General features: G+C 60.0%; 58 protein-coding genes (2 of these 58 only partly in view). 10 read left to right on the forward strand and 48 right to left on the reverse strand.

What is annotated here, in order from left to right; all coding sequences use genetic code 11:
• The 4 genes from ACM6IO_RS00495 to ACM6IO_RS00510 all read left to right on the forward strand — a co-directional run.
• Positions 1-617, forward strand: the end of a protein-coding gene (locus ACM6IO_RS00495) for an N-acetylglutaminylglutamine amidotransferase (RefSeq protein ID WP_414910715.1). Its footprint begins 1,156 nt before the window's first position; 617 of the gene's 1,773 nt are visible here — the last part of the coding sequence; its start codon lies beyond the left edge, outside the window; its stop codon occupies positions 615-617.
• Between the two features lie 3 nt (positions 618-620).
• On the forward strand, positions 621-2,369 hold the full coding sequence (ngg, locus tag ACM6IO_RS00500) for an N-acetylglutaminylglutamine synthetase (RefSeq protein WP_414910716.1): 1,749 nt from the start codon (positions 621-623) through the stop codon (positions 2,367-2,369).
• 158 nt (positions 2,370-2,527) lie between these two features.
• Positions 2,528-3,718 (forward strand): osmoprotectant NAGGN system M42 family peptidase, encoded by a 1,191-nt coding sequence (locus ACM6IO_RS00505; protein ID WP_414910717.1) that lies wholly within the window; start codon positions 2,528-2,530, stop codon positions 3,716-3,718.
• Between the two features lie 209 nt (positions 3,719-3,927).
• Positions 3,928-4,155 carry a YheU family protein gene (locus ACM6IO_RS00510; RefSeq protein ID WP_003199186.1) on the forward strand — a complete coding sequence of 76 codons (228 nt, stop codon included), beginning with the start codon at positions 3,928-3,930 and terminating at the stop codon, positions 4,153-4,155.
• 5 nt (positions 4,156-4,160) lie between these two features.
• On the opposite strand, the gene csrA is transcribed toward ACM6IO_RS00510, so the two are convergent.
• From csrA to ACM6IO_RS00525, 3 genes are all read right to left on the reverse strand, one after another.
• Positions 4,161-4,346 (reverse strand): carbon storage regulator CsrA, encoded by a 186-nt coding sequence (gene csrA, locus ACM6IO_RS00515; protein WP_008034548.1) that lies wholly within the window; start codon positions 4,344-4,346, stop codon positions 4,161-4,163.
• A gap of 142 nt (positions 4,347-4,488) precedes the next feature.
• Positions 4,489-4,821 carry a YnfA family protein gene (locus ACM6IO_RS00520; RefSeq protein ID WP_008034549.1) on the reverse strand — a complete coding sequence of 111 codons (333 nt, stop codon included), beginning with the start codon at positions 4,819-4,821 and terminating at the stop codon, positions 4,489-4,491.
• 64 nt (positions 4,822-4,885) lie between these two features.
• Positions 4,886-5,701, reverse strand: coding sequence for an SDR family oxidoreductase (locus tag ACM6IO_RS00525; protein ID WP_008034550.1), 816 nt, complete (start codon positions 5,699-5,701; stop codon positions 4,886-4,888).
• A 278-nt stretch (positions 5,702-5,979) separates the two neighbouring features.
• Here ACM6IO_RS00525 and ACM6IO_RS00530 point away from each other — a divergent pair, with 278 nt between their 5' ends.
• Positions 5,980-6,138 carry a DUF3309 family protein gene (locus ACM6IO_RS00530; protein ID WP_174602692.1) on the forward strand — a complete coding sequence of 53 codons (159 nt, stop codon included), beginning with the start codon at positions 5,980-5,982 and terminating at the stop codon, positions 6,136-6,138.
• 59 nt (positions 6,139-6,197) lie between these two features.
• Here the strand turns inward: ACM6IO_RS00530 and ACM6IO_RS00535 are convergent, their stop codons facing one another.
• The 10 genes from ACM6IO_RS00535 to ACM6IO_RS00580 all read right to left on the reverse strand — a co-directional run bounded on the left by ACM6IO_RS00535 (position 6,198) and on the right by ACM6IO_RS00580 (position 16,916).
• Positions 6,198-8,291: an LTA synthase family protein gene (locus ACM6IO_RS00535; RefSeq protein ID WP_414910718.1), complete on the reverse strand. Its 2,094-nt coding sequence runs from the start codon at positions 8,289-8,291 to the stop codon at positions 6,198-6,200.
• A 1,349-nt stretch (positions 8,292-9,640) separates the two neighbouring features.
• Positions 9,641-10,246 carry an START domain-containing protein gene (locus tag ACM6IO_RS00540; RefSeq protein ID WP_008040859.1) on the reverse strand — a complete coding sequence of 202 codons (606 nt, stop codon included), beginning with the start codon at positions 10,244-10,246 and terminating at the stop codon, positions 9,641-9,643.
• A 40-nt stretch (positions 10,247-10,286) separates the two neighbouring features.
• Positions 10,287-10,541 (reverse strand): YkgJ family cysteine cluster protein, encoded by a 255-nt coding sequence (locus ACM6IO_RS00545; protein WP_008032889.1) that lies wholly within the window; start codon positions 10,539-10,541, stop codon positions 10,287-10,289.
• A 165-nt stretch (positions 10,542-10,706) separates the two neighbouring features.
• Positions 10,707-11,180: a translation initiation factor 2 gene (locus ACM6IO_RS00550; RefSeq protein ID WP_207286297.1), complete on the reverse strand. Its 474-nt coding sequence runs from the start codon at positions 11,178-11,180 to the stop codon at positions 10,707-10,709.
• 95 nt (positions 11,181-11,275) lie between these two features.
• A complete protein-coding gene (locus ACM6IO_RS00555) occupies positions 11,276-12,715 on the reverse strand; it encodes a PLP-dependent aminotransferase family protein (RefSeq protein WP_008040862.1) in 1,440 nt (479 codons plus the stop codon).
• A gap of 328 nt (positions 12,716-13,043) precedes the next feature.
• On the reverse strand, positions 13,044-13,856 hold the full coding sequence (locus ACM6IO_RS00560; protein ID WP_008040863.1) for an OmpA family protein: 813 nt from the start codon (positions 13,854-13,856) through the stop codon (positions 13,044-13,046).
• Positions 13,853-14,209, reverse strand: coding sequence for a DUF4398 domain-containing protein (locus tag ACM6IO_RS00565; RefSeq protein WP_008040864.1), 357 nt, complete (start codon positions 14,207-14,209; stop codon positions 13,853-13,855). The genes ACM6IO_RS00560 and ACM6IO_RS00565 overlap by 4 nt, the downstream gene beginning before the upstream one ends.
• Positions 14,210-14,218: 9 nt before the next feature.
• A complete protein-coding gene (locus tag ACM6IO_RS00570) occupies positions 14,219-15,055 on the reverse strand; it encodes a substrate-binding periplasmic protein (protein ID WP_414910719.1) in 837 nt (278 codons plus the stop codon).
• Positions 15,056-15,236: 181 nt separating this feature from the next.
• The gene (locus tag ACM6IO_RS00575; protein ID WP_414910720.1) at positions 15,237-16,166 is read right to left on the reverse strand and encodes an electron transfer flavoprotein subunit alpha/FixB family protein; all 930 of its coding nucleotides are present in this window, start codon (positions 16,164-16,166) and stop codon (positions 15,237-15,239) included.
• Positions 16,167-16,916, reverse strand: coding sequence for an electron transfer flavoprotein subunit beta/FixA family protein (locus ACM6IO_RS00580; protein ID WP_007942046.1), 750 nt, complete (start codon positions 16,914-16,916; stop codon positions 16,167-16,169). It abuts the gene before it with no gap.
• A gap of 547 nt (positions 16,917-17,463) precedes the next feature.
• Between ACM6IO_RS00580 and ACM6IO_RS00585 the strand changes: the two genes are divergently transcribed.
• On the forward strand, positions 17,464-19,128 hold the full coding sequence (locus ACM6IO_RS00585) for an electron transfer flavoprotein-ubiquinone oxidoreductase (RefSeq protein ID WP_032829072.1): 1,665 nt from the start codon (positions 17,464-17,466) through the stop codon (positions 19,126-19,128).
• A gap of 173 nt (positions 19,129-19,301) precedes the next feature.
• Here ACM6IO_RS00585 and ACM6IO_RS00590 read toward each other — a convergent pair whose 3' ends face one another.
• Positions 19,302-20,192, reverse strand: coding sequence for an AraC family transcriptional regulator N-terminal domain-containing protein (locus ACM6IO_RS00590; protein ID WP_414910721.1), 891 nt, complete (start codon positions 20,190-20,192; stop codon positions 19,302-19,304).
• A gap of 191 nt (positions 20,193-20,383) precedes the next feature.
• On the opposite strand from ACM6IO_RS00590, the gene ACM6IO_RS00595 reads away from it, so the two are divergent.
• Entirely contained in the window at positions 20,384-21,436 is a 1,053-nt protein-coding gene (locus ACM6IO_RS00595; protein WP_008032874.1) for an NAD(P)-dependent alcohol dehydrogenase, read from the forward strand.
• Between the two features lie 11 nt (positions 21,437-21,447).
• Here ACM6IO_RS00595 and ACM6IO_RS00600 read toward each other — a convergent pair whose 3' ends face one another.
• From ACM6IO_RS00600 to ACM6IO_RS00625, 6 genes are all read right to left on the reverse strand, one after another.
• Positions 21,448-22,251 carry an IclR family transcriptional regulator gene (locus ACM6IO_RS00600; protein ID WP_008032872.1) on the reverse strand — a complete coding sequence of 268 codons (804 nt, stop codon included), beginning with the start codon at positions 22,249-22,251 and terminating at the stop codon, positions 21,448-21,450.
• A 60-nt stretch (positions 22,252-22,311) separates the two neighbouring features.
• A complete protein-coding gene (locus tag ACM6IO_RS00605; protein ID WP_414910722.1) occupies positions 22,312-23,622 on the reverse strand; it encodes an MFS transporter in 1,311 nt (436 codons plus the stop codon).
• Positions 23,623-23,795: 173 nt separating this feature from the next.
• On the reverse strand, positions 23,796-24,944 hold the full coding sequence (gene dgoD, locus ACM6IO_RS00610; protein ID WP_007903915.1) for a galactonate dehydratase: 1,149 nt from the start codon (positions 24,942-24,944) through the stop codon (positions 23,796-23,798).
• Positions 24,945-24,991: 47 nt separating this feature from the next.
• Positions 24,992-25,612 (reverse strand): 2-dehydro-3-deoxy-6-phosphogalactonate aldolase, encoded by a 621-nt coding sequence (locus ACM6IO_RS00615; RefSeq protein ID WP_008032870.1) that lies wholly within the window; start codon positions 25,610-25,612, stop codon positions 24,992-24,994.
• A 19-nt stretch (positions 25,613-25,631) separates the two neighbouring features.
• Positions 25,632-26,624 carry a 2-dehydro-3-deoxygalactonokinase gene (locus ACM6IO_RS00620; protein WP_192227895.1) on the reverse strand — a complete coding sequence of 331 codons (993 nt, stop codon included), beginning with the start codon at positions 26,622-26,624 and terminating at the stop codon, positions 25,632-25,634.
• A gap of 174 nt (positions 26,625-26,798) precedes the next feature.
• Complete coding sequence (locus ACM6IO_RS00625; RefSeq protein ID WP_008034765.1) at positions 26,799-27,281, reverse strand: GNAT family N-acetyltransferase; 483 nt, start codon at positions 27,279-27,281, stop codon at positions 26,799-26,801.
• A gap of 133 nt (positions 27,282-27,414) precedes the next feature.
• On the opposite strand from ACM6IO_RS00625, the gene ACM6IO_RS00630 reads away from it, so the two are divergent.
• Both ACM6IO_RS00630 and ACM6IO_RS00635 read left to right on the forward strand, forming a co-directional pair.
• Positions 27,415-28,092, forward strand: coding sequence for an HD domain-containing protein (locus tag ACM6IO_RS00630; RefSeq protein WP_414910723.1), 678 nt, complete (start codon positions 27,415-27,417; stop codon positions 28,090-28,092).
• A gap of 88 nt (positions 28,093-28,180) precedes the next feature.
• Entirely contained in the window at positions 28,181-29,383 is a 1,203-nt protein-coding gene (locus ACM6IO_RS00635; protein ID WP_414910724.1) for an MFS transporter, read from the forward strand.
• 200 nt (positions 29,384-29,583) lie between these two features.
• Here the strand turns inward: ACM6IO_RS00635 and ACM6IO_RS00640 are convergent, their stop codons facing one another.
• From ACM6IO_RS00640 to ACM6IO_RS00770, 27 genes are all read right to left on the reverse strand, one after another.
• Positions 29,584-30,513: a PfkB family carbohydrate kinase gene (locus tag ACM6IO_RS00640; RefSeq protein ID WP_414910725.1), complete on the reverse strand. Its 930-nt coding sequence runs from the start codon at positions 30,511-30,513 to the stop codon at positions 29,584-29,586.
• Positions 30,506-31,972: a purine-cytosine permease family protein gene (locus ACM6IO_RS00645; protein WP_008031640.1), complete on the reverse strand. Its 1,467-nt coding sequence runs from the start codon at positions 31,970-31,972 to the stop codon at positions 30,506-30,508. Before ACM6IO_RS00645 ends, ACM6IO_RS00640 begins: the two co-directional genes overlap by 8 nt.
• A gap of 221 nt (positions 31,973-32,193) precedes the next feature.
• Positions 32,194-33,192, reverse strand: coding sequence for an ADP-ribosylglycohydrolase family protein (locus ACM6IO_RS00650; protein ID WP_192227899.1), 999 nt, complete (start codon positions 33,190-33,192; stop codon positions 32,194-32,196).
• Positions 33,189-33,902, reverse strand: a complete 714-nt coding sequence (locus ACM6IO_RS00655; RefSeq protein WP_032828923.1) for a GntR family transcriptional regulator — start codon at positions 33,900-33,902, stop codon at positions 33,189-33,191. Before ACM6IO_RS00655 ends, ACM6IO_RS00650 begins: the two co-directional genes overlap by 4 nt.
• A 211-nt stretch (positions 33,903-34,113) precedes the next feature.
• Positions 34,114-35,082, reverse strand: coding sequence for an L-arabinose ABC transporter permease AraH (araH, locus tag ACM6IO_RS00660; RefSeq protein ID WP_032828927.1), 969 nt, complete (start codon positions 35,080-35,082; stop codon positions 34,114-34,116).
• A 12-nt stretch (positions 35,083-35,094) separates the two neighbouring features.
• Positions 35,095-36,639, reverse strand: a complete 1,545-nt coding sequence (gene araG, locus ACM6IO_RS00665) for an L-arabinose ABC transporter ATP-binding protein AraG (RefSeq protein ID WP_223480814.1) — start codon at positions 36,637-36,639, stop codon at positions 35,095-35,097.
• Positions 36,640-36,704: 65 nt separating this feature from the next.
• The gene (locus ACM6IO_RS00670) at positions 36,705-37,709 is read right to left on the reverse strand and encodes a substrate-binding domain-containing protein (protein ID WP_008031628.1); all 1,005 of its coding nucleotides are present in this window, start codon (positions 37,707-37,709) and stop codon (positions 36,705-36,707) included.
• A 125-nt stretch (positions 37,710-37,834) separates the two neighbouring features.
• The gene (locus ACM6IO_RS00675; protein ID WP_207286288.1) at positions 37,835-38,653 is read right to left on the reverse strand and encodes an SDR family oxidoreductase; all 819 of its coding nucleotides are present in this window, start codon (positions 38,651-38,653) and stop codon (positions 37,835-37,837) included.
• Between the two features lie 199 nt (positions 38,654-38,852).
• On the reverse strand, positions 38,853-39,728 hold the full coding sequence (locus ACM6IO_RS00680) for an SMP-30/gluconolactonase/LRE family protein (protein WP_414910726.1): 876 nt from the start codon (positions 39,726-39,728) through the stop codon (positions 38,853-38,855).
• Positions 39,729-39,859: 131 nt separating this feature from the next.
• Positions 39,860-40,576 carry a FadR/GntR family transcriptional regulator gene (locus ACM6IO_RS00685; protein WP_008031621.1) on the reverse strand — a complete coding sequence of 239 codons (717 nt, stop codon included), beginning with the start codon at positions 40,574-40,576 and terminating at the stop codon, positions 39,860-39,862.
• A 207-nt stretch (positions 40,577-40,783) separates the two neighbouring features.
• Positions 40,784-41,344, reverse strand: a complete 561-nt coding sequence (locus ACM6IO_RS00690) for a DUF1285 domain-containing protein (protein WP_008040881.1) — start codon at positions 41,342-41,344, stop codon at positions 40,784-40,786.
• Between the two features lie 16 nt (positions 41,345-41,360).
• Positions 41,361-41,969, reverse strand: coding sequence for a DUF4823 domain-containing protein (locus tag ACM6IO_RS00695; RefSeq protein ID WP_008040882.1), 609 nt, complete (start codon positions 41,967-41,969; stop codon positions 41,361-41,363).
• A gap of 192 nt (positions 41,970-42,161) precedes the next feature.
• Positions 42,162-43,130: a GTP 3',8-cyclase MoaA gene (locus tag ACM6IO_RS00700; protein WP_150631722.1), complete on the reverse strand. Its 969-nt coding sequence runs from the start codon at positions 43,128-43,130 to the stop codon at positions 42,162-42,164.
• Between the two features lie 138 nt (positions 43,131-43,268).
• The gene (locus ACM6IO_RS00705) at positions 43,269-43,907 is read right to left on the reverse strand and encodes a TetR/AcrR family transcriptional regulator (RefSeq protein ID WP_008031613.1); all 639 of its coding nucleotides are present in this window, start codon (positions 43,905-43,907) and stop codon (positions 43,269-43,271) included.
• Between the two features lie 342 nt (positions 43,908-44,249).
• Positions 44,250-45,035 (reverse strand): TatD family hydrolase, encoded by a 786-nt coding sequence (locus ACM6IO_RS00710; protein ID WP_008040884.1) that lies wholly within the window; start codon positions 45,033-45,035, stop codon positions 44,250-44,252.
• Between the two features lie 15 nt (positions 45,036-45,050).
• Complete coding sequence (locus ACM6IO_RS00715) at positions 45,051-45,407, reverse strand: PilZ domain-containing protein (protein ID WP_223453155.1); 357 nt, start codon at positions 45,405-45,407, stop codon at positions 45,051-45,053.
• Positions 45,408-45,449: 42 nt separating this feature from the next.
• Positions 45,450-46,436: a DNA polymerase III subunit delta' gene (locus ACM6IO_RS00720; RefSeq protein WP_414910727.1), complete on the reverse strand. Its 987-nt coding sequence runs from the start codon at positions 46,434-46,436 to the stop codon at positions 45,450-45,452.
• Complete coding sequence (tmk, locus tag ACM6IO_RS00725) at positions 46,429-47,061, reverse strand: dTMP kinase (protein WP_008040886.1); 633 nt, start codon at positions 47,059-47,061, stop codon at positions 46,429-46,431. The genes ACM6IO_RS00720 and tmk overlap by 8 nt, the downstream gene beginning before the upstream one ends.
• 19 nt (positions 47,062-47,080) lie before the next feature.
• The gene (gene mltG, locus ACM6IO_RS00730) at positions 47,081-48,301 is read right to left on the reverse strand and encodes an endolytic transglycosylase MltG (protein WP_008040887.1); all 1,221 of its coding nucleotides are present in this window, start codon (positions 48,299-48,301) and stop codon (positions 47,081-47,083) included.
• Positions 48,302-48,304: 3 nt separating this feature from the next.
• Entirely contained in the window at positions 48,305-49,120 is an 816-nt protein-coding gene (pabC, locus tag ACM6IO_RS00735; RefSeq protein WP_192227906.1) for an aminodeoxychorismate lyase, read from the reverse strand.
• A complete protein-coding gene (gene fabF, locus ACM6IO_RS00740) occupies positions 49,120-50,364 on the reverse strand; it encodes a beta-ketoacyl-ACP synthase II (RefSeq protein ID WP_008031595.1) in 1,245 nt (414 codons plus the stop codon). The genes pabC and fabF overlap by 1 nt, the downstream gene beginning before the upstream one ends.
• Before the next feature lie 108 nt (positions 50,365-50,472).
• Positions 50,473-50,709, reverse strand: a complete 237-nt coding sequence (gene acpP, locus ACM6IO_RS00745; RefSeq protein WP_003175607.1) for an acyl carrier protein — start codon at positions 50,707-50,709, stop codon at positions 50,473-50,475.
• Between the two features lie 191 nt (positions 50,710-50,900).
• A complete protein-coding gene (gene fabG / locus ACM6IO_RS00750; protein ID WP_008040890.1) occupies positions 50,901-51,644 on the reverse strand; it encodes a 3-oxoacyl-ACP reductase FabG in 744 nt (247 codons plus the stop codon).
• Positions 51,645-51,660: 16 nt separating this feature from the next.
• Positions 51,661-52,599 (reverse strand): ACP S-malonyltransferase, encoded by a 939-nt coding sequence (gene fabD / locus ACM6IO_RS00755; protein WP_192227907.1) that lies wholly within the window; start codon positions 52,597-52,599, stop codon positions 51,661-51,663.
• A 125-nt stretch (positions 52,600-52,724) separates the two neighbouring features.
• A complete protein-coding gene (gene plsX, locus ACM6IO_RS00760; protein WP_081500214.1) occupies positions 52,725-53,735 on the reverse strand; it encodes a phosphate acyltransferase PlsX in 1,011 nt (336 codons plus the stop codon).
• Positions 53,736-53,739: 4 nt separating this feature from the next.
• A complete protein-coding gene (gene rpmF / locus ACM6IO_RS00765) occupies positions 53,740-53,922 on the reverse strand; it encodes a 50S ribosomal protein L32 (protein ID WP_003179396.1) in 183 nt (60 codons plus the stop codon).
• 13 nt (positions 53,923-53,935) lie between these two features.
• Positions 53,936-54,463, reverse strand: a complete 528-nt coding sequence (locus ACM6IO_RS00770) for a YceD family protein (protein ID WP_008031588.1) — start codon at positions 54,461-54,463, stop codon at positions 53,936-53,938.
• A 105-nt stretch (positions 54,464-54,568) separates the two neighbouring features.
• Between ACM6IO_RS00770 and ACM6IO_RS00775 the strand changes: the two genes are divergently transcribed.
• On the forward strand, positions 54,569-55,147 hold the full coding sequence (locus ACM6IO_RS00775) for a Maf family protein (RefSeq protein ID WP_414910728.1): 579 nt from the start codon (positions 54,569-54,571) through the stop codon (positions 55,145-55,147).
• Positions 55,148-55,266: 119 nt separating this feature from the next.
• Here the strand turns inward: ACM6IO_RS00775 and sppA are convergent, their stop codons facing one another.
• Positions 55,267-56,013 carry the 3' portion of a signal peptide peptidase SppA gene (gene sppA, locus ACM6IO_RS00780; RefSeq protein WP_008031583.1) on the reverse strand. 243 nt of this gene lie beyond the right edge of the window, so only the last 747 of its 990 coding nucleotides appear in the window; its start codon lies beyond the right edge, outside the window; its stop codon occupies positions 55,267-55,269.

A 56,013-nucleotide genomic window follows, 5' to 3' on the forward strand; every position in this document is an offset into this window, starting at 1 on the left:
TCGATGGCGCGGCCGATCCGTACGCGGCGTATCGCGATGCGTTCTTCGATCGCAGCTACGAGGATTACGCCGCCACCGTACAGCCGAAATGGCTGACCGCGAATGACGCCGCCGGCGACTTCGTGAAGGAACATTTCGCACAACCCGGTGCCGATGCGGCGGTGGACAAAGCCTTGCGTCTGGACAGCACGGTGATGCTGGTGGATGACCCGGTCAAACGCGTCGACAACATGACAATGGCCTGGGGCCTGGAGGCGCGTACGCCGTTTCTCGACTATCGCCTGGTGGAATTGTCAGCCAGGGTGCCGGGTAAATTCAAACTGCCGGACGGCGGCAAGCAAGTGCTGAAAGAAGCGGCGCGACTGGTGATTCCGAGCGAAGTCATCGACCGTAAAAAAGGCTACTTCCCGGTGCCGGGTCTCAAGCATTTGCAGGGCGACACGCTGAACTGGGTGCGCGAATTGCTGCTGGACCCGAGCCAGGATCGTGGCCTGTTCAACCCGGCGATGCTCGACCGTTTGCTGACCGATCCACAAGGCCAGTTGACCCCGTTGCGCGGCTCGAAGCTGTGGCAATTGGCGGCGCTGAACCTGTGGCTCAGTGAACAAGGAATCTGATCGATGAAACCTCACGCCACGGCGTACAGCCAACGCTTGTTGCGCGGTCAGGCGCCCTCCTACGAACGCTTGCAGGCGCGTCTGGCTGAAGACGGCAGTGAACTCGGTACCGCGCCGATTGCCGTGCATTGCGGCTGGGGCCGGTTGTTGATCGGCCATACGTTCCCCGACCCGGCGAGCCTCGCCCAAGAGTTGCTCAATGAGCAACCGGGCGAACGGGACATCGCCCTCTATGTCGCCGCGCCCCAGCAAGTGCTGGGGCTGGAGCCGGCCCAGTTGTTTCTCGATCCGTCGGACACCTTGCGCTTGTGGTTCAGCGATTACCGGCAGGCGACCCGTGTGTTTCGCGGCTTTCGCATTCGTCGTGCGCAAGGCGATGCCGACTGGCAGGCGATCAATCAGTTGTATCAGGCGCGTGGCATGTTGCCGATCGACGCCCGTCTGCTGACCTCGCGTCATCTGGGCGGCCCGGTGTACTGGCTGGCCGAGGACGAGGACAGCGGCGCGGTCATCGGCAGTGTCATGGGCCTCAATCATCACAAGGCGTTCAACGATCCGGAAAACGGCAGCAGCCTCTGGTGCCTGGCGGTCGATCCGCACTGTTCGCGGCCCGGCGTCGGTGAAGTGCTGGTACGGCATTTGATCGAACACTTCATGAGCCGTGGGCTGAGTTACCTGGACCTGTCCGTGCTGCACGACAATCGCCAGGCGAAAAGTCTTTATGCCAAGCTCGGTTTTCGCAACCTGTCGACCTTTGCGATCAAGCGCAAGAACGGCATTAACCAACCGTTGTTTCTCGGCCCCGGTCCTGAAGCCGAGTTCAACCCCTACGCGCGGATCATCGTCGAGGAAGCCCATCGGCGCGGCATCGATGTGCAGGTCGATGATGCCGAGGCCGGGATGTTTACCCTCAGCCACGGCGGACGGCGAGTACGTTGCCGCGAGTCGCTGAGTGACCTGACCAGCGCCATCAGCATGAGCCTGTGCCAGGACAAAAGCCTGACGCACAAAGTGTTGAAGGCGGCCGGTCTGAATCTGCCGAGCCAGCAACTGGCGGGCAACGCCGATGACAACCTGGCGTTTCTCGACGAACACGAGCGGGTGGTGGTCAAGCCGCTGGATGGCGAACAGGGTCAAGGGGTGGCGGTGGATCTGCGGACCATCGAAGACGTCCAGCAAGCCATCGAATCAGCCCGTCAGTTCGACAGCCGCGTGCTGCTGGAAAGCTTTCACGAAGGCCTCGACCTGCGGATTCTGGTGATCGGGTTTGAGGTGGTGGCGGCGGCGATTCGCCGGCCGGCCGAAGTGGTGGGCGACGGGCAGCATTCCATCGGTGCGCTGATTGACGCCCAGAGTCGGCGTCGGCAGGCGGCCACCAGCGGTGAAAGCAAAATCCCGCTGGACCACGAGACCGAACGCACGTTGCAGGCAGCGGGTTACGACTACAGCAGCATTCTGCCGGCGGGTGAACATTTGTTCGTACGGCGTACGGCGAATCTTCATACCGGCGGTGTGCTTGAAGATGTCACGGCGATCCTGCATCCCACGCTGGCGGAGGCCGCCGTCCGCGCGGCGCGGGCGCTGGATATTCCGATGGTCGGGCTCGACCTGATGGTGCCGGCGGCGGATCAGGCGCATTACGTGTTTATCGAAGCCAATGAACGCGCCGGCCTGGCCAACCATGAGCCACAGCCGACGGCCGAGCGGTTTGTGGATCTGTTGTTTCCGCATAGTCAGCCGGCGGTCTCTTAGTGATGTGGTGCCTGAACCGGCCCCTTCGCGGGCAAGCCTCGCTCCTACAGGAATGGTTGCTTTTGTCGGAGCGAGGCTTGCCCGCGAAGACGGCCTCACAGACACCGCAAATTACCCTCATCGAAACCATCGATGCGCTCAACTCATCAGGAGTTTCCATGCCCCATAAAATCCCGGAACCCGACCTCAACTACCTGCAAAAAGTCCTCCTGGAAATGCTCGCCATTCCGAGCCCGACCGGTTTCACCGACACCATCGTGCGTTACGTCGCCGAGCGACTCGAAGAGCTGGGCATTCCTTTCGAGATGACTCGCCGCGGCACCATCCGCGCCACGCTTAAAGGCAAGAAAAACAGCCCCGACCGCGCCGTTTCCGCCCACCTCGACACCATCGGCGCCGCCGTTCGCGCAGTGAAAGACAACGGTCGCCTGACTCTGGCGCCAGTCGGCTGCTGGTCCAGCCGTTTCGCCGAAGGCAGCCGCGTCAGCCTGTTTACCGACAACGGCGTGATCCGTGGCAGCGTGTTGCCGTTGATGGCGTCCGGGCATGCGTTCAACACGGCGGTGGACGAGATGCCGATCAGCTGGGATCACATCGAACTGCGCCTCGACGCGTACTGCGCGACCCGCGCCGATTGCGATTCCCTGGGGATCAGCGTCGGCGATTTCGTCGCGTTCGACCCGTTGCCGGAATTCACCGAAAGCGGCCACATCAGCGCCCGTCACCTCGACGACAAGGCCGGCGTTGCCGCGTTGCTGGCGGCACTTAAAGCGATCGTCGACAGTGGCGAAGAGCTGATGATCGACTGTCATCCGCTGTTCACCATCACCGAGGAAACCGGCAGCGGTGCAGCGGCGGCGTTACCGTGGGACGTCAGCGAATTCGTCGGCATCGACATCGCCCCGGTCGCGCCCGGCCAGCACTCCAGCGAACATGCGGTCAGCGTGGCGATGCAGGATTCCGGCGGGCCTTATGACTATCACTTGTCGCGGCACTTGCTGCGACTGGCCAGAGACAACGAGTTGCCGGTGCGCCGCGACTTGTTTCGCTACTACTTCAGCGATGCCCATTCGGCGGTCACCGCCGGCCATGACATTCGTACCGCCCTGCTCGCCTTCGGATGCGACGCGACTCACGGCTACGAACGCACCCACATCGACAGCCTCGCGGCGCTCAGTCGCCTGCTCGGCGCCTACATCCTCAGCCCGCCGGTGTTCGCCAGCGATGCGCAACCGGCCAAGGGTTCGCTGGACCGGTTCAGTCATCAGATCGAACATGACACGCAGATGGAAAGCGATACTCGGGTGCCTTCGGTGGATAGCCTGGTGGGGCAGCGGTCGGATAGCTGATCCGGAATTTTCATTGCCTGGGCTGACTCCTTCGCGGGCAAGCCTCGCTCCTACAGACTTTGCGTCGATCCGAAGTAATGTGATCAACGCGAAACCTGTAGGAGCGAGGCTTGCCCGCGAAGGCGTCAGCCCAGGCAACACATCGGGTCCAGACTAGCCGCCACCCATCATTCGCCGTAGCATCGCGCCATTGTTTAGCCGAGGTGCCTATGCTGATTCCCCACGACCAACTTGAAGTCGACACCCTGACCCGCCTGATCGAGGATTTCGTGACCCGTGACGGCACCGACAACGGCGATGACACGCCGCTGGAAACCCGCGTATTGCGTGTTCGCCAGGCCCTGACCAAAGGTCAGGCGCTGATTGTCTTCGACCCGGAAAGCGAGCAATGCCAGTTGATGCTCAAGCACGACGTGCCCAAGCATCTGTTCGACTGACGCCTTCATCGCCCTTTGGTTTTTGCCAGTTTGACCTGGATGCGCTTGTAGACTTCGGCACGGTGCACATTGACGCTTTGCGGCGCGTCGACGCCGAAGCGCACCGTGTTGCCGTTGACGGCGACAATACGCACCGAAATGTCGTCACCGATGGAAATCATTTCGCCCACAACGCGGCTGAGTACAAGCATGGCATTCGTCCTTCAGGGTTATCGAGCCCTGAAGATGCCCGGCACGCAGCGGGCCTTCAATGCGACGAGGGCAAAACAGTCCCGCCCTACAACGCAAGGCGAACACCTCTTAAGGAAACGTCTTACAAACTATGGCTTTGCTTCAGGCAGCGGAAAAACGCGGGCCAAACAAGATGACGCTTGCGCCGATCACACACAGCGCCACGCCGATCCAGTCAGAGCCGAGCGGGCGAATCCGTTCGACCACGGCCAGCCAGCCAATCGACGCAATGATGTAGATGCCACCGTAGGCGGCATAAGCCCGCCCCGCGTAGCTCGCCTCGACACGGGTCAGCAGCAGCGCGAACAAGGTCAGGCTGAGCAGCGCAGGCACCACCCACCAGACGCTTTTGCCTTGGCGCAACCACATCCAGAAGGCAAAGCAGCCGGCGATTTCGAACAGCGCGGCAAGAAAAAACCACAGGTAATTGAGCATGCGAACGTCTCGCGAGGATGACCGATGGCGGCCACCCTAACGGCGACGTTGTGCGCGGGCAAGTTCAGCCTGCGGTCTGTTTGGCCTTGGCGCGCATTTTATCGGCCATGAGGGTCATTTCGTCATAGAGCAGTTGCGGGTTCTTCTGCTTCAGCGCCCAGGCCATACGGCCTTGTTCGTGGGGCAGGATCATGAATTCGCCGGCGGCGACGTGCTGATAGATGTAGTCGGCAATGTCGGCCGCACTAATCGGCGAACTTTCCAGCAACTTGCCAACCTGCGCTTTCATGGCGGGTGTCGGACCACGGAAAGAGTCCAGCAGGTTGGTCTGGAAGAACGACGGGCACACCACATGCACGCCAACTTCCTGATGCGCCAGTTCGATCAGCAGGCTTTCGGACAACGCCACCACACCGGCCTTGGCCACGTTGTAGTTACTCATCGCCGGGCCTTGCATCAGGGCGGCCATCGACGCGATGTTGATGATCTTGCCTTTGCTTTTTTCCAGCAGCGGCAAGAACGCCTTGCAACCCTTGACCACGCCCATCAGGTTGATCGCGATCTGCCAGTCCCAGTCTTCCAGGGACAACTCGCTGAAGAACCCGCCCGAGGCGACACCGGCGTTGTTGACGATGACATCGATGCCGCCGAGCTTGACTTCACAGGCTTGGGCGAACGCGGTCAGCTGACTGTAATCGCGCACGTCGCAACGCTGGATAAAGCCATCGCCGCCGGCTTCGCGAACCAGTTTCAGGGTTTCCTGCAGACCGGGTTCGCTGACATCCGACAAAGCCAGTTGCCAGCCTTCACGTGCCCAGCGCAGCGCGATTTCGCGACCCAGGCCCGAGCCCGCGCCAGTGATCATCATGCGATTTTGCATAGCAAACAGCCTTGTTGTTCCGGGGAAGATGCGTCGAGTGTAGCGAAGGACCTTGCCCGACCCACGCTCCATCAGATTGCTGAATGGCGCGAGCAAACCGTGAGCGCGCCTATATCAACCAGGCCCCTGAAAACGAAATAAGCCTTTCTTCGAAAAACATTAAAAAAACTTGGAATTTTCTTTCAAGTGCACCAGTCGGAATTTACAAGCAGCTCGGGTTTATTGCAGTCCAGCTGACAATTAACACCAGGCAATTTCAGAACACTTCCGACAAGGAAATAGACATGGGCACAATACTAATCATTATTCTGATCCTCCTGCTGGTAGGTGGTCTGCCGGTCTTCCCTCATTCCAGAAGTTGGGGTTATGGCCCGTCGGGTATCATCGGCGTGGTGTTGGTGGTGCTGTTGATTTTGCTGTTACTCGGCAAGATATAAAGATCTGACAGGCAAAAAAAAGAGGCCCTTGAAGGACCTCTTTTTTATTGCATCAACAGTCAGTCCGGCTTGCCGTCAACGACACCGGCGGTGTTGTCGATCAGGCTCTTGGTCGCCGTTTGCAGGAATGCTTCGAGCTTGAGTTTCAGCTCGGCAGTGCGAGGTGCATTCGGTACGATCTCGGCGTGTGGTGTCGCGCCCAGTTCGTACTGATACATCTTCGGCTCCATTTCCTTTTCTTTCGGCAAGACCAGAATCTGATCCGCCGTGACAATGGCCGTGGTCTGTTCGCTGCCCGACGGTTTGATCACGCCAAAACCGGTGTCGCCTTCCGGCAGGTCGAGCAGGTCACGCCCCCAGCACTGATGACGCACTTCGCCACCGATGCGACCCATGATGGTCGGTACGATGTCGATTTGAGTGCCTACCGTGTGGTCGAGTTTGCCGAATTTTTCCTGGATGCCCGGTGCGATCATCAGCATCGGCACGTTGAAACGACCCAGGTCCATTTCGGTGATCTGGCGCTCGTTGCCAAAACCGTGGTCACCGACGATGACAAACAGGGTTTCCTTGAAGTAAGGCTCCTTGCGGGCCTTTTCAAAGAACTGACCGAGCGCCCAGTCCGCGTAACGCATGGCGGTCAAATGCTCGTTCAGGCTGCCACGATCGGTCACGCGCTCGACCGGCAATGGCGTCGGCAAGGCGTATGGCGTGTGGTTGGACAGGGTCTGCAGCAAGGCATAGAACGGCTTGCCGTTTTCCCGTGCCTTGAGCTCGACCAGACCACGGTCGAACATGTCCTGGTCGGACACACCCCAGGTCGGATCGGAGAACACCGGGTTGACGAAGTCGTTACGACCAATGAAGTTGGTCATGCCCTGGCTGCTGAAGAAACCCGACTGGTTATCCCAGGCGAAGTCGCCGTTGTAGACGTACACGTCGTCATAGTCGCGGGCGCTGAGCAATTGCGGGAGGCCGGACAGTTTGTGGCTGCCTTCCGGGGTCTGCATCAGGTATTCGAAACCCGGCAGGTTCGGGAAGCAGGCCATGGTGGCGAACATACCCTGGTGGGTGTGGGTGCCGTTGGAGAAGAAGCGGTCAAACAGCAGGCCTTCCTTCGACAGCTTGTCGAGGTACGGCGTGATGTTACCCGGTGCACCGAGGGCGCCGACCGAGTGACCGGCCATGCTTTCCATCAGGATCACGACGACGTTCTTGATCGGCAGAGTCTTGTCGGCCGGCGGCGTGTAATCGCGACGCACCGCTGCGGTCTCGGCATCCACCAGTTTGTCGTTCGGCATCACCAGCATGTCACGCACGATTTGCTGAGCTTGCGGCTGCGGCAGCGTGGCTTTCCAGATGTTGTCGCGATCTTCGGACATCCGGCTCTTGGCCGCCGCGACCAGCGACAATGTGCCGTTGAGGCCCAACTGGTTGGCGAAGTTGGAGTCGGTGGTGTAGACGTCACCCCAACGCAGTGGCGGGCCTTGGCGCAGAGTGCCGCGAGCCGCGACCACGCAGACCAGCAGGCACACCACGAACACGACAATGCGCGCGTACCACGGGGCGATCTGGCGCGTGCCGATGCTGCCGCCGCTGAATGGACCGCGAGGACGGGTCGCGCGGTCGGCGCCCTTGAACGCCAGGGTCAGGATCAACGTGCCCACGGCCCAGGCCAGCAGGTAGCGAACCACCGGGAATCCGTACCAAAGCATGCTCATTACGGTTTTCGGGTCTTCCTTCACGTACTGGAAGACCAGGCCGTTGAGGCGCTGGTGGAACTCACGGTAGAAGTCCATTTCCATCAGGCCGAGGAACAGCGCGATGCTCGAAGCGATGGTCAACCAGAAACGGAAGAACCCGCGGGCCGCCATGGCCCGGGAGCTGAACAGCGCCAGCAACAGCGGAATGCTGAGGTAGACCACCAGGCGCAGGTCGAAGCGCAGGCCGTTGGCGAACGCTTCGAAGAAGGTCGAGGCCGGGGTGTCGAGGATCATTTCGCGGTTGTAGACCAGCAGCGCGACGCGCAGCAGGCTGAACATGACCATCATGACCAGGGCACACAACAGCGTGTAGGCCAGATGCGATTTGACGGTCGGTTGCAGCAGGCGACTAGAAGCTCGCTGCTGACTCAGGGCGTCCGGGATTGCCATGTCGTTTTAGGACCCATTGGAAGTTGAAGTTTCAAAATTACAGCTGCGCCCTGCCCTCTGTTGGCCAGTTCTCGGCCCCGGGGTTTGCGCGGTGCGCAAATGTTGCACGATCAACCGCGGCATTGCCATTGATTACTGATCTGCACGGCTGGCGCGGGCGAATTGTCTTGGAGGCTTTGTGAAAATTTTGTGTAGTGCATATTCGGAAACACAATAAAGTCTTTCAGAGTCCATAAGTTGGGTGTGGTCATATTCGTTTCTGCGGTAACGGCGGCTTATGGTTTCGCCCTTACGGCGAGTCACTTTGGAAAAGCCCCAAAGTAACCAAAGGGCTCTTGCCCCTTTCGTTCGGTGCCTCGCTGTGGCTCGGCATGCCCTCGCTCCGGTCCTGCTCCGTGGGCACGCCGCCATCGGCCATCCCTGGCCGGGGGCGGCTAACCCGGCATCCATGCCGGGTTACCCACTGCGCAGAACCTCCACTCGGCCTCTCGAGGGGGCGACTACCGCCACAGCCGCCGAGGCGGCCTGAAAGCCGACCTGGCTCCTCAGTCGTGTGCACTCTCCCGCACTGTGGTGGCTGCACTAGTCTTGGATGTTTGCACATTCCCCCTGTAGGAGCCGGCTTGCTGGCGATAGCGGTGGGTCAGTCACCTGTTTATTGACTGGACGGACGCCATCGCCAGCAAGCCGGCTCCTACAGGGGAAATGCATAGGTGTCTGGATGAATACGATCAACTGTAGGAGCCGGCTCGCCGGCGATAGCGGTGGGTCAGTCAACCTGTTTATTGACTGGACGGACGCCATCGCCAGCAAGCTGGCTCCTACAGGGGAAATGCATAGGTGTCTGGATGAATACGATCAACTGTAGGAGCCGGCTTGCTGGCGATAACGGTGGGTCAGTCACCTGTTTATTGATTGGACGGACGCCATCGCCAGCAAGCTGGCTCCTACAGGTATCGCCGTACGCTTTTGATTCTCACCACTCATCAGGCCGAGCGTTAGCTCGCCTTCAGCTTTTGATCTGAGCGCCCCCTCGAGAGGCCGAGCGCAGGTTCTGCGCAGTGGGCAACCCGGCATGGATGCCGGGTTAGCCGCCCCCGGCCAGGGATGGCCGATGGCGGCGGGCCCACGGAGCAGGACCGGAGCGAGGGCATGCCGAGCACTAGCGAGGCACCGAACGAAAGGGGCAAGAGCGCTTTGGTTACTTTCGCGCTTTTCGAAAGTGACTCGCCGTAAGGGCGAAACCATAAGCCGCCATGACCGCAGCAACGGATATACACACCAATCAAACAAACCCGCAAAAAAAGCCCCGATCAAATCAGGGCTTTTTATAGAAAGAAACAAAGCGATTACTTCTCGGCACGCTCTTTCAGGGCTTTCAAGGTATTGAACGGCGCATCAACCACAAACTTGTTGGCAATCATCGAAGGCACGCTACCACCCGGCTCAGTGTGAACCTGATAGGTCACTTCAATCTGGTCACCCTTGGGCACGAACTTCCAGAACCCATCAACCTTGGCAACCCGCACAAAACCCTTTTCTTCAGGAATGTACTTCGGCACGCCCTCAAGCTTACGGGTCAGACTGCCATCGGCGCCTACGGTAGTCGTGATATGCAGCACCGAATCACGCGCGGTCACCGGCCATGGGGTATTGAACTGGGTGTAGGTCCAGCTCTGATCGCCTTCATGCTTGAGCAGCTTCTGCTGCTTGCATTCGTGAATCCACGAGCAGGCGCCCGCCACGTCTTCCTGGAGTGCGCGCAATTTGGCCATGGTGGTTTTCATCAGGGTAACGCCCTGATAAGCCTTGTAGTCAGAGCCGGCCACTTCACTCAAGGACACCTTGATGCCGTCTTCATTCTTGGCCACCTTCCAGTCTTCGGCCTGTGCGGTGGCAGTCGCCAGCAAAACCGTCAAACCACACAGCACAGCCATACGATGCAGCGAACCCATAATCTTATTCCTTATTGTTGAAGTTCCGTTCGTTGACACATCACGCCGCCGTCATCTGCTCCCACCAGCCCAGCAATCTGATCGCTTCGTCACTGCTGTTTCCGCAGACTTCGACGTCGGCTTCAAACGCCGAACACACGGCCGGACGTTCCGGTTGGCCGAAAATACTGCACAGGTTTTCGGCAGAGAGTTGAACGCAACGTTCTCCAGCGGCTTTGCCATTGGGCATACCGGGAATCGGAGAACTGATGGAAGGGGCAATGCAACAGGCGCCACAGCCTTCACGGCATTTCATGACGACAAGCTCCTCGCGACGGGTGATGTGTTAAAGGACGGGGCACAGAGTAACCGCTAAAACAGTTGTTTTAAATTACCTGTCGCCGGGTTTTTACGCTCAAACCAGCGTGACTGACCAGTCTCCGACAAAGCGTCTGGCCTGCGGGTCACGCCGAGGAAGGATTTACTGCTTGAACTCCAATTCCAGCGCCGCGCCCTCGACTTCCCGACGCTCTTCGTTACGCAGTTGCAACTTCATTTCGTTGCTGATCAGTCGTCCGTTGAGCTGGAACGGAGAGCTGCCAGCCTTCTCACCGAACATTTGCGGCAACACGGCGTCGTGCCGGGGCAACGGAACTGTACCGACCGGCTTAAACTCTTCGGCCATTTCCTCAGGCAAGCTCAAATCCAGGTCAGCCGAAGGCAGTTTGGTTTTCACCACTTCACTGGCCGGTTTCGATTTGGAGGCAATGGGCGAACGTTTTTTCTGCGTAGCCGCTTTCTTTTTGACCGGCGTGGCTTTTTTTGCCGGTGCCGGTTTTTTCGATGTCGCGCTGGCGGCCGGTTTTTCCTGAACGGGAGCCGCCAGGACGCCTTCCGAATTGAAGGTTATCAACAGGCAGATCGACAACCAGGCGGCAGGAAAAATCGGTTTCATGGATCCAACGGGGAACGGCGCTATCGGCAGAGGGCCATATGCTCGCTTGTTGGACGCGACATGACAAGCTCGGGCAGGAATTACCCGCCCGCCCGTCACATTCCGCCGGCCATCTCCTGGCAAAGCTGGGTAGCCAGCATGCCAAGGGTCATCAACGCACGCTCAGCTTCGCGATTCCAGGGAATGCCGCAGTTGAGCCGAATGCAGTGATTGAACTGCTCGGTGTTACTGAAAATCAGCCCTGGTGCGATGCTGATGCCTTGCTGCAATGCGCGCACATGAAGTTCTTGTGTATTGACCCGCCCCGGCAGACTCACCCACAGAATGAAGCCGCCGGTCGGCCGGGTCATCTGTGTGCCTTCCGGGAAATACTGCTGCACCGCAAGCTGGAAAGCGCTGAGATTCTTGCGGTACTCCTGACGGATGTAGCGCAAATGCCGGTCGTAACCGCCATTTTCCAGATACGCCGCGATCCCCATCTGCGTAACGCTGCAAGCCGAATGCGTGCTGAAGGTCTGCAAGCGCTGGATTTCCTGCTGGTACTTGCCGGCAATCATCCAGCCAATCCGCACACCCGGAGACAGGGTCTTGGAGAAGCTCGAACAGTAGATCACCCGATCCAGCCGGTCGTAGGCCTTGAGTGCCTTGGTGCGGCCCTGCTCGAACATCAGTTCGCCGTAGATATCGTCTTCGACCACCTGAATATCGAAATCCGAGGCCAGGCGCAGCAGTTGTTTCTGCCGCTCTTCGGGCATGGTGCCGCCCAGCGGATTGCTCAGGCGCGTGGTCAGCACCAGCGCTTTGATCGACCACTGATTCGCTGCCAGTTGCAAGGCTTCCAGGCTCATGCCGGTGGCCGGATCGCTGGGGATCTCGATGACTTTCAGGCCCAGCAGATCGGCCAGTTGCAGCAACCCGTAGTAGGTTGGCGACTCGGCGGCGATCAAGTCGCCCGGCCGGGTCAGCACGCGCAGGGACATCTGCAAGGCATCGACGCAGCCGTGGGTGATTACCACTTCCGACGGATCGACCACCACGCCGGCATCGCGCATGCGAATCGCCACTTGCCGTCGCAACGGTTCAAAACCGGGGCTGAACATGTAACTGAATGCCCGTGGGCTGTGGAATCGGGTGACTTTGGCCAACTGCTGATGCAGCGCCCGCACCGGCAGGTAATCGACGCTCGGCACCGCCGCGCCCAAGGGAAACACGCCCTCACGACGGGATTCGACCAACACTTGTTGAATGATGCTACTGCGGGTGACCAGGCCGGGACGTTCGACCCGGGCGATGTCCGGCGTCGGCGCAGTCAGGGCCGGCGTCTGGTGCACGTAGTAACCCGACTGCGGCCGGGCGCGGATCAGCCCCTGATCTTCGAGATTGGCATACGCCTGCAACACCGTCGCATGGCTGACATTGAGCTGCGAGCTCATCTTGCGCACCGAAGGCACGCGCTCCCCCGGCTGATAGACCCCACGACGGATGTCTTCGGCCAGTTGTTGAGCAATACGTTGGTAGAGCAAGAGATTGGTCATGACGCAGCACTCGATTTCACGGGCATTTTATTCTTGTGTGAAACAATACCGGAACAGTTTAGAAGTGTACGGGGACAGTTGCCACAATAGTCGACGGTACAGTGCAGTGTCAGCAAAATCTGTACTGCTTTGCGAGGCAATTCGCAGACACAAAAAAACCCGGCGCTGTCTGGCAGCCCGGGTTTGTAGGAGCCGGCTTGCTGCGGGCGGCGTTCCGACGATGGCATCACTTCGGTTCGTCTGAAACACCGCGGTGATGCCATCGTCGGAACGCCGCCCGCAGCAAGCCGGCTCCTACAGAGTATGTGGTTTCAATCGGAATCCGCTATTACCGGGCGGCGCCGAGCAGGCCTTTTTCGTCGGAGAACACAATTTCCACCCGACGGTTCTGCGCCCGGCCCCGTTCCGAGGCGTTCGCGTCTACCGGGTATTCGTCGCCATAACCTTCGACCTTAATGCGTTTTTCGTCGATGCCCAGGTCCGTCAACACGTCCGCCACCGATTGCGCACGGTCACGGGACAGTTTGAGGTTTTCCTGCTTGCCGCCGGTGCTGTCGGCGTAGCCTTCGATGCGCACGACGCGCTTGGGATTAAGTTGCAGGAACTGCACGATCTTCAATACCACGCGGTTCGCCGAGTTTTTCAGCTCCGCTTCGCCGGTGTCGAACAGCACATCGCCGAGGGTCATCACCAGGCCGCGGTCAGTCTGGGTCGTGGCCAGCGCAACAATCTGCTCTTCAAGCCACTTGCCCTGCTGCTGCACGCTCAGCAGTTTGGATTCGCGCAGGGCCAATTGCAGGCGCTGACGCTCCAGTTCGAGCTTCGCCGCGCGCTCTTCATTGAGTACCTGATTGGTGTGTTCCCGAGCGATTTCGCTGTAGCGCCGGCTCAGGTAGGCGTAATGCAGCACGTCGGACCCGCTGCCCCAGTAGCTGGACAGTCGGTCGGCACGGGCCAGGGATTCACCGGCACGGATCACGTCTTTCGGCGCGATTCGCAGCACGTTGGAATCTTCTTTCACCTTCTGAAAGTCGGCACCCGCTTCTTGCAACGCGGCTTCACTGTGCTGACCGGCGCAGCCATAGAGACTCGCACAGCCAACAAGGATCAAGCCGCCGATAGCTTTGGACGTGAGGTTCATTGTGCATCCCCCACTTGCTTGCGCAATCGAGTGATGCGGGTGTTGAGAAGATCCAGCTTCTCTTCACTTTTGAGCGTCAGTACCTTGGCTTCGGCCAGCCGCGCGTCAAGTTCGGCCTGTTCGGCGCGCATGCGTGCATGTTTGTAAGACTGATCGGCCATATCACCTTGGGCACGGGCGAATTTATCTTCGGCCAGTTTCATTTCAGGCACGTCGTCCGCGGTGGCCCCTACGGCTTTGGCTTGCACGAGCACCTGTTCGGTCAGGCGTATCTGTTCATTCGGCGCCGGATCGGCTGCACAACCCGCCAGAGCCAGAACGGCCAGGGCAGCGAAAAGAGGTCGAATACTCACTAAAAATCCCTACTGTTTTGGGGTACTGGCGGGTGGTTGCTGTGGCTGCTGTTGCTGCGCTTTCCAGCGCTCGATATTGCGTTGCAGCACGGCTTCCGTCAGTCCGGACGCGGGCAATTCTGTCATCTTTTTGGCCAGCTGTCCGCGCAACCACGGATCGTTGCAGGCAGAGTTATGGGAAACCGCGAGGAACAGGCCGGGTTTGTCGACCGGCTGCGGGCGCGCGACGAGGTCATTGGCCATGCTCAGGGCCTGAGCGGCTGCCATGCCCGAATAGCGTCCGGCGAGGACAAATTCCACTTCCCCCAACAGCAATTTCTGAAGGGCCTGGGTCAGGTTGGGGGTGCGTACGAGGGTCAATTGCTGCTCGGCAAACGTACCGAATTCCGGGGTCATTCGAGACTTTTCCGACAACGCGCCGGGATGACCGTGAAGGTCCTGCGCCTGGTTGTAGACCAGTGGCGAGTCTTTTCGGGTCCAGACCAGGTAATCGTTTTCCAGCAACGGCGGATGGATGTAATCCAGGGTTTCCAGCTCACTGACCGTCAACGGCGCGTCGGCCAGCATGTCCATGCGCCCACTGCGCACTTCCTCCAGCGCCTGGGCGCGTTTGCCGGCATAGAGCATCTCGACCTTGATGCCCAACTGCCCTGCTACTTGTTGCAACAGGTCGGCACTGGCACCGATCAGGTGCTTGGGGTTTTGCGGGTCTTGCCACAGATACGGCGGCGCATCCGGGCTGCCGGTGACCACCAGTCGCTCACACTTGCCCGCTGCGATGGACAGCGTCGGCAACAGCGTCAGACCCAGCAGCAATGACCAACCGAACACTCGACGCAGATCCATACTCAAACCCCGTTATATCCCCTGTAGGAGCGAGCCTGCTCGCGATGGACGTTAACGATGACGCGCCCGCTCCGGGTAACCGCGGTGCCTCCAAATCCATCGCGAGCAGGCTCGCTCCTACAGAAGAGCAAAAAAAAAGCCCGACCAAAAGGTCGGGCTCTTTATAGGTCAAGCGGCTGGATTAGACCAGCTTCTCGAACTCAGGGATGGCTTCGAACAGGTCCGCCACCAGGCCGTAATCGGCCACCTGGAAGATCGGCGCTTCTTCGTCCTTGTTGATCGCGACGATCACTTTGGAGTCTTTCATGCCGGCCAGGTGCTGGATCGCGCCGGAGATACCGACCGCAATGTACAGCTGTGGAGCAACGATCTTGCCGGTCTGACCGACCTGCATGTCGTTGGGTACGAAACCTGCGTCGACCGCGGCGCGGGAAGCACCCACGGCAGCGCCCAGCTTGTCGGCCAGGGCGTACAGGTGTTTGAAGTTGTCGCCGTTCTGCATGCCGCGGCCGCCGGAAACGACGATTTTGGCAGCGGTCAGTTCCGGACGATCGGACTTGGCCAGTTCTTCACCGACGAAGCTCGAAGTGCCGGCGTTGTGCGCAGCAGCAACTGCTTCAACGGCAGCCGAACCGCCTTCGGCAGCGGCCGGGTCGAAGCCGGTGGCACGCACGGTGATCACCTTGACCGCAGCGTTCGACTGAACGGTAGCGATGGCGTTACCGGCGTAGATCGGGCGCTTGAAGGTGTCAGCGCTTTCAACCGAGATGATCTCGGAGATCTGGTCAACGTCCAGCTGAGCGGCAACGCGCGGCAGGATGTTTTTGCCGTTGGAAGTGGCGGCAGCCAGGATGTGGCTGTAGCCCTTGCCCAGCTCGGCAACCAGTGGCGCGACGTTTTCCGGCAGTTGGTGAGCGTAGGCGGCGTTATCGGCCACCAGCACTTTAGCCACGCCAGCCACTTTCGCAGCGGCTTCAGCCACGGCGCCAGCGCCCTGACCTGCAACCAGCACGTGGATGTCGCCGCCGATTTTGGCAGCAGCGGCCACGGTATTCAGCGTGGCCGGGGCCAGCACTTTGTTGTCGTGTTCAGCAATAACCAAGATAGTCATTTAGATTACCTTCGCTTCGTTTTTCAGTTTCTCGACCAGTTCAGCCACCGACTTGACCTTGATACCCGCGCTGCGTGCAGCAGGCGCTTCGACTTTCACGGTCTTGTTGGTGGAGGCGGTGGAAACGCCCAAAGCGTCCGGAGTCAGGACTTCGAGAGGCTTCTTCTTGGCTTTCATGATGTTTGGCAGGGACGCGTAGCGCGGCTCGTTCAAACGCAGGTCGGTGGTGACGATGGCCGGCAGTTTCAGGGAAACTGTTTGCGCGCCGCCGTCGATTTCGCGGGTCACGGCAACGCTGTCGCCGGACACTTCGACTTTGGACGCGAAGGTGCCCTGACCGTAGCCGCTCAATGCAGCGAGCATCTGGCCAGTCTGGTTGTTGTCGCTGTCGATGGCCTGTTTGCCGAGGATCACCAGCTGAGGCTGCTCCTTGTCGACAACGGCTTTGAGCAGCTTGGCAACGGCCAGGGAAGTCAGATCTTCAGCGGATTCGACGAGGATGGCGCGGTCGGCACCCAGAGCCAGCGCGGTGCGCAGTTGCTCTTGAGCGGTGGACGGGCCGATGGAGACGACGACGATTTCAGTCGCAACGCCTTTCTCTTTCAGGCGTACGGCTTCTTCCACTGCGATTTCGCAGAACGGGTTCATCGACATCTTCACGTTGGCGAGGTCGACGCCGGAATTGTCCGCCTTGACGCGAACCTTGACGTTGTAATCCACAACGCGTTTGACAGCTACAAGAACCTTCATGGATTCCTCGTTACTCTCCGGTGAAAAGAAAGTCGCCTAGGCGAACCTGGCGGTTGATGCTCATCGGGCGCAAGGGCACCTCTAAAAACGCCGGCATACGTGTCAAGTGACCATCGCTCATGACGTTGATGACCGTTCGTCAGTGGTGACCAACAAGTCATTAAATATCGTGGCGTGTAAACTGCGCGCCAACACTGCGCTGCGCATCACCTTGTACTGCCATCGCCCTGTCTTTAGAGGTGCTCTTGAAACCAACGGTCAGCCTACGGCGAGCGCAAAACCGACCGTATCTTGACCGGAACGCCTATTCCGGTCAATACGGCAAAATGGCCAGTCATAAGCCGCGTGACTTTGATTTCTCTGGCTTTGAGCCGATTCAAACAAACGTTTGTATTGGACGCTAAGAGTGGTGTAGATATAATGCGCCACCCAAAGAGAAAGGTGGTTCATCGATTGTCCTCTTCCTGCCTTGTGCAGGAATTCATGGATGCGACACCAAACCTCCAATTAGAAAAAAAACTGTTGAGCCTTGAGTAGGAGATAACCTGTGGAACGCGAATACATGGAATTCGACGTGGTCATCGTCGGTGCCGGCCCCGCTGGTCTTTCCGCCGCCTGCCGCTTGAAGCAGAAGGCTGCTGAAGCCGGTAAGGAAATCAGCGTCTGCGTGGTCGAAAAAGGCTCCGAAGTGGGTGCTCACATCCTGTCCGGTGCCGTGTTCGAACCACGCGCCCTGAACGAACTGTTCCCGGACTGGAAGGAACTTGGCGCGCCGTTGAACACGCCGGTCACCCGCGACGACATCTTCGTTCTCAAGAACGCCGACAGCGCGCAGAAGATTCCCGACCTCTTTGTGCCCAAGACCATGCACAACGAAGGCAACTACATCATCTCACTGGGCAACCTGTGCCGCTGGCTGGCTCAGCAGGCCGAGAACCTGGGCGTAGAAATCTACCCGGGCTTCGCCGCGCAGGAAGCACTGTTCGACGAAAACGGCGTGGTGCGCGGGATCATCACCGGCGATCTGGGCGTTGACCGCGAAGGCAATCCGAAAGAAGGCCTGTACACCCCAGGCATGGAATTGCGCGGCAAGTACACGCTGTTCGCCGAAGGCTGCCGTGGCCACATCGGCAAGCAGTTGATCAAGCGCTTCAACCTCGACAGCGAAGCCGACGCCCAGCACTACGGCATCGGCCTGAAAGAAATCTGGGAAATCGACCCGGCCAAACATCAGCCAGGCCTGGTGGTGCACACCGCCGGCTGGCCGCTGGACATCATGGGCACCGAGAACACCGGCGGCTCGTTCCTCTATCACCTGGAAAACAACCAGGTGGTGGTCGGCCTGATCGTGGATCTGTCCTACAGCAACACCTACCTGTCGCCGTTCGACGAGTTCCAGCGCCTCAAGCATCACCCGGTGCTCAAGCAGTACCTGGAAGGCGGCAAGCGCATCAGCTACGGCGCGCGCGCCATCTGCAAGGGCGGCCTGAACTCGCTGCCGAAAATGGTCTTCAAGGGCGGCGCGCTGATCGGTTGCGACCTCGGCACCCTGAACTTCGCCAAGATCAAAGGCAGCCACACCGCGATGAAGTCCGGCATGCTCGCCGCTGAATCCGTGGCCGAGGCGCTGTTCGCTGAAAAGGACGGCACCGAAGAACTGACCACTTACGTCGACGCGTTCAAGAAGAGCTGGCTCTACGACGAGTTGTTCGCCAGCCGCAACTTCGGCCCGGCGATCCACAAGTTCGGCGCCATCGTCGGCGGTGGTTTCAACTGGCTGGACCAGAACATCTTCGGCGGCAAACTGCCGTTCACCCTGCACGACACCAAGCCGGATTACGCTTGCCTGAAACTCGCGGCCGACTGCAAGAAGATCGACTACCCGAAACCGGATGGCAAAATCAGTTTCGACAAACTCAGCTCGGTGTTCATCTCCGGTACCAACCATGAAGAAGAACAGCCTTGCCACCTGAAGCTGGCCGACCTGAGCATCCCGATCGCCAAGAACCTGCCGATGTACGATGAACCTGCCCAGCGTTACTGCCCGGCTGGCGTGTACGAAGTGGTCACCAAGGAAGACGGCGAGAAGCGCTTCCAGATCAACGCCCAGAACTGCGTTCACTGCAAGACCTGCGACATCAAGGACCCTGCACAGAACATCACCTGGGTGGCACCGGAAGGTGCTGGCGGCCCGACTTACCCGAACATGTAAGTTGAATCGCTGAACATCAAGGCTCCCGAATGGGGGCCTTTTTGTTGCCCGCAATTCATACCCCCACACGGTCCTTGTAGGAGCCGGCTTGCTGGCGATAGCGGTGCACCAGACAAAATAAATGTTCGCTGACACACCGCTATCGCCAGCAAGCCGGCTCCTACAGGGGGTTGTCAGGCTGCTCGCTCATCTCCCGGATTACGCTCAAAGTAGCGCTTGTACTCCCGACTGAACTGCGACGTGCTCTGGTACCCGACCCGATGCGCCACCTGCGCCACGCCCAAGCCCTCCGCCACCAGCAACGTCTGCGCCTTGAGCAAGCGCAATCGCTTCAAATACTGCACCGGCGACAACAACGTGCTGCGCTTGAAATGCTCATGAAAGGTCGACGCACTCATGTTCGCGCAACTGGCCAGGGTCTCGACGTTCAAGGGTTCGGCGTAGTGCGCATGCAAATGGCTGATCGACGCCGCGACACGGGCGAACTGCCCCTGCTGTTCCACCAGCGCACGCAACACATCGGCCTGCGGCCCGCGCAACGCGACGAACAACAACTCGCGCAGGTGTGACGGCCCCATGATCCGCGCCTCCAGAGGATCGTGCAGACAACGCAACAACCGCTCCACACAGCCGCGCATGCAGTCGTCGAGTACCACCGAGGTCATCGACTCCGGCGTCTGCGCCGCAATGTGCCGTCCCGGCGCCAGTCCCATCGCCAGCACCAATTCCCCCAGCAGCACCCGGTCAATCGCCACGGAAACCCCGAGCAGTGGCGCATTCGGCAAGGCAAAGGTTTCGCACTCGAACGGCACCGGCAACGCTTGAATCAAGTAATGCCCGGCGCCGTACTCCAGGGTTCGCGGCCCCAAATACGCCAGTTTGCTGCCCTGGGCGATGATCATCAGGCTCGGTTCATAAATATGCGGGCCACGGGCGACGTCACAACTTGCGCGCAGAACTTGCACACCGGGCAACCCGGTCTGGGTGAAACCGTCGCGGGTCGCCAGTGGCTCAATCAGCGAAACCAGCGTGGCATTGGCATCGAGATGACGGGTCAACAACATGGGAGCTCTTCACAAAATAATCACGGAAAAAGGGATGAAAGCATCATCGCAGGTCTGATTGCCCATTGGACCCAACGAACGCAGATGCCGGAGGAATAGGCATGACACCCGGAGGAATCGCCATGGCCGCGCAATGGTACGGCGCCCAGAATGCGCCGCCTCACCTGTCACTGCTTTTTGCGAGGTCCACCATGTACACCGCCATCGGATACGCCGCCCAGTCGGCCACCACTCCCCTTGCCCCCGTGAAATTCGAACGCCGCAGCCCGCGTGCCGACGACGTGGCGATCGAGATTCTCTACTGCGGCGTCTGCCATTCCGACATCCATCAGGCGCGCAATGAGTGGGGTATTGCCGTTTACCCGCTGATGCCCGGCCATGAGATCGTAGGCAAAGTGACCGCCATCGGTGCGAATGTCACCCAACATAAAGTCGGCGATCTGGTCGGCGTCGGCTGCATGGTCGATTCCTGCCGCAGCTGCGAGGCTTGCCAGGCCAACCTCGAGCAATATTGCCTCGAAGGTCCGACCATGACCTACGCCACACCCGACCGGGTGGATGGCAGCAACACCATGGGCGGTTACTCCGACAGCATCGTGGTCAGCGAGCACTTCGTGGTGCGCATCCCGGAAAAACTTGACCTGGCCAGCGCCGCGCCGATCCTCTGCGCCGGCATCACCACCTACTCGCCGCTCAAGCACTACGGCGTGAAAGCGGGCGACAAGGTCGGGATTCTCGGCATGGGCGGCCTCGGCCACATGGGCATCAAGTTCGCCAAGGCTATGGGCGCGGAAGTGACTCTGTTCACCCGCTCGGCAAGCAAGGCGGAAGAAGGTCGTCGTCAGGGCGCGGACCATGTGATCGTGTCCACCGATGCCGAGCAGATGAAAGCCGCTGCCGGCCATTTCGACTTCCTGCTGGACACCATTCCGGTGCAGCACGACCTCAATCCCTACCTCGACACGCTGCGTTTCGACGGCGTGCACATTCTGGTGGGGTTGATTGAACCGATTGATCCACCGGTCCACGCGGCCAAATTGGTGTTGGGCCGCCGTGTACTGGCCGGCTCGCTGATCGGCGGCATCGCCGAAACCCAGGAAGTGCTGGATTTCTGCGCCGAGCACAACATCACCTGCGACATCGAAATGCTCGACATCCGCCAGATCAACGAGGCTTACGCCCGCATGATCGCCGGTGACGTGAAGTACCGCTTCGTCATCGACATGGCAACGCTGAAGGTCTAAACCTTAGCGGTTTATACCTTCAAGCCAAGTTCTGCCGAGAGCCGGGCCGTGACCCCTTTGATCAGGGGAATCAGCTCGGCCATTTTTTCCAGCGGCATGTACGGCACGGTGCTGGCGATGCTGATGCCGGCGACGATGCGCTTGCTGGCATCACGGATCGGCGCCGCCACGCAGCGGATCGACGGTTCGTTGTCTTCCAGGTCGAAGGCGTAACCGCCCGCCACGTACTCAATCATGCGCTGCTGGAACTGCTCCCAGGATTGCTCCGGGTGCTGCGGCCAGAACTGATTTTTCCCACCCGCCGGCAGGCTGACTTCGTACAGCCGTTGCCATTCTTCCTGCGTGTCATCGAGCATCAGCGCCTTGCCGATCCCGGTGCGCGCCAACGGCATGCGGTGGCCAACCCGCGAACGCATTTCCGGACCATTGCGCCCCGGATTCTTGTGCAGGTACAGCACTTCGTCGCCTTCGCGAATCGCCAGGTGAATGGTGTCGCCGGTCAACGCCGACAACTCATCCAGATACGGACCGGCCAACGTGACCAGCGGCAATTCCTCACGCGCCTGAAAGCCCAGTTCGATCAGCTTCGGCCCCAGCAAATAACCGACTTGCGGCACCACGCGCAGATAACGCTCGTCCACCAGGCAACTGGCCAGACGATGGGTGGTGCTGCGCGTCGTGCCGATCAGCCGGGCGATTTCCTTGAGATCGCGGGCGCCACTGGCCACGGCCTGAACCACACCCAGCCCGCGAAGCAGGGTCTGAGTGCCGGTCGGCGCGGCGTCCTTGGCGATTTTTGGGGCGTCTTCCTGCATATCCAGCCTTTACCGTTGAGCGAGTGAACGGGCGGCATTATGGTCGCCCGATGGCTACGACTACAACTTGATACGCTCGACCTTCCCGACCAGCAGAATGTAGGAAAGCGCCCCCAACAACGCGAGAACCGAGATGTAGGTGATCGCTGGAGCGAACGAATCACCGCTGGCGAGGAAACCGATGACAATCGGCGTGGCAATCGCCGACAGGTTGCCGATGAAGTTAAACACGCCACCGGTCAGCCCCAACAAGCGTGCCGGTGCCAGCGTTGAAACCAGTGACCAGGTGATCGAAGCCAGACCGTTACCGAAGAACGCCAAGGCGAGGAAGGCAATCACCAGCGGCGTCGACTCGACGAAATTGGCGCCGATGATCGAGGTGGAAATCAGCAAGCCGCCAATGATCGGCAACTTGCGGGCGAAACCCACCGTGTAGCCGCGACGGATCAGGAAGTCGGAGAAGAACCCGGAACAGAGTACGCCGACGAAAGCGGCGAGAAACGGCAACGATGCCAGCAGGCCGGACTTGATGAAATCCATGCCGCGGTACTTCACCAGGTAGGTCGGGAACCACGTCAGGAAAAACCACAACGTCGAGTTGAGGCAGAACTGGCCAAGGTAAATGCCCCACAACTTGCGCTTGGTCAGGACGATGCCGAGGTCGGTCCAGCTGAATTTGGACTTGACCTTCGCTTGCTCGGCCTGAATATCCACCAGCCCGCCGCCTTCGCGGATCAGGTCGATTTCAGCGTCGTTGGCGCCTTTGAAATCCCGCGGTTCGCGATACACCGCGTACCAGATCACCGCCCAGAGAATGCCCACCGCACCGGTGCTGACGAACACCATGTGCCAGCCAAACTCATGCTGCAACCAGGCGAGTACCGGCGTCAGGAACGCCAACCCGACGAACTGGCCGGAGGTGTAGAAACCAATGGCCGTGGCGCGCTCGCGCTCCGGGAACCAGGTGGTAACCACGCGGCTGTTGATCGGATACGCCGGAGCTTCCAGCGCACCGACCGCCATGCGCAAGACGAACAGCGCAATGAAGCTGGCGGCGAAACCGAGCATCACCGTGGCGATCGACCACAGCAGCAAGGCGAGGCTATAAAGGATGCGCGGCGGGACGCGATCCACCAGCCAGCCGCCGGGGATCTGCATGGCGGCGTAGGTCCAGCCGAACGCGGAGAAGATCAGTCCGACATGGATCGGGTCGATGCCCAGGTCACTGGTCAGCGCCGGGGCGGCGATGGACAGGTTGCTGCGGTCCAGATAGTTGATCACCACGGTGATGAACAGCAGGACCATGATGAAAAAACGCTTGCGGCTGGGCGCCACCAACGACGCCTGCCCGGTGAGGGTTTGCGGTTGCATGGGGAATGCCTCTTCTTATGTTTATTGAGGTCGGTCTAAAGACTTGCACTGAACCCTGTTGGAGCCGGCTTGCTGGCGATGGGGGTGTGTCAGGCACCATCAATGTTGAATGATGTGCCGCTATCGCCAGCAAGCCGGCTCCTACAGGGGATTTGCGGTGGGTCAGCGATCACTCACCACTCGGCAAAACTGCCATCGGCATGGCGCCAGATCGGGTTGCGCCAGCGGTGGCCGACCGCCGCGCGTTCGATCACGTATTCCTCGTTGATCTCGATCCCCAGGCCCGGGCCGTTCGGAATCTTCACGAAGCCTTTGTCGTAATCGAACACTCGCGGATCCTTGACGTAATCCAGCAGGTCGTTGCTCTCGTTGTAGTGGATACCCAGGCTCTGTTCCTGGATGAACGCGTTGTAGCAAACCGCATCCAGTTGCAGACACGCCGCCAGCGCAATCGGCCCCAACGGGCAATGCAGCGCCAGCGCTACGTCATAGGCTTCGGCCATGTTGGCGATCTTGCGAGTCTCGGTGATGCCACCGGCATGAGAAGCATCCGGCTGGATGATGTCGACGTAACCTTCGCTGAGCACGCGCTTGAAATCCCAACGCGAGAACAAGCGTTCACCGAGGGCAATCGGTGTGCTGGTCAGCGGCGCCAGCTCCTTCAGCGCTTCGTAGTTTTCGCTGAGCACCGGCTCTTCGATGAACATCAGTTTGTACGGATCGAGTTCCTTCATCAGCACCTTGGCCATGGGCTTGTGCACCCGGCCGTGGAAGTCGACGCCGATACCGACGTTCGGGCCGACCGCATCACGCACGGCGGCGACGTTGGCCAGGGCCAGGTCGACTTTCTCGAAGGAATCGAGGAATTGCAGCTCTTCGGTGCCGTTCATTTTCACGGCGGTGAAACCACGGCTGACCGCTTCTTTCGCGGCGCGCGCGGTGTCTGCCGGACGGTCACCGCCAATCCACGAATAGACACGAATCTTGTCGCGCACCTGACCACCGAGCAGGTCGCTGACCGACACACCCAAGGCCTTGCCCTTGATGTCCCACAACGCCTGGTCGATACCGGCCAGCGCACTCATGTGGATCGCACCGCCCCGGTAGAAGCCACCGCGATACAACACGGTCCAGATGTCTTCGATGTTGCGTGGGTCTTTGCCGATCAGGTAGTCGGACAATTCTTCAACGGCAGCCGCCACCGTATGGGCACGACCTTCGACCACGGGTTCGCCCCAACCGGTCACGCCCTCGTCGGTTTCCACTTTCAGGAAGCACCAGCGCGGCGGAACGATGAAGGTGGTCAGTTTAGTGATTTTCATCTCTTCTCTCTCTTATTAGATGCAGCGCGCTCGGCGCCAAAAAAGTCTTAACGCAGAGCGTTCCATGCAGCGACGTAGGCCTTGGCGTTGGACGCCACTTGCGCCGCCGTCATGCCCGGTTTGAACAACCCGGACCCGAGGCCGAAGCCCTTCACGCCCGCATCGATAAACACCTGCATGTTCTCCGGGGTGATCCCGCCCACCGGCGCCAGAATCGTCCCGGCGGGCAACACCGCCAGCCAGGCTTTTACAACCGCCGGGCCCATTTGTTCGGCGGGGAACATCTTCAGCACGTCCGCGCCTTCAGCCAATGCAGCGAACGCTTCGGTCGGCGTCGCCACGCCAGGCGACAGGAACAACCCGGCGGCCTTCGCGGCGCGCAGCACTTTGGGATCACTGTGGGGCATGACGATGACCTGCCCGCCGGCGGCTTTCACTTGCTCGACCTGTTCCGGCGTCAACACCGTGCCGGCACCGATCAGGCAATCGGCAGGCAAGGTACTGCGCAGGATGCGGATACTTTCGTACGGCTCGGGGGAATTGAGCGGCACTTCGATGACGCGAAATCCGGCTGCGTAAAGGACTTCTCCGATAGCCGCCGCTTCCTGCGGACGCAGGCCACGCAGGATTGCGATCAGGCCGTTTTGCGCCAATGCTTGTTTGAGCATGTCAGACCTCCAGTCAGGTTTAACGGGATGGGTTTGGAGTGATCAGCCCGGCGGCGAGCGCCAGTTGCCACAACCCGCGTTCGGTGGCCTGTTCGGCCAGCGTCACTCGGGCAAAACCGCAGGCGTCGAGCGCCCGGCTGTAACGGGCACAGAGTTGGGAATTGCCGATGAGAATGATCGACGGCAGATGAACGCTGTTGCGCCGACGCCGCTGAACCGTGGCCAGCGCCGACAGCTCATGGCCGATCAACAGGCCGGACAAATAATCCGGTTGCGCACTGCCGCTCAGTTCGCCGGTCAGCCCGAGGCTGCGGGCACTGAACAGCGTCGACAGCGGGCCGATTTCGCCGTCCGCCGACAGGGCCACTTGCACGCCACGGTCAAACGCGTCGCCATCGAAAGACCCACCGCGTTGCTGGGTGCGCCCCAGAATGCTGTGTTCGCTGAGCACCGCGAAGACTTCGCCGGTCATAAAGGTGTCGAAATGCACGATGCAGCCATCGGCCACTTCCACCCATTTCGAATGGCTGCCCGGCAGGCCGATCAACAGATCGCTGCCCGCCTCGCCCGCCAGGTTTTGCAGCACGCCAAGGACCTGGGTTTCTTCACCGCGCATCACGTTCGGCAGGCGCGAACGCTGAATCACGCCCGGCACGATGTGCACATCGACACCGCGAAGACTGCGAATGGTTTGTAGGGAAGTTCCGAGATTGGCAACGTTTGCCGGCGTGTCACGGTAGGCCGCTTCGCACCAGCCTTGCGCGCTGCCGACCATGCCGCAGGCAATCACCGGCAAACCGGGTTGCTCATCGAGCCAGTCACCGCAGGCCTCGTCAAAGGCCAGTTCAAAACCGTCGGTGCATGCCAGACCGTTAATGATTCGCGGCGTCCGGGGCAGCTGCATGATTCCCGATGACAGCGAACGCTGTTCGAGCACCTGGCCACCCGCGGCGAGTTTGTAAGCACGTAATGAGGTTGTCCCCCAATCGAGCGCGATCAATTGCGCCAGCATCGCTTCACCTGTTTTGTTTATTGGCAGTGAGTGAGCTGGACTATAAACCCTGACACAGGGAAATCTCAATATATAAATATACATCCCATATTTTGGGATAAAGCCAAAAAAAGATCGCAGCCCTCGGCAGCCCCTATAGGTAGGAGCCGCCGAGGGCTGCGATCCTTTAAACGATCAATTGCCCGCGGCAAAATCCCTTAGCACCGCGCCATCCATCCGATACCGCACCCACTCCTCCTGAGGCTGCGCCCCCAAGGATTTATAGAACTCGATAGCCGGTTTGTTCCAGTCCAGCACGCTCCACTCAAAACGCCCGCAATCATTGGCGCAGGCGATTTTCGCCAAGTGGCGCAGCAAGGTTTTACCGGCACCGCCACCGCGCTGTTCGGGAGTGATGTAGAGGTCTTCGAGGTACAGGCAGTTGCTGCCGAGCCAGGTGGAATAGCTGAAGAAGAACACTGCAAAGCCGATCGGCAAACCGTCGCGCAGGCAGATTAGCCCGTGGGCGGTGGCGCCTTCGCTGAACAGGCTGCGCTCAATGTCGGCGACGCTGGCGATGACTTCGTGGCGGGCACGTTCGTAATCGGCCAGTTCAGTGATGAACGCGAGGATTTGCGGAGCATCGCTGGGGGTCGCCGGGCGGATTTCGATCGTCATGGACGTGCCTTCGTCAAAAGTGGAAAACGCCATACTAAGTCGGCGCGCAACGCTCGTCACACTGGAAATTCAAAGCTGATCTATGGAGGATGTGGAGCCGCTGCCCCAACCGTTTTCACTTAACAGGACGTTTATGACGACTGATGCTTTCGCGCCGCTGCCAATCCTCGCCGCCAGGTTGCTGCCCCACGCACTGGAACCCTCGGAAGATGGGGCTCACGATCTGTCGCACCTGCAGCGGGTCTGGCACAACGTGCGCACTCTTCATGCTGAGGAAGGTGGCGATATTGAAGTGCTGCTGGCAGCGGTGCTTTTGCATGATTGCGTGTCGGTGGAGAAGAACTCGCCGTTGCGTTCGCAAGCATCGCGGCTGGCAGCCGAGAAGGCCTCTGCAGTGTTGACCGACATGCACTGGCCCAGCGCAAAAATCAGCGCCGTTGTACACGCCATCGAGGCCCACAGCTTTTCTGCCAACATCACCCCGAGTTCCCTCGAAGCGAAAATCATGCAGGACGCCGACCGTCTCGATTCCCTTGGCATGCTCGGCGTTGCGCGCACCTTTTACATCGCCGGCCGCATGGGCAGCGCGCTGTATGACCCACAAGACCCGGAAGCGAATACGCGGGAATACGATGACAAGCGCTTTTGCCTCGATCATTTCCAGACCAAGCTGCTGCACTTGGCAGACGGCTTCCAGACCCTCACCGGTCAACGCCTGGCCCGCATCCGGCATGAACGTTTGAAAAATTTCATGGAGCTGTTCAAGGAAGAAATCGGCATCGGCCGAGTGCATTACTCCGCCCACTACTAACCCTGGAATCGATAACCTCAGACCTAACATCGGCGCCTTGCATGATAGATAGATGACACTCTCCGTTATCGGGTCAAGGAAGCGCGTCATGTCTACTGCTCCACCTCAGGTCTCCAGCAAACTGTTCGGCCTGTTTTGCCTCGCCAGTTATTTGCTGTCGCTGTCCTACGGCTCGACGTTTTTGCTGTCGCTGTTGATCGGCTCGCGCGGCGGCAACGAACACGATGCCGGCAGCGTGATTTCGGCGGCGATGCTCAGTACGTTTGCGGCGGTGATCGTTTCCGGGCACTTGTCCGACTGGCTTGGCGCGGCGCGTTCGATTGCGTTGTTCGGCGTGCTGCTGGTGGCGGCCAGCCTGGGTTTTGCACTGACGCCGGGCTTCGGCAATCTGCTGCTGTTTTTCGGCTTGCTGCTGGGTTTGGGCTGGGGCGTTTTCTATACGCTCGGGCCGATCATCGTCGCGAGCCTTGTGACGCCTGCCCAGCGGGCCAGATATTTCGCGCTGCTGTCGGGCAGCATGATGACCGGGATCGGCAGCGGTCCGTTGCTGGGCCGCGCGGCCAGTGCGCTGGGCTATCCCGTAACGGCGGCGTTTTACCTCGCGGCGCTGGCCAGCCTGATCGGCGTTTTACTGTTCTGGCGCCTGGATGCGCAGCTGAAAAAAGCACCCTCGCCGACCGCTGCGGTCGCACGCATTTCCTGGCGTGCAACCCGGCAGATTTTGTCGTCCCGCGCAGTGTTCCCGATCCTCATGGTCGGCCTCGGCGGCTGCGTGTTCGGCGGTCTGTCGAGTTTCCAAACCAGCTACGCGGCGTCTCGTTCGCTGGATTACTCGCTGTTCTTTTTCGGTTTCATGGGCGCGGCGATCAGCAGCCGGATGGTGATTGCCGGATTCGTGGTCAAGCGCGATCCGTTCCGCGCGTCTTGCCTGTTGTCGGGGCTGATGATGGTTTCGATTGTGATGTTCGGTTTTGTGGTCGACAGCGGCTTCAGCTACGTGCTCGCGGCGATAATGCTCGGGGTCGGTTACGGGCTGACGTATTCGGTGATCAATGGCCTGGCGGCGAATGAAGCGCCGCACGGCACCACCGCGCAAGCGTTGCTGCTGTTCAGCCTGTCGTACTTCATTGGTGTGTTCGGCTTTCCGTTGCTGGCCGGGAAGATCATCGTCGAACACGGGATGGCGACACTGTTGCTCACCGTTCTTGCCGTGGCGCTGTTGAACTGGCTGATCACCGTGGGCCGCCTGATCTGGCGCCGCTACACGGTCAAAACGTTGCAACAGGCCTGAACCGTTCGTCGTTCATCAGTATCCATGAACGTCGATGAAAACCGATCAAGCTTGGTGCGGCTGGGGTTGAGGCGGCGCGCAAGCTGGACGTGTAAACGTTTGAGGGCCCCTTCGCGGGCAAGCCTCGCTCCTACAAGGATCGCGTGATTCCTGTAGGAGCGAGCGATGCGGCGACCCGACTTGCCCGCGAAGGCGTCAAATCAGGCGCCGAAAGTCTCGCGGATCAACGCATCCACCTCATCCGCCCCAGGCGAAGTCGCCGGCCCCCACCGAGTCACCGCCAGCGCCGCAGCCGCATTCGCCCGCCGCGCCGCTTCACCCGCCGACAACCCTCGCGCCAACCCGGCCACAAACACCCCGGCATGGGCATCCCCGGCGCCGTTGCTGTCCAGCGCCTCAACCTTGAAACCCGGCACATGCTGACGCTCGCCATGCTGATGAATCCAGCACCCTTGCGGACCGTCGCGAACCACCATCAACACCTTCGACGGCAGATGATCGGCCAGTCGATCCAGCGCCTGGGCAATGTCCGACGCCCCGGTAAACCGCAGCGCCTCGACGCTGTTGCTGGTCCACACATCGATGCGCGGCAACAACGCCTGCATCAACGGCGCATCGGGTGATTCCACCAGCGGGCCCGGGTCGAACACCACGTTGACCGCGCTCGGCAACGCCAACACCCAATCCACCAGCGCCTGAGCCTTGCCGACATGCAGCAGGCTGTAGCCGCTGACGTAGACATAGTCGCCCGCCTGCGCCGCTACGCTGTTCAAATCCTCTATGGACACTTCACCTTCGGCGCCAATGTAGGAAACAAAACTACGCTCGGCCGAGGCGTCCGTGATCGCCACGCACAACCCCGTGTCTCGTTCAGCACTGTGAGCAATGCCGATGCGAATGCCTTCAGCCTTCATCGCCTCACGCGCCAGGTCGCCGAAACGACCGTTGCCGTGACGGCCCAGGTAAACCACCGGCAAGCCATTACGCTGAGCAGCGGCCATCACATTGAACCCACCACCCGCTTCGAAACTGGCGGATTGCGCCAGTACGTCGCCGCCGGGTTGAGGCAGTTTATCCACGGCCATGACCAGGTCGATGATGACCTGGCCGGTGTGCAACATTTTAGGCATGAGCATTCTCGAGCGACGCGGCGCGGCGATCCCTGGCCCCGCCGAGTACAAAATAAATCCCGCCGGCGACCAGGAACGTCACGATCCAGCCAAGGCCGTTATGCCCCAGCCACGAGTCGGAGAGGAACCCACGGAACCAGACGGTTTGTTCGGTGGTGCCAATGGTGGTGAAGCTGAAACCCAGCACGATCGCCAGGGCCCACGCACCGAAAGCACGCCACTCGACGCCGCCGCGATACCAGTAGGCGCTGCTCGGGCTGACGTCCAGCAGGTCTTTGGGGCTGTAGTAATGACGATGAATCAGGTCAACGACGAAGATCCCGACCCACGCCGTGATCGGCACGGCCAGCAGCGAAATGAAGGTGATGAACGGGCCGTAGAAACTGTCGGCGATCAGCATGAAGTAAATCGAACCGGCGAAAATCGCGACGATGTCGACCACCACGGCGTAGACGCGCTTGACCTTCAGGCCGAGGGTCAGCGTGGTCAAGCCGGCGGAATACACCGACAGGTTGTTCGACAGCAGCAAGCCGCCGAACGCGGTGATCAGGTACGGCACGGCCATCCAGGTCGGCAGCATGTCGCGGATCGCGATGATCGGGTCAGTGGCCGAGGCCAGGTCGTTGTTGCCCACCGACAGCAGGCCGCCGAGGGTGATCAGCAACACCAGCGGGATCCCGGCACCAAACGCGGCGGAAGCCACCAGACGTGCCGCCTTGACACTGCGATGCTGATAACGCGACATGTCCGCACCGGCGTTGGCCCAACCGATCCCGGTGCCGGCGGCCATGGTGCCGACGCCGATGATCATTGCGCTAAGCGGTGCAGGCGTGGCGTTGAACACGGCGCTCCAGTCGATGGTGGCGCAGAGGAAACCGCCGACCAGAATGTTCAGCGCGCCGAACACATAAGTCGCCCACTTCTGAATCACCAGCAACGTCGCGTGACCGAGGCCGGACACCGACAAGGTCAGCAGCACGAAAATCGCGATGAAGATCAGGGTCAGCACCGGTGCGCTTTTGGCTTCCACCGGCGAGCCGAACAGGATCGAGCACAGCGACAGCAACACGAACGCGGCGGTGGTGGTGTTGACGGTTTCCCAACCCAGCCGCGACATCAGCGAAACCAGGGTCGGGCCGATGTTGCCGCGTACGCCGAAGATCGCCCGCGACAGCGTCAGGCTCGGTGCGCGGCCACGGCGACCGGCGATGGAAATGATCCCGACCACCGCAAAGGAACCGGCAGCACCGAGGATCGCGACGATGATCGCCTGCCAGATCGCCAACCCGCGAAACGCCACCAGCGTAGCGCCGAGCGGCAGGCCGAGGATGGAAATGTTAGCGGCGAACCAGACCCAGAACAGCTGCAGCGGATGCCCGTTGCATTCGGCTTCCGGCACCGGCTCGATGCCCCGGGTTTCCAGTTGCCCGGCGCTTTGCCCGGCGTTCGATGAACTCATGTGAAATGCTCCTGTTGCCTTTGTTGTGGTTATGGGCAATGACGGAAGACGAAAACAACATCCCGGCTGTCCTGGCCAAGTCAGTGCGATCCATTGCGGGTGAAATATTCAATATGCGGCGCGCCCTTCGCGAGCAAGCCCGCTCCCACAGGGATCGTGCAAACCTCACGGGACACGCTGTACCTGTGGGAGCGGGCTTGCTCGCGAAGAGGCCAGCCCAGTCAACGCAAAGCCAACAGACCCTGCACCAACGGCTCCAACTCCAACGAGTTAACGGCTTTGACCTTATCGATCATCGCCACCGGCCAACTCTCAAGCCCCAGACAAGCCCCGAGCATGGCCCCCAGAATCGCCGCGATGGTGTCGGTGTCGCCCCCCAGACCTGCGGCCATGCACAGCGCGTCGAAGGCATTTATTTCACCGATGGCCACTTGCTGCGCCAAGGCAAACGAAACTACCACCGACTCCTGCGAAGCCACCGACGTGCCAATCACGTCGTACATCAAATCCGCCAGCATCGCCTTGTCGCTGTCGACGCTGATCGTCCGCGCCCAACTGATGCGCGAGGCAATGCGTCCGCCCGCGACCCAGTGACCGTGGCTTTCCGCTTGCTGGGCGATTTGCTGGCCGAGGTTCAATGCCTCGCCGAGGTCCATGCCGTTGATGCCGGCCGAGACCACCGCCGCCACCGCCGCCGCGCTGGAGATGCCCAGCGTGGTGTTGTGGGTGACCTGGCAGGCCTGCACCACGGCGTTGATGAAACGCTCGGGATCGCGGACATCCGCCGAAATGCCGACGGGTGTTATGCGCATCGCCGCGCCGTTGGTGGTGCCGTAGCGCCCCGCTTCTTCCGGCGAATGACCGGCGAGGATCATCTCGATCGCCCGTTTGGTCGACGGCCCGAGCAAATCCTGCGAGCCCTTGGCCTGCATCGCGGCTTCCCATTCGATCAGCCGTTGCGCCAATACCGACGGTTCAATTCTGCCCTTGCCGTCGATCAACAACTGACCGACCAGAATGGCCTGTTCGGTGTCGTCGGTGATCGAGCCTTTAGGCATGTTGGCCGCAATCGGTTGATTGGGGCCGGCGTCTTGCAGATCGGTGATTTCACCGAAACGCGCCTTGATGACGGCGCGGCTCAGCGATTGCGTCGGCATGCCCAGCGCATCGCCCAGGGCCAGTCCGTAAAACGCGCCCAGTGCACGATTGAGCGCGGTCATTGTGGGTTTCCAAATTGCAGGTGCAGGCGAAAGTGCACGGGATCGAGCAGGCTTTCGACCTGCTCCATGAAGCGGTTCTGCCGGTCGTAGGTGGTGCGCAAGGCTTTTAGGAACACCGTGCCGACCGGACGACCGAGCAGCTCGGCGTCTTCGGCGTTCAAGGGTTCGGCGCCGATCCATTGATCGCCGCGCTCGCCGATGTAGCCGTACGCGGCCAGGGTGATGGTCAGGGAATTGTCGATCAGGCCGACACGCGGCAGGCTTTCCAGGCCTCCGGTGGCGGGCATCAATGAGCGTTCGAGGGAAACCAGCTTGCCGTCGGTGGAACGACGGCGGCGGTCGAGGGTGATGAATTGGTCAGTGCCGAAACGCGGCAGCAGGTCGGGGCGAGTCACCGCCTCGAGCCGCAGCACTTCGGTATTGATCAGCGCCCCGCTGTCGGCCAGCGCCTGCGCCCAACCGCTGCGCTGATCGAGCACCACCCCGTCGAACGTGACGATGGAACCGACACCACTTTGAGTCGCGATGTAGTTGCGCCGTTTCAATTCGGCCAGGGCTTCACGCAGCGTACCTCGGCTGACTTTGAATTCTTGAGCCAACTGATGCTCGCCCGGCAACTGAAAGCCGTCCTCCATGAGGCCGCTTTCAATGCGCCGGATGAGTTCGTCGACCACCCGTTGTTTCTTGTCAAATCGTACCTGTCTAATCATGTACAAATTGATACCCGAAACGACTTGTAACAGGCAAGACATATTTAGGGGGGGGTGACGGAAGGAGGCAGTCGCGAGGTGAATCAGGTACATCGCCTTCGCGGGCAAGCCTCGCTCCTACAGGTTAATGTCAGTCGCGTAATCCTGCACGACACATTACCTGTAGGAGCGAGGCTTGCCCGCGAAGGGGCCAGCACAGACAACAAAAATCTCAGCGTTGTTTCAGGCGGTCGATAACCACAGCCAGCAGCAAAATCGAACCACGAATCACGTACTGATAAAACGTATCGATGTTCTTCAGGTTCATCGCATTCTCGATGATCGCCAGAATCAACACCCCGGCGATCACATGCCGGATCATGCCGATCCCGCCACTGAGCGAAACCCCGCCAAGCACACACGCCGAGATCACCGTCAGCTCGAAACCCTGGCCGATCATCGGCTGGCCGGAAGTCATCCGCGACGCCAGAATCACCCCGGCCAACGCCCCGATCACACCGTGCACGGCGAAGATGATGATCTTGGTCCGGTCAACGTTGACCCCGGCCAGCAACGCCGCTTCCTGGTTGCCGCCGATGGCCATGGTGTTGCGCCCGTAGGTGGTGTAATTCAGCAGCCAGCCGAAAAACAGGAAGCAGGCAATGGTGATCAGGATCGGCACCGGCACGCCAAACAACTGGCCGTTACCGAAGACGAAGAACGACTCCTGCGACACGCCCACCGCTTTGCCATTGGCAAAAATGTAGGCCAGACCGCGAACGATCTGCATGGTCGCCAACGTAGTGATCAATGCATTGACCCGCAGCTTGGCGATCACGATCCCGTTGATCAGCCCGACGATCAACCCCATGAACAGCGCCGCCACCACACCGAGAAAAACGCTGTCGGTGTCGCGCATCACCACCGCCGCGACCACGCCGGCACAGGCAATCACCGAGCCCACCGACAAGTCGAAATGCCCCGACGCCAGGCAATACAACATGGTGCACGCGGCTATCCCGGTGGTGGAAATCGCCAGGCCCAGACCGCGCATGTTCAGCGGCGAAAGGAAGTTGTCGATCAGCAAGGTGCAGAGCACAAAGATCCCGACGGCCGCGAGCAACATCACCCAGTCATCGAGAAAGCGCCGCAGGTCCAGAGGTTTGCGCTGGGTGGGCAGAGCGTTGTTTTGGGTTGTCATCATAGTCACCTCTCAGTTCGCCACGCCGTCAGCACGGTGGCGCGGCAAAGCCAGTTGCAGCAGGTTGGATTCGTTGGCCTCGTCACGGGACAGTTCGCCGCGCATCGCGCCTTCGCAGAGCACCAGGATGCGGTCGGAAATACCCATCACTTCCATCAGGTCGCTGGACACCACGATCACCGCGATGCCGCTTTCAGCCAGGTTATGGATGATCTGGTAAATCTCGGCCTTGGCGCCGATGTCGATGCCGCGAGTCGGCTCGTCGAGCAGCAGGACTTTCATCGGCATCGACAGCCAGCGGCCAAGAATCGCCTTCTGCTGATTGCCGCCGGACAGGTACATGATTTTCTGCGCCGCGCTGGGCGTCTTCACTTTCAGCGCCTTGATCTGCTTGTCGGCGTTGTCCTTCTCCCACAGGCCGCGCAACAGGCAACCGAAGGTGGAATGGGCGCCGCGCGCGCTGATGTTGATGTTCTCGGCAACGCTGGAGAGCGGCATGATGCCCTCCTTCTTGCGGTCCTCGGGACACAGCAGAATGCCGGCGGCAATCGCATCGCGGGGTGAACGCAGTTTCAGTTCATGACCGCGCAATTCCAGGCGCCCCGCGGTGTTGCGCTCAAGGCCGCTGAGCATGCGGAACAGCTCGGTTCGCCCTGCCCCCACCAGACCGAACAGCCCGAGAATTTCGCCTTTGTGCGCATCGAAACTCACCGGCTCACGCAAGCCCGGCCCGAGCAGACCGTCGACCCTCAACGCCACCGCGCCACGCTTGCGCGGGCGATAATCGTAGATGTCCTGAATGTCGCGCCCGACCATGCACGTGACCAATTGATCGTGGGTCAGCTCGCTCATGTCCTCGAAGGTGCGCACGTAGCGGCCGTCCTTGAACACCGTCACCGCGTTGCAGATGCGGAACACTTCTTCCATGCGATGGGAGACGTAAAGCACCACTTTGCCTTCGTCGCGCAGGCGCCCGATGATCGCCATCAAGCGATCGATCTCCCGCGCCGAGAGGCTGCTGGTCGGCTCGTCGAACGCGATCACATGCGCGCCCCGGGACAACGCCTTGGCGATTTCCACCAGTTGCCGCTGCCCGAGGGACAGGCGCCCGACTTTCTCCTGCGGATCGATTTCATCGGCCAGGCCCTTGAGGCAGGCCAGTGCTTGTTGTCGCAGTGCGTTGCGATTGATCAGGCCGAAACTGGCAGGCAAATGACCGAGGAACAGGTTTTCCGCCACGGTCATTTCCGGCACCAGATGCAGTTCCTGATGGATCACCGCCACCTTGTTGCCGATGCTGTCGGCGGTGGACTTGAAGACCATCGTTCGCTCGCCGATCTGCAGGTCGCCGCTGTTCGGCGTGTAGGCGCCGCCGAGGATTTTCAGCAGGGTCGATTTGCCGGCGCCGTTCTCACCCATCAAGGCATGAACCTGACCCGGATGGGCGACGAAGCTGATGCCGTCCAGCGCCTTCACCCCGGGAAAGGTCTTGCCGATCCCGTTGAAGCGCAGGCTGCCGCCAACGCTGTCGTGTTGTGTCTGTACTTGCGCGTGCATAAAACACCTCATCACACAGATCAGGCAGCCCCGTCGCCAGGGCCGCCGATGAAATCAACCGCGCCTCAGTTCCAGAGGCCGATCTTTTCCAGTTCCTGCTTGAAGTTGTCGCGCGTGATCAGGGTCACGTCGTCCATCGCCGTGTACTTCGCCGGCTCTTTGCCGGTGGTGACCCACTCGAACATCATGCTGGCGGTGTTGTAACCCTCGATGTGCGGGCTTGGCAGCATCGAGCCGAAGAAGCCGCTGTTGGGCTTTTTCAGTTCGCCGATGGCGTCGGTGCCGTTGATGCCGATGCCGATCACGTTGGCCGCAGCAAAACCGGCGCTCTCGGTGGCACGCACGCCGCCCAGTACGGTGTTGTCGTTCATGCCGCCGATGATCAGGTTCTTCGCCGCGCCCGGCAGTTTCACCAGCGCCGAGTTGGTGGCGTCCATGCTGCCCGGCACGTCGAGGGTTTTCAGGGCCGAGAACAGGATGTGGTCTTTTGGCATGCCGGCGTCTTCCAGCGCCTTGACCGAACCGTCGGTGCGCTTCTTGCCGGTGTCGAGTTCGTTGTAGGTGTTGATGACCGCGTAGGTGTCTTTCCAGTCCCAGTTGCGTTTTTTCGCTTCGGCGGCCATCGCCGCGCCCTGCTTCTGGCCGACTTCGAACGCCGCCATGCCGAGGTAGGGAACGTCTTCCATGAACTTGCCGCTGGCATCGACGAAGCGGTCATCCACGGCAATCACTTTCAAACCGTTGAGTTTGGCTTTGGCCATGATCGCCGGGCCGAGGGACACGTCCGGCGGGCAAATCACGAAGCCCTTGGCGCCGTTGGCAGCCAGGCTGTCGATGGCGGACAGGGTTTTCTCGCCGTCCGGCACGGCGATCTTGATGACCTTGAAGCCTTTCTCTTTGCCGGCCTTTTCGGCGAAGGCCCATTCGGTCTGGAACCAGGGCTCTTCCGCCTGCTTGACCAGAAAACCGATCTTCACTTCCTCGGCCGCCAGCAAGCTGCTGCTGAGGCTGACCGCGGTGACCGCCAAAGCGGCACAGCACAGGGAACGGATCCCACGACGACGATTCATAAGCTGACTCCTTGTTATTTTTTTTGAGCGTTATTTTTCAAAGCCGGTGCAAACGTTGTAGCAAATAGTCATATCGTATGATGATTGGATTTCAGGCGTAATTCCGCGCCTGAAACCCCGGTTATTCAGTCGTGGTACATCACCGAGCGCCCACCATCGATGGTGATGCACGAGGCGTTGATGAACGGCGCTTCATCGCTGGCGAGGAAGACTGCCGTCATCGCCACTTCAATCGGCTGGCCAATGCGCCGCGGCGGATGCAGATCGAAAGCGCGCTGACGCTCGGCCTGGGGGTCGGCAAAACCGTTCCAGTAATCGACGTTCAATTGGGTTTCGATGTAGCCCGGTGCAATGGCGTTGACGCGAATGCCTTTCGGCGCGTATTCGATGCCCAGTGCGCGGGTCAGGCCGAGCAAACCGTGCTTGGCCACCGGGTACGGGAAGCAGCCGGGAATGATGTGCGTGGAATGGGTCGAGGCGATATTGATGATGCTGCCGACGCCCTGCTCGATCATCTGCGGCAACACCGCCTTGCAGCCGAACCAGGCGCCATCGAGGTCGATGGCAAAGCAGCGGCGCCAGTCTTCTTCAGTCATTTCCAGCGGATCGCGGAACACATTGACGCCGGCGCAGTTGACCAGCACGTCGATGCGGCCATGCAACTCGACGGCCCTTTTTGCCATCGCGTGCAGGTCTTGTTGATTGGATACGTCAACCTTGATCGCCTGAACATCGAAGCCTTGGGCGCGCCAATGCGCCGCGACGCTTTCGACTTTCTCGCCCTGGATGTCGCTGATGATCAGCCTGGCTTGCTGGCAAGCGAAGGCCGCAACAATCGCCTCGCCAATGCCCTGAGCGGCACCGGTCAGCAGCACGACCTTGTTTTTCAGGCGCTCGCCCTTCGGCGGTTCGGGCACCGTAGGCAGGGAGAGCGCTTCAGCCATGGATCAGCACTCCCTTTCGCGGGCACGACATAAACCGGGCATCTGTCGATGTCCGGCCAAAAAACGTGTTGGAAAATCGCTGCATCACTTCACCTGTTTTGTTTTTTTAAGTGTGAGTGCGTGTAACTGATTGGAGCCGACTATAAACCCGACCACCAAATAATCTCAATATATAATTTTACATCCCATATTTTGGGATTTAATCAGCAAATCTCGTACAGGGTTTTCCTGGTATATCGACCCGGATCGACAACACCGCGCCGTCCAGCGGATGGTTGAGCGGGCTCGCAGCGCTGGTGATGTAGAGGGTTTTCAGGTCCGCGCCGCCGAAGACACAACTGGTCGGGCGACTGACTGGCAATTCGATGATGCGATCGACATACCCATCCGGTGTCAGCCGGATCAGGCAGCTGCCGTCCCAGCGCGCGTTCCAGATATAACCTCTGGCATCCATCGCCGAGCCGTCGGGGCCGCCACGTTGATGCGGGCCGAACCAGACCAGCGCGGGATCGAGGCCGCCGTCGGTGCGGATGAAATGCTGGTAGAGCGTGCCATCCAGGCTGTCGGCGAAATAAAGCGTGGTGGCGTCATCGCTCCACAACAACGTGTTGGGAATGCCCAAACCGCGCAGCAGCGGCGTGACCCGGGCATCCCGGTCGATACGAAACAAGCCGCCGGAACGCCGCACAACGGGCAGGTCTTCGCCATTTTCGCCGATGTTGTTTTGCATGGTGCCGAGCCAGAGTCGCCCCTGGGTATCGCAACGGGCTTCGTTGCCGCGATTGCCCGGCTGCGGGTCCGCGACGCAGAACAAGGTCAGCCGTGGCTCAAGGCCTGGTGAATCCAGATCGAGCCGATACACGCCACTGCTCAACGTCACCAGCGCATCGCCGCTTTCGCAGGGAATGAAAGCCGACACGTGCTCGGGCATCTGCCAGATCTGCACGTTGGCACCGATCAGGCGCAGCGCCTGTTTACCGGCGATATCCACCCAATAGAGGGCCTGCGTCGGCGCATCCCAGAACGGGCCTTCGCCGAGGCGTGCCCGGTGTCCGGTGACTGCGGTCCATTCCATGAAACCTCCTGCGTTGTTCTTGTTTTATGTGGGAGCGGGCTTGCTCGCGAAGAGGTCGTGTCAGACGACATTGACGTTGAATGACACACCGCCTTCGCGAGCAAGCCCGCTCCCACAGGGGATTAGTGTGATCAGCCGGCTTTTTTGTCGGCCATGACTTTTGGGTAGAAGCGTTTAATGGCCAGGTCGGCGTTGTCGATCAGGGTCATGCAAGCCCACACACCGCGTGCCGCGTCGCGGGCGGCGATGGCGTCGGCCATGTCTTTGTGAATCGGCAGCGTGCGGCGCAGTTCGTCCGGATCGGCGGCGGAGACTTCAAAAGACACCGCCAGCAACGCGCCGAGTGCCGGGACCATTTGTTCGATGAATTGATTGTGGCTGGCCGCGAGGATGCACTCGTGGAAGAACTGGTCGGCGCGGTTGTAATCGATGCCGCTGTGCACCGCGCGCTCCAGCGCGTTATAGGCCTGAAGCACCGCCTGCACCTGCTCGACGGTCGCTCGCTCGCAGGCCCAGCGCACGGCCATCGGCTCGATGGTGCGGCGTAAATCGAGGAGGTCGTCGACGAAGTTTTCCGGCAGGCCGCTGCGGGACAGCCAGCCGACGACTTGCGGATCGAAGAGGTTCCAGCGCCGCACCGGCAATACCCGCGTGCCGACCTTCGGCCCGACTTCGAGCATGCCTTTGGCGACCAGGGTTTTGATGGCTTCGCGGATGACAGTGCGACTGACGCCGAGCTGCTCGCCCAGGTCAGCCTCAACCTTTAGGGTTTCGCCGGGTTTTACCTGGCCCGCCGCAATCCAGCAACCCAGCCAATCGACCGTCGATGCGTGAAAACTGCTGGACATGGGCACCTCGATGCAGGGACGGCACAATGCCGTTCGCGATGGTTGCCCACGCTAATCATCATACGATTGGGTGTCAATTTGATTTTTTGAAAAGCACATAAAACCAATGTGGGAGCGGGCTTGCTCGCGAAAGCGGTATTTCAGTCAACATCTCTGCTGAATGACACACCGCTTTCGCGAGCAAGCCCGCTCCCACAGGGATATGTGTTACGGCTCAAGGCCGATGGGGAAGAAGATGCCGCCACTCCATACACCAAGCCAACGCTGCCCATCGATTTCACGAGTCACCGCCAGCTCCACCAACTGGTAAAACACATTGCGATGAATCAGCGCTTCGAGATTGGTGCGCACATGCACGTAAGGCGCAGGCTCTTGTGTCACCGGATCAATCACCACGCGGATCGCATGGTCGGCACCGGCCTCGGCGGTTTCATCCACATGGGTGGTGAAGCGCAAGACCTGGGCTTCACCCTCGCCTTCAACATCCACGGCAATCGCCACGAACGGAGCGTCGTCAACCTTGATGCCGACTTTCTCGACCGGGGTGATGAGGAAATAATCATCGCCGTCGCGGCGAATGATGGTGGAGAACAGTTTGACCATCGGCTTGCGCCCGATCGGCGTGCCCAGGTAATACCAGGTGCCGTCGCGGGCGATGCGCATGTCGATGTCGCCGCAGAAGTCGGGGTTCCACAAGTGGACCGGTGGCAAGCCTTGGGTCTTGGGGATTTGCCCCAACAGGTCGTTGGCTTTTTGCGGGCCACTCATGGCGTTCTCCTTGGAATTACTGGTCGCTGAACCCCAGCAGGCTGCGCGCGTATTGCCGCAGCGGCGGGCCCATCAGGTCTTCAGGTTTTTTGTCGTAGAACGTCAGTAAACCGCCACGACTCTTGATACGTGCAGTATCAATCAAATACTGGGTGCTGGTCTCGATCAACATGATCTGAATCACGCCGGAGTCGATACCGAGACGATCCACGGCTTCCTGATCGAGCCATTCGTCCGTGTTGCCGATACGGTCGTCAGTCTTGGCGAAACGGGTGTAGAGCAGGTAATGCGCACCGACCGCACGGGCTTCGCCCATGGCCTGGTCGAGGCCTTCCGGCGTGCGTGCACGGCGGACCATCGGGAAGTATTCGATAAAACCGTCGAAGGCGACTTCGGCGATCACGTTAGGTCGCGGGTAGACCGCACTGCCCGGCGGCACAAAGGCGCCTTGGGCGATATAGACGAACGAATCCGGCTGAATGCGCAGGTTGTGCACGCGGCGGCTGTCGCTGTGGTCAAGCAGCCCCACGTCGCTCATGTGGTAGCGAGCTTCTTCAGCCATATCGCTGACATTCATGCAGCCACCAAGCGCCAAAACGGCCAGCAGCAAAACCAGGCTACGCATCCTACCCTCCAGAGGCCGGTGACGGAAAACCGGCGAATGGCCATGGGATGCAGCTTCCGCGCCAGCTCCAGAACGTCGTTGCCTGTTCGAACGCATTCGCGGGCAAGCCTCGCTCCTACAGGTTTATGTCGTTCACAAAATTGTGCCAACAACCATCCTGTAGGAGCGAGGCTTGCCCGCGAAGAGGCCGGTTCAGCCGCCGATGATTTTCATGACGGTCGCACCACCGGAAAATGCCACTTCCTGCTTGTCACCCAAGGCCTTCACCAAGAGTCGCTGCAAAGCCGGCAATGCCTGATGACGCGGTTTGTCCAGCAGATCGCCGACATAGTGACGATTGCTCGACGACAGGCAGCCATGCAGCCACCCGGTTGAAGACAGGCGAAGCCGCGAACAGGTTCGACAGAACGGAACACTTTCGTTGGCGATTACCCCGAAATAGCCCTGCCCCGGAATTTCATAGCGCACCGCCGTGGCGTCAACCGGCGCATCGGCCTGGAGATACTCATAGCGATCACCGATCAAGCTCAGCAGTTGCTGAAGGCTGACGAATTGTTGCAGGAATGCGTTGTTGTCGCTGGCCAGGTGGCCCATGCGCATCAGCTCGATGAAGCGCAACTCGTAACCGCGTTCCAGGCAATAATCGAGCAGCGGCATCACCTGATCGAGGTTCTGCCCGCGCAACGGCACCATGTTGACCTTGATCTTCATGCCGGCGGCGCTGGCCTGGTCCATGCCATCGAGCACAGTCGCCAGATCGCCGCCGCGAGCAATGCTGCGGAATGCGCCGGCATCCAGGGTATCGAGGGAAACGTTGATGCGACGAATGCCGGCATCGACCAGCAGGGGCAGTTTTTTCGCCAGCAATTGACCATTGGTGGTCAGGCTGATGTCTTGCAGGCCCATCTGCCCGACAGCGGTCATGAAGGCTTCGAGTTTGGGGCTGACCAACGGCTCACCGCCGGTGATGCGCAGCCGTTCGATCCCCGCCGCCTCGATCAAGTAGGCAACGCCGCGTGCCATGGCCTCAGCCGACAGTTCATCCTGTGCAGCGACCAGCCGCTTGCCGTTAGGCACGCAGTAGGTACACGCGTAATTGCAGGCGGAGGTCAGGCTGATTCGCAGATTACGAAAACGCCTGCCTTGACGGTCAACGATCATGGTCACTCCGGCACAAGGAATTCGGACGACGTAAAACTTGACTCACAAATCAAGTTTTAGCAAGTCCCATGCCTGAGTATATTACTGAGGTACTGCGCCATATAGCGAAATCATGGCGCAATAAGGCAACTGAATGACTCAGCTACTCGGCGTGTCGGTGTCGCGCTTGCGCTTGTTGCCCATGCGCACGCCGATGTCCATCAGGAACTGGAAGAAGCCTTCCTGATCTTCCAGCACATTGCTCCAGAACGGCGAGTGATACAGCGCCACGGCGCCGTGCACCAGCGCCCAGGATGCGCAGTAATGGAAGTAAGGCGGCACGTCTTCGAGCTTGCCTTCGCTGATCCGGCCCTTGATCAGCAGGGTCAGGCGTTCGAAGTTCGAGGCGCGAATCTTGTGCAGCTCCTCGATCATCTCCGGCACCTGGTTGCCCTTGACCACCTTTTCTTCCAGGCGATCGAACAAGCGGTAACGTTGCGGATCGCGCATGCGGAATTCGAAGTAGGCCCGGGACAGCGCTTCCTTGTCCTTGTCGACATCGGCCGAATGCAACAGCTCGTTCAAATCGCGCTCGTAATCGAGCATCAGGCGCAGGTAGATCTCCGCCTTGGATTTGAAGTGCTTGTAGATTGTGCCTTTGCCGATACCGACGGCATCAGCAATCATCTCGACGGTGACACTGTCTTCACCTTGGTCGAGGAACAGCTTGAGCGCGGTATCGAGAATTTCTTGCTCACGGCGACGAAATTCACGGACCTTACGAGGTTCTTTATGCATAAGAAAAGGTCTGTCGGGGTCAAAATTCGAAGCCGCGTATTATGCCTAACTTGCGGCAAAATGCACGGATCATCCTTCCATATCTGTGTTTCTAGATGAATTCTGTCAGCACCAGCTTTTAATGAGAACTCTTCCGAAGCGCCTGTATTCCAAAATTGTTTAAAAACCTGGGCCGGTAAACTGGACTCAGCGCAATACTGATCAATACTTCAACTGTCGGCGGGGCATCTCCCCCAAGTGCCGCGTCGATATTGGTACCAACGGACCGCGTACCATTGTTTTACTCCTAATGGTCTTAACCCGGATTCACCCCCCAGAACCCGGGTTTTTTTTGCCTGCGATTTAACCTTTCACATGCGCCAGCGGGAACAGTCGCTTGAAGTTCTCGGTCGTCTGCGCGGCAAATCGCTCGTAGGATTCACCGCGTAGCATTGCCAGAAACTCTGCCACTTCCCGCACATATTGCGGCAGGTTCGGCTTGCCGCGATAAGGGATCGGCGCCAGGTACGGCGAGTCGGTTTCCACCAGCAATCGGTCGGCAGGCACTTTACTGGCCACGTCACGCAGCGCATCGGCGTTGCGGAAAGTGACGATGCCCGACAGGGAAATGTAGTAACCCATGTCCAGCGCCGCTTTGGCCATGTCCCAATCTTCGGTAAAGCAATGCAAAACGCCGGCCTGGGGCAACGCGGCTTCGCGCAACAGATTCAGCGTGTCCGCCCGGGCGCCGCGCGTGTGAATGATCACCGGTTTGCCGGTCTGTTGCGCGGCTTGCAGGTGCAGGCGAAACGATTCCTGCTGCAACTCCGCCGCTTCAGGTTCGTAGTGATAATCCAGGCCGGTTTCACCAATCGCGACCACACGCGGGTGGTTGAGCTCCTGCAGCAGCCAGTCCAGCGCTGGCGCAGCGCCCGGTTGCACGTCCAACGGGTGCACGCCGACCGAACAGTCGACATCGTCATAACGTTCGGCCAGGGCTTTGACGTCGGCGGCGTTGTCGACACTGACGCCGATACACAGAAAGTGCCCTACCCCGCGCTGGCGGGCCGCGTCGAGTGCGGCATCCAGCGAGCCGTCATGGGCGGCGAGGTCAAGGCGATCAAGGTGACAATGGGAATCTACGAGCATAAAAAGGGCTGCAACTTACATCGTATGAGTGGGACGGTCGGACTTCAGGGCTCCGGCCAGGTGGGTTTCGATTCGACTGCGCGCGGTGTCGTCACCGTCGTTGAACTGCACGCCGACGCCAGCGGCCCGGTTGCCTTGCGCGCCTTTGGGGGTGATCCAGGCAACCTTGCCGGCGACCGGAATTTTCTCCGGCTCGTCCATCAGGTTCAGCAGCATGAATACCTCATCGCCCAACTTGTAGCTCTTGTTGGTCGGGATGAACAGGCCACCGTTCTTGATGAAGGGCATGTAGGCCGCGTAGAGCACGGAGTTGTCCTTGATGGTCAGGGACAAAATGCCGTTGCGCGGCCCCGGATTGACGACTTCATTCATGCTGACCTCCGCTGCTGATGTTCAGAGGATAGGCCCAGTCGGTCACTTCTGGGTAGGCAATGACGCCCATTGCACCAGCAACGCTTCAAGCAACAGCACCCGATTGAGGTTGGCCTTGCTCATGACTTTCTGACGCTGGGCGAGGATCCAGTCCTGAATGTTCAGGACTTTGTCCTGAGCGCTTTTCTGCGCCAGATATTGAATCACCTTGCGCATATCGGCCAATCCCAGCCCGTCTTCATCCTGAGTCAGCTGATACCGCAGGATCAGGCTCGACCAGTCGCAGAACCAGTCAAACAGCAACAACAGCGGAATCGCGTTCCAGCCTTCGGCCAGTTGTGTCGGCGATTGCTGCTGCTTGAGCAACTTCTTCACACCGTCGACCACCAGCGCCCGCTGTTCGCGCACACCCTGGGCCTGCAAATTCACCGCCGCCAGCGGTGAGCCGGCGGCCAGGGTCAGCAGCTCGACGCGCTCTTCTTCCGAGCTGTCCGGTAACGCCTTGGCCAGCCACGCAAGGCTCATGGCCTCGCTTGGCAGTGGACAGGCTTGCTGCACGCAGCGGCTTTTGATGGTGGGCAACAGTCGACTGGTCTGGTGACTGACCAGTAACAGCACCGTATCGCCGGACGGCTCTTCAAGGCTTTTGAGCAAGGCGTTAGCGGCGTTGATGTTCATCGACTCGACCGGCTCGATCAACACTACTTTGCGCCCGCCCATCTGCGCGGTCTGGACCACGAAGCTGACCAGCTCGCGGACCTGATCGACCTTGATCGCCTTGTCGGCTTCTTCCGGTTCGAGGATGTAGTTGTCAGGGTGACTGCCGGCTTTGAGCAGCAGGCAGGATTTACATTCGCCGCAAGCGTCCTGCGCGGTCGCGCGCTGGCACAGCAGGCTGGCCATCAGGCGCTCGGCCAGCGCTCGCTTGCCGATCCCGGCCGGGCCGTGCAGCAGGTAGGCGTGCGCATGTTGTTTGCGACCTGCCAACTGCTGCCAGAGGCTGTCCTGCCACGGATAGGCTTCAGCCACGGGTCAACTCCAGCAGACGCGGCAACAAGGCGTCCAGCGACTGTTGAACCTGCGCCAGCGGCTGGGCGGCGTCGACCAGCACATATCGCGCCGGGTCGGCTTTAGCGCGTTTGAGGAACGCACTGCGCACCGCATCGAAAAACGTCCGCCCTTCGAGTTCGAAGCGATCCAGGCGACCGCGAGCGCTGGCACGGGCCAGACCCACTTCCACCGGCAGATCGAAAATCAGCGTCAGGTCCGGGCGCAATTCGCCCTGAACGAAGCTTTCCAGCGTAGCGATGCGCTCCAGCGACAAACCGCGACCGCCACCCTGATAGGCGTAGGTCGAGTCGGTAAAGCGATCGCACAACACCACCGCGCCACGGGCCAGCGCCGGGCGGATCACGCCGGCCAGATGCTGGGCGCGCGCGGCAAACACCAGCAACAGCTCGGTGTCGGGGTCCATGGCCTCCTCGACTGGCGCCAACAGCACCTCGCGGATCTTCTCGGCCAAAGGCGTGCCGCCCGGCTCGCGGGTCAACACCACTTCGATACCGGCGGCGCGCAGGCGCTCGGCGAGGTATTCGCGATTGGTACTCTTGCCGGCGCCTTCGGGGCCTTCCAGGGTAATAAACAAGCCAGTCACAGGCAGTCCTTAGTCAGAATCATTGCGGGCTTTGCGGCGCGGTTGCATCCGATTCGGGCGCGGGTGCAGCAGCGGGCTCTTTAGCAGGTTCTTGAGTCGTTTCTTGAGCCGGCTCTGGCGGCGTCACTGGTGCCAACGCCTCCGGGGCCGGGTCAGGCGAAGCCGCCGGGATCGGAGCCTGCTCATTCGTCGCCTCTGGCGCGGTGACCGGCGCCGGGCTGGAGCGGTAATCGGCGCGACGCTTGAGCTGAAATTCACGCACCGCGCTGTTGTGAGCATCCAGATCATCGGAGAACACGTGGCTGCCATCGCCGCGCGCAACAAAATACAGGCTGTTGCCGGCCACCGGGTTGAGTGCTGCATGGATCGCTTCGCGACCGACCATCGCGATCGGCGTCGGTGGCAGGCCGGAGATCACGTAGGTGTTGTAAGGGGTCGCTTCCTTGAGATGGGCGCGGGTCAACTTGCCGTTGTAGCGATCACCGAGGCCGTAGATCACGGTCGGATCGGTCTGCAACAGCATGCCCATTTCCATGCGCCGCACGAACACGCCAGCGATCTGCCCACGCTCTTGCGGCACGCCGGTTTCCTTTTCCACCAGCGAAGCCATGATCAGCGCCTGGTAGGGTTCGGTGTATGGCACGTCAGCCGCGCGCTGCCCCCACTCCTTGGCCAGGACTTCGTCGAGGCGGTCGTAGGCTTTTTTCAGCAGCTCGACGTCCGTCATGCCACGCACGAAACGGTAGGTGTCCGGGAAGAATCGCCCTTCCGGGAAGATCCCGGCGTGACCGAGCTTGTCCATCACTTCGCTATCACTCAAGCCGTTCAGCGTCTGCTCAAGCTTTTCATCCTTGGCCAGCGCAGCACGCACTTGATGGAAATTCCAGCCTTCGACCAGCGTCAGGCTGTACTGCACCATTTCGCCGCGTTTCCACAGGTCGATCAGGTTTTCCACCGTCATGCCGGGCTGCATGCGGTACTCACCTTTGTGCAACGGTTGCCCGGCCAGGTTGAAGCGCCAGTACACACGCAACCAGAAAGCGTCCTTGATGACGCCATCGGCTTCGAGTCGATAGAAAGTGCGGGTGGGTGTCGTGCCTTTGGGCACTTCCAGGAGTTGTTCCTGGGTAATGTTCAGCGGCTGTTCCAGCGCCGAATGAATCTTCCAGGCCGAAGCGCCCAGACACAGCCCTGCCAGAACCAGTCCGGTTTCCAGCAGCAGCAAGAATTTACGTCTCACGTATCAAGCATCCAGTAGCGCGCGGGCAATGGTTTGGAGTTTACGGGTGAGCGGCCCAACCGGCCAGCTCAGAGCTGCATAGGCGCGCACCGGCCAAACGCCATACACGCTGTTGCAGATAAAGACCTCATCAGCCCATTGCAGCTGTTCGAGGGTGATGTCGGTGATTTGCGTGGGAATCCCCAGCGACTCGGCTTGAAACAATAATTCGGCGCGCATCACGCCGGCCACACCGCAGCGCTTGAGATCGGCAGTGATCAACACGCCATCGCGGACCAGGAACAGATTACTGAACACACCTTCGATCACCCGCCCGGCCTGATCGAGCATCAAGCCTTCGGCATGCTCGGTGTCTTGCCATTCGGAACGGGCGATGACTTGCTCAAGACGGTTCAGGTGTTTGAGCCCGGCGAGCAAGGGTTGTCTGGACAGTCGTGTGGCGCAAGGAAACAGGCGAACGCCCTGCTCCGCATGTACAGCAGGATAAGCGGCAGGCGGGTTGCCCTGAAGAATGCGTCGGGCCTGGGCCGCAGGGTCAGGCGCGTAACCGCGCAGGCTGTCGCCGCGGGTGAGGATGAGTTTGAGCACGCCCTCGCCCAGTGCTGCGGCGTAGGCCAGCAGCTCGCTGCGGATCAGTGCGTGATCGGCCGTGATCGCCAGGCGTGAACAGCCTTGCGCCAGGCGCGACAGATGCCGGTCCAGCAACAGCGGCTGCCCGCTCCGCACGGCAATGGTCTCGAACAGACCATCACCGTAAGCCAGGCCGCGATCCTTCAGCGACAGAGCGTCAGCCGGCTGACCGTCGACCCAGCTGTCCATCAGTCAGCGAACCGGCGGAACACCAGCGAGCCGTTGGTACCGCCAAACCCGAAGGAGTTGGACAGGACCACATCGATGTCCATGTTGCGCGCGGTGTGCGGCACGAAGTCCAGGTCGCAGCCTTCGTCCGGCTCGTCGAGGTTGATGGTCGGCGGGGCCACCTGGCTATTGATCGCCAGCACACTGAAGATCGCTTCGACTGCGCCCGCCGCACCCAACAGGTGACCGGTCATGGACTTGGTCGAGCTGACCGCCAGCTTGTAGGCATGATCGCCGAACACCGACTTGATCGCGCAAGCTTCGGCAAGGTCGCCGGCCGAAGTCGATGTACCGTGGGCGTTGATGTACTGGACTTGATCGCTATTGATCTTCGCATCGCGCAGGGCGTTGGAAATGCAACGAGCAGCACCCGCACCGTCAGCCGGCGGCGACGTCATGTGGTAGGCATCGCCACTGGTGCCAAAGCCGATCAGTTCGGCGTAGATGGTCGCGCCGCGAGCCTTGGCGTGTTCCAGCTCTTCAAGCACCAGCGCACCGGCACCGTCAGACAGGACGAAGCCGTCACGGCCCTTGTCCCATGGACGGCTGGCACGGGTCGGCTCGTCGTTGCGGGTCGACAGTGCGCGGGAGGCACCGAAGCCGCCCATGCCCAGACCGCAAGCCGCCATCTCGGCGCCGCCGGCAATCATCACGTCGGCTTCGTCGTACATGATGTTGCGGGCTGCCATGCCGATGCAGTGCGTACCAGTGGTGCACGCGGTGGCAATGGCGTAGTTAGGTCCCTGTGCACCCAGGTGGATCGACAGGAAACCGGAAATCATATTGATGATCGAGCCAGGCACGAAAAACGGAGAGATCCGTCGTGGGCCGGAATCATGCAGCGTGCGGCTGGTTTCTTCGATATTGGTCAGACCGCCAATACCCGAACCCATGGCCACGCCGATGCGCTCACGGTTGGCGTCGGTGACTTCAAGACCGGCGTTACGCACCGCCTGAAAACCTGCGGCCAGACCGTACTGAATGAACAGGTCGAGCTTGCGAGCTTCCTTGACCGACAGGTATTCCTCGACATTGAAGCCCTTTACCGAGCCGCCAAAACGGGTGGAATAGGCAGAAAGGTCGGTGTGTTCGATCAGACCAATGCCACTACGGCCAGCCAGAATGCCCTGCCAACTGCTCGGCACATCCGTGCCCAGTGGCGACAACATACCCATACCGGTGACTACGACGCGTCTACGCGACACAGCACTCTCCTTTTTCAAATGACGACTTTGCATCAGGCCTAAAGAAAAAACCGCACGCCATGATGGCAGTGCGGTTTTTCCATGACAGCAAGCAACGATTACAAACTATTACGCCTGGTGGCTAGTAACGTAGTCGATTGCAGCTTGTACAGTAGTGATCTTCTCAGCTTCTTCGTCAGGGATTTCGGTCTCGAATTCCTCTTCCAGAGCCATCACCAGCTCAACGGTGTCAAGGGAGTCGGCACCCAGGTCTTCAACGAAGGAAGCAGTGTTGACCACTTCTTCTTCTTTAACGCCCAGTTGCTCAGCAACGATTTTCTTGACGCGCTCTTCGATGGTGCTCATACCTTGTTTTCACTCCTAATGGACAAATTCAGGCAGCTGGCCAGTGGGTAAGTGTATAGAAAGACTTTTCAGTTTTTCAACTGAAAGCTTCACTCCTCAAACCCCGTGACCCTCTGCCTATAAATAGATTGCAGCTTTATAACGGATTTTAGACAGCTCGTATGACATTTTTTTGAAGCAACCCGTCACATTTAACTCATGTACATCCCGCCGTTCACCGGGATTGTAGCCCCAGTAACGTAAGCCGCACCGTCGGATGCAAGAAAAGCGACCACAGACGCGATCTCTTGAGCTTGCCCCAGACGACCCAGCGGAATTTGCGCCTGCAAGACTTCACGCTGTGCCTCGGGCAGTTCGCGGGTCATATCGGTGTCGATGAACCCAGGGGCCACCGAGTTTACCGTAATCGAACGCGAACCGACTTCACGCGCCAGAGCACGGCTGAAACCTTCCAGACCTGCCTTGGCGGCAGCGTAGTTTACTTGGCCTGCGTTGCCCATGGCACCCACAACCGAGCCAATACTGATAATTCGTCCCCAACGGGCTTTGGTCATACCGCGCAGAACGCCCTTGGACAGGCGGAACAGACTGTTCAGGTTGGTATCGACGACGTCATGCCACTCGTCGTCTTTCATGCGCATCACCAGGTTATCGCGGGTGATGCCGGCATTGTTGACCAGGATCGCCGGCGCACCGAACTGCTCCTGGATGCTCGCCAGCACAGCGGCAACGGATTCGTCGCTGGTGACATTCAGTTCCAGGCCAGTGCCTTGAATACCGTTTTCTTTCAGGGTAGCGGCGATGCGCTCGGCACCCGAGGCGGATGTCGCGGTGCCCACAACAATGGCGCCCTGACGACCCAGTTCCAGGGCGATGGCCTGGCCGATACCGCGGCTCGCACCGGTGACCAGTGCAACTTTACCTTGCAGACTCATGCAAGCTTCTCCTGATTCAGGCCAACGCTGCACGGGCGGCAGCGAAGGCGTCTGGGGTATTGAGGTTGGATGTCGACACGCCTTCGGCGCAGCGTTTGTTCAAGCCTGCCAGCACTTTGCCGGGGCCGCATTCGACCAACTGGGTCGCGCCCTTGGCGGCCAGCGCCTGGACCGATTCAACCCAGCGCACAGGCTTGTAGAGCTGCTCAAGCAGATCGCGCTTGAGGGTTTCGAGATCGGCCGGCACGTTCGCGCTGACGTTTTGTACCACAGGAATCTGTGGCGCCTGCCAGTTGATCGCAGCGATCGACTCGGCGAAACGCTCGGCGGCTGGACGCATCAGCTCGCAATGGGACGGTACGCTGACCGGCAACGGCATGGCGCGTTTGGCACCACGAGCCTTGCAGCCTTCGATGGCGCGCTCGACCGCAGCCTTGGCACCGGCGATCACGACTTGACCCGGAGAGTTGAAATTGACCGCGCTGACCACTTCGCCTTGCGCCGCTTCGGCACAGGCTGCCAGTACGTCAGCATCGTCCAGACCGAGAATGGCAGCCATACCGCCCTGCCCGGCCGGAACGGCTTCTTGCATCAGCTGACCGCGACGCTCCACCAGTTTCACCGCGTCGCCCAGACTCAGGCTGCCCGCAGCGACCAGGGCGCTGTACTCGCCCAGGCTGTGACCGGCAACATAAGCCGGACGCGCACCACCTTCCGCCAGCCACAGACGCCACAAGGCGATCGAGGCGGTCAGAATGGCCGGCTGGGTTTTATCGGTTTGATTGAGTTGCTCTTCCGGCCCTTGCTGGGTCAGTGCCCACAGGTCGTAACCGAGCGCGTCGGATGCTTCTTTGAATGTTTCGAGGACCACCGGATGTTGCGCGCCCAACTCGGCCAGCATGCCGAGGGACTGCGAACCCTGTCCTGGAAAGACGAATGCGAGGGAAGCAGACATGTAACAAGCCCCTAATGATCTTGTCGTCGGAGAATTGACGTCCCGCTTGGGGGACGCAAGAAACTGACAGTTGGATGGCAAATTGAACTGAGCGGTCACATTTAAGCATTGTCCGACGAAAACGCCTAAAGCAACAAATCCTCCAGACGACCGTGAATGCGTTCCGGCAGGTTTTCCTGGATCTCGATCAAGGCCCGCTGAATCGCACTCTGGAAGCCCTGAACCCCTGCCGAACCGTGGCTTTTCACCACAATCCCCTGCAACCCGAGGAAGCTTGCGCCGTTATGCCGAGCAGGCGCCAGATCAGCCTGAAGACGCTTCATCAGCGGCAGCGCCAGGGCGCCCACCATTTTCGATGCGAGGTTTTTTTTGAAAAGCGCTTCAATTCGCCCGGCAATCATGGTCGCCAGACCTTCACTGGACTTGAGCAAAATATTGCCGACAAAACCGTCGCACACCACCACATCCGCCTCGCCACGGTACAAACCGTCACCCTCGACAAAACCGATGTAGTTGATGCCGCGAGCACTCTGCAACAAGGTTGCCGCCAGCTTGACCTGCTGATTGCCCTTGATGTCTTCGGTGCCGATGTTCAGCAATGCAACCCGTGGACGAACGATGCCCAGGGTTTGCGCCGCGACCGAGCCCATCACCGCAAACTGCAGCAAATGCTCGGCGCTGCAATCGACGTTGGCGCCCAGGTCGAGTAACTGACAGTAGCCCTTCTGCGTCGGAATCGCCGCGACCATGGCCGGCCGGTCAATGCCCGGCAAGGTCTTGAGCACGAACCGTGACAAGGCCATCAGCGCGCCGGTATTGCCGGCGCTGACGCAGGCCTGAACCTTGCCATCACGCAACAACTCAAGCGCCACGCGCATCGACGAATCCGGCTTGCCACGCAAGGCCTGGGCAGGTTTTTCGTCCATGGTGATCACTTCGGATGCCGGGGTAATCGACAGGCGCGAGCGATCCACAGCCGATTGGCCAGCGATCAATTCTTCAAGAAGGGAGGGTTGACCGACAAGGGTCAGGTGCAGCGAGGGTGTAGCAATCAGACAAGCGAGGCTGGCCTGAACAATGCTGCGGGGACCGAAGTCCCCGCCCATTGCGTCAATCGCGATGACTTGAGCGGACAAGTGATTACTCGTCAGCGCCCTTGTCGATCACTTTACGGCCACGGTATACGCCTTCTGGCGATACGTGGTGACGCAGGTGAACTTCACCGGTGGTTTTTTCTACAGACAGGGTGCTAGCCTCGAGAGCGTCGTGCGAACGACGCATGTCACGGGCGGAGCGGGATTTTTTGTTCTGCTGAACAGCCATAATTGATTAACTCCTAAACGTTTGGGTCACGCTTTAACTGCGCCAATACACTGAACGGGTTGGACCGCGTTACCTCGTCCTCGCTCGGTTCGGGCTCATCGAGACCCGCCGGCTGCTGGCATTCTTCCGGATGATGAGCAGGCACAATGGGCAAGGCGAGCAGAAGCTCCTCCTCGATCAGTGACTGCAGATCCAAAGGATCTTCGCCCAGTTCCAGCACGTCATAACCTTTCGGCAACGACTGGGTATTCGCACCCTCCTTCACCACAGCATAACTGCATTCGCTGTGGATCGGCAGGGTGACCAGCTCAAGACAACGCTGGCAAACCATTTTGACTTCGGTGTCGATAAAGCTGTGGATTACCACAGACTTACGTTCATCTCGTTCAAAAACGAATTTAGCCTGCACCGTACCGACATTGTCGGAAAGCGGGTCGCAGAGTCTCTCCAAATCGGCCAGCAGCAGTTCACCTTGAAGGGTGGTGCCACGGTCAGCCAATTTGCGCGGGTCAACGTGAGGTGGAATCGGGTCATTCAACATAGGCGCAGCATTATAGGGATGCACCCAGCCATGTCAAAGGAAATTCAGCCCTGTCCGTCACCTGGAAGCCTCGCTAGAATTCGCGCCTGTCTTCTGGAGATGCGCATGCTGCCTTTATTACTCGCTTCAAGCTCAGTGTATCGCCGGGAATTGCTGGCCCGCTTGCAGCTGCCGTTCACCTGCAGCTCGCCGGACATCGACGAAAGTCATCGGCCGAATGAGGCCGCCGTCGAACTGGTAAAGCGCCTCGCCGAAGAAAAAGCCCGGGCTCTTGCCGGCAGCCACCCCGCCCATCTGATTATCGGCTCCGATCAGGTCGCGGTGCTCGGCGAGCGCATTATCGGCAAACCCCACACCTTCGAAAAGGCTCGCGAGCAGCTGCTGGCCTCAAGCGGCGCCAGCATAACCTTTCTGACCGGCCTGGCCCTGCTCAATAGCCAGACGGGACACTGCCAGGTCGACTGCGTGCCGTTCACCGTACACATGCGCACACTCGACACCGCACGCATCGAACGCTACCTGCGCGCCGAACAGCCCTACGATTGCGCTGGCAGCTTCAAGGCCGAAGGTTTGGGGGTGAGCCTGTTTCAACGCACCGAAGGCCCTGACGCCACCAGCCTGATCGGCCTTCCGCTGATTCGTCTGATCGACATGCTATTGGCTGAAGGGGTGCAAATCCCCTGACAGCTGTCGAGTCCTTCACTGATCTTGAGGACGCCATCGCCGGCAAGCCGGCTCCTACAGGATGTGAGCGCCAACAAAAAACCGGCCACTTGGGCCGGTTTTTTTATGTAGCCGGAAGATCAGCGCAGCGACGGACCCTGGAAGCCCATCCACATCGCCAACTGCTCAGCCACGCTGGCGCCCAGTTTCTTCGAGAAGCGATCGAACGGCGATTCCTGAACAGTGAAGTCCACCAGCTCTTTCTCGCCAATCACATCACGCGCCACCGAACTGGCATTTCCAAGACCATCGATCAACCCCAGCGGCAGCGCCTGCTCACCGGACCAGACCAACCCGGAGAACAACTCCGGATGCTCTTTGTCCTTGAGCCGGTCGCCACGACCCGTCTTGACGCTGTTGATGAACTGCTGGTGCGTCGTATCGAGCACGCCCTGCCAGAACCGGGTTTCCTCAGGCTTCTGCGGCTGGAACGGATCGAGGAACGACTTGTGCTCGCCCGACGTATAGGTCCGACGCTCGACACCGAGCTTCTCCATGGTGCCGACAAACCCGTAACCGGCCGCCGTCACGCCAATGGAACCCACCAGGCTCGCCTTGTCGGCGTAAATCTGATCCGCCGCACTGGCGATGTAATAAGCGCCGGAAGCCCCCAGATCGGAGATTACCGCGTAAACCTTGGTGTCCGGGTTCAGGCCGCGCAACCGGCGAATCTCGTCATACACGTAGCCGGACTGCACCGGACTGCCGCCCGGACTGTTGATGCGCAGGATGACACCCTTGACCTTCTTATCTTCGAAGGCGGCACGCAGGCTACCGACGATGTTGTCAGCGCTGGCGGGCTCCTTGTCGGCGATCATGCCCGTCAC

Source organism: Pseudomonas sp. IT-P44 (assembly GCF_949768225.1).
Taxonomy (GTDB): domain Bacteria; phylum Pseudomonadota; class Gammaproteobacteria; order Pseudomonadales; family Pseudomonadaceae; genus Aquipseudomonas; species Aquipseudomonas migulae.

Excerpts from the sequence above, each read along its gene's own strand:
- ACM6IO_RS00505 (WP_414910717.1), top strand. The coding sequence starts at position 2,528 with ATGCCCCATAAAATCCCGGAACCCGACCTCAACTACCTGCAAAAAGTC.
- ACM6IO_RS00560 (WP_008040863.1), bottom strand. The coding sequence starts at position 13,856 with ATGAACCTCACGTCCAAAGCTATCGGCGGCTTGATCCTTGTTGGCTGT.
- ACM6IO_RS00580 (WP_007942046.1), bottom strand. The coding sequence starts at position 16,916 with ATGAAGGTTCTTGTAGCTGTCAAACGCGTTGTGGATTACAACGTCAAG.
- ACM6IO_RS00545 (WP_008032889.1), bottom strand. The coding sequence starts at position 10,541 with ATGAAATGCCGTGAAGGCTGTGGCGCCTGTTGCATTGCCCCTTCCATC.
- ACM6IO_RS00770 (WP_008031588.1), bottom strand. The coding sequence starts at position 54,463 with ATGTTGAATGACCCGATTCCACCTCACGTTGACCCGCGCAAATTGGCT.
- ACM6IO_RS00640 (WP_414910725.1), bottom strand. The coding sequence starts at position 30,513 with ATGCCTAAAATGTTGCACACCGGCCAGGTCATCATCGACCTGGTCATG.
- ACM6IO_RS00635 (WP_414910724.1), top strand. The coding sequence starts at position 28,181 with ATGTCTACTGCTCCACCTCAGGTCTCCAGCAAACTGTTCGGCCTGTTT.
- araG (WP_223480814.1), bottom strand. The coding sequence starts at position 36,639 with ATGCACGCGCAAGTACAGACACAACACGACAGCGTTGGCGGCAGCCTG.
- ACM6IO_RS00600 (WP_008032872.1), bottom strand. The coding sequence starts at position 22,251 with ATGCAGGAAGACGCCCCAAAAATCGCCAAGGACGCCGCGCCGACCGGC.
- ACM6IO_RS00520 (WP_008034549.1), bottom strand. The coding sequence starts at position 4,821 with ATGCTCAATTACCTGTGGTTTTTTCTTGCCGCGCTGTTCGAAATCGCC.
- ACM6IO_RS00675 (WP_207286288.1), bottom strand. The coding sequence starts at position 38,653 with ATGGCTGAAGCGCTCTCCCTGCCTACGGTGCCCGAACCGCCGAAGGGC.
- ACM6IO_RS00630 (WP_414910723.1), top strand. The coding sequence starts at position 27,415 with ATGACGACTGATGCTTTCGCGCCGCTGCCAATCCTCGCCGCCAGGTTG.
- ACM6IO_RS00710 (WP_008040884.1), bottom strand. The coding sequence starts at position 45,035 with ATGCTCGTAGATTCCCATTGTCACCTTGATCGCCTTGACCTCGCCGCC.
- ACM6IO_RS00695 (WP_008040882.1), bottom strand. The coding sequence starts at position 41,969 with ATGCGTAGCCTGGTTTTGCTGCTGGCCGTTTTGGCGCTTGGTGGCTGC.
- ACM6IO_RS00605 (WP_414910722.1), bottom strand. The coding sequence starts at position 23,622 with ATGCAACCGCAAACCCTCACCGGGCAGGCGTCGTTGGTGGCGCCCAGC.
- ACM6IO_RS00715 (WP_223453155.1), bottom strand. The coding sequence starts at position 45,407 with ATGAATGAAGTCGTCAATCCGGGGCCGCGCAACGGCATTTTGTCCCTG.
- ACM6IO_RS00705 (WP_008031613.1), bottom strand. The coding sequence starts at position 43,907 with ATGCATAAAGAACCTCGTAAGGTCCGTGAATTTCGTCGCCGTGAGCAA.
- csrA (WP_008034548.1), bottom strand. The coding sequence starts at position 4,346 with ATGCTTGTACTCAGCCGCGTTGTGGGCGAAATGATTTCCATCGGTGAC.
- fabD (WP_192227907.1), bottom strand. The coding sequence starts at position 52,599 with ATGTCTGCTTCCCTCGCATTCGTCTTTCCAGGACAGGGTTCGCAGTCC.
- ACM6IO_RS00615 (WP_008032870.1), bottom strand. The coding sequence starts at position 25,612 with ATGCTCAAACAAGCATTGGCGCAAAACGGCCTGATCGCAATCCTGCGT.
- araH (WP_032828927.1), bottom strand. The coding sequence starts at position 35,082 with ATGACAACCCAAAACAACGCTCTGCCCACCCAGCGCAAACCTCTGGAC.
- pabC (WP_192227906.1), bottom strand. The coding sequence starts at position 49,120 with ATGGACAGCTGGGTCGACGGTCAGCCGGCTGACGCTCTGTCGCTGAAG.
- ACM6IO_RS00645 (WP_008031640.1), bottom strand. The coding sequence starts at position 31,972 with ATGAGTTCATCGAACGCCGGGCAAAGCGCCGGGCAACTGGAAACCCGG.
- ACM6IO_RS00540 (WP_008040859.1), bottom strand. The coding sequence starts at position 10,246 with ATGGGTTCGCTGCATCGTATGGCTGTGCTGTGTGGTTTGACGGTTTTG.
- ngg (WP_414910716.1), top strand. The coding sequence starts at position 621 with ATGAAACCTCACGCCACGGCGTACAGCCAACGCTTGTTGCGCGGTCAG.
- ACM6IO_RS00555 (WP_008040862.1), bottom strand. The coding sequence starts at position 12,715 with ATGACCAATCTCTTGCTCTACCAACGTATTGCTCAACAACTGGCCGAA.
- acpP (WP_003175607.1), bottom strand. The coding sequence starts at position 50,709 with ATGAGCACCATCGAAGAGCGCGTCAAGAAAATCGTTGCTGAGCAACTG.
- ACM6IO_RS00570 (WP_414910719.1), bottom strand. The coding sequence starts at position 15,055 with ATGGATCTGCGTCGAGTGTTCGGTTGGTCATTGCTGCTGGGTCTGACG.
- ACM6IO_RS00690 (WP_008040881.1), bottom strand. The coding sequence starts at position 41,344 with ATGAGTGGCCCGCAAAAAGCCAACGACCTGTTGGGGCAAATCCCCAAG.
- ACM6IO_RS00595 (WP_008032874.1), top strand. The coding sequence starts at position 20,384 with ATGTACACCGCCATCGGATACGCCGCCCAGTCGGCCACCACTCCCCTT.
- ACM6IO_RS00700 (WP_150631722.1), bottom strand. The coding sequence starts at position 43,130 with ATGATCGTTGACCGTCAAGGCAGGCGTTTTCGTAATCTGCGAATCAGC.
- ACM6IO_RS00650 (WP_192227899.1), bottom strand. The coding sequence starts at position 33,192 with ATGACCGCGCTCAATCGTGCACTGGGCGCGTTTTACGGACTGGCCCTG.
- rpmF (WP_003179396.1), bottom strand. The coding sequence starts at position 53,922 with ATGGCTGTTCAGCAGAACAAAAAATCCCGCTCCGCCCGTGACATGCGT.
- ACM6IO_RS00525 (WP_008034550.1), bottom strand. The coding sequence starts at position 5,701 with ATGCAAAATCGCATGATGATCACTGGCGCGGGCTCGGGCCTGGGTCGC.
- ACM6IO_RS00575 (WP_414910720.1), bottom strand. The coding sequence starts at position 16,166 with ATGACTATCTTGGTTATTGCTGAACACGACAACAAAGTGCTGGCCCCG.
- ACM6IO_RS00655 (WP_032828923.1), bottom strand. The coding sequence starts at position 33,902 with ATGATTAGACAGGTACGATTTGACAAGAAACAACGGGTGGTCGACGAA.
- ACM6IO_RS00620 (WP_192227895.1), bottom strand. The coding sequence starts at position 26,624 with ATGCTGGCGCAATTGATCGCGCTCGATTGGGGGACAACCTCATTACGT.
- ACM6IO_RS00590 (WP_414910721.1), bottom strand. The coding sequence starts at position 20,192 with ATGTTGTTGACCCGTCATCTCGATGCCAATGCCACGCTGGTTTCGCTG.
- fabG (WP_008040890.1), bottom strand. The coding sequence starts at position 51,644 with ATGAGTCTGCAAGGTAAAGTTGCACTGGTCACCGGTGCGAGCCGCGGT.
- ACM6IO_RS00550 (WP_207286297.1), bottom strand. The coding sequence starts at position 11,180 with ATGAAACCGATTTTTCCTGCCGCCTGGTTGTCGATCTGCCTGTTGATA.
- ACM6IO_RS00510 (WP_003199186.1), top strand. The coding sequence starts at position 3,928 with ATGCTGATTCCCCACGACCAACTTGAAGTCGACACCCTGACCCGCCTG.
- ACM6IO_RS00670 (WP_008031628.1), bottom strand. The coding sequence starts at position 37,709 with ATGAATCGTCGTCGTGGGATCCGTTCCCTGTGCTGTGCCGCTTTGGCG.
- dgoD (WP_007903915.1), bottom strand. The coding sequence starts at position 24,944 with ATGAAAATCACTAAACTGACCACCTTCATCGTTCCGCCGCGCTGGTGC.
- ACM6IO_RS00625 (WP_008034765.1), bottom strand. The coding sequence starts at position 27,281 with ATGACGATCGAAATCCGCCCGGCGACCCCCAGCGATGCTCCGCAAATC.
- ACM6IO_RS00680 (WP_414910726.1), bottom strand. The coding sequence starts at position 39,728 with ATGGAATGGACCGCAGTCACCGGACACCGGGCACGCCTCGGCGAAGGC.
- ACM6IO_RS00685 (WP_008031621.1), bottom strand. The coding sequence starts at position 40,576 with ATGTCCAGCAGTTTTCACGCATCGACGGTCGATTGGCTGGGTTGCTGG.
- ACM6IO_RS00535 (WP_414910718.1), bottom strand. The coding sequence starts at position 8,291 with ATGGCAATCCCGGACGCCCTGAGTCAGCAGCGAGCTTCTAGTCGCCTG.
- ACM6IO_RS00775 (WP_414910728.1), top strand. The coding sequence starts at position 54,569 with ATGCTGCCTTTATTACTCGCTTCAAGCTCAGTGTATCGCCGGGAATTG.